Origin of the sequence: Roseateles asaccharophilus (assembly GCF_004362405.1) — a bacterium.
GTDB lineage: Bacteria > Pseudomonadota > Gammaproteobacteria > Burkholderiales > Burkholderiaceae_C > Kinneretia > Kinneretia asaccharophila.
Genome location: NZ_SNXE01000008.1, coordinates 1 through 57,671, shown reverse-complemented (window position 1 = coordinate 57,671; position 57,671 = coordinate 1). Strand labels below are relative to the sequence as shown.

At 64.9% G+C, this 57,671-nt stretch carries 47 protein-coding genes; 19 read left to right on the top strand and 28 right to left on the bottom strand.

What is annotated here, in order from left to right; genetic code table 11:
• The first annotated feature begins 232 nt into the window (after window positions 1-232).
• The 6 genes from DFR39_RS15755 to acnB all read left to right on the top strand — a co-directional run bounded on the left by DFR39_RS15755 (window position 233) and on the right by acnB (window position 6,468).
• The gene (locus tag DFR39_RS15755) at window positions 233-1,222 is read left to right on the top strand and encodes a malate dehydrogenase (RefSeq protein ID WP_133604674.1); all 990 of its coding nucleotides are present in this window, start codon (window positions 233-235) and stop codon (window positions 1,220-1,222) included.
• A 100-nt stretch (window positions 1,223-1,322) separates the two neighbouring features.
• Window positions 1,323-2,336 carry an HpcH/HpaI aldolase/citrate lyase family protein gene (locus DFR39_RS15750; protein WP_133604672.1) on the top strand — a complete coding sequence of 338 codons (1,014 nt, stop codon included), beginning with the start codon at window positions 1,323-1,325 and terminating at the stop codon, window positions 2,334-2,336.
• Window positions 2,337-2,456: 120 nt separating this feature from the next.
• Complete coding sequence (locus DFR39_RS15745; RefSeq protein WP_133604670.1) at window positions 2,457-3,059, top strand: hypothetical protein; 603 nt, start codon at window positions 2,457-2,459, stop codon at window positions 3,057-3,059.
• An 87-nt stretch (window positions 3,060-3,146) separates the two neighbouring features.
• Complete coding sequence (locus DFR39_RS15740; RefSeq protein ID WP_133604668.1) at window positions 3,147-3,392, top strand: AbrB/MazE/SpoVT family DNA-binding domain-containing protein; 246 nt, start codon at window positions 3,147-3,149, stop codon at window positions 3,390-3,392.
• Between the two features lie 10 nt (window positions 3,393-3,402).
• Window positions 3,403-3,852, top strand: a complete 450-nt coding sequence (locus tag DFR39_RS15735) for a type II toxin-antitoxin system VapC family toxin (protein WP_246030866.1) — start codon at window positions 3,403-3,405, stop codon at window positions 3,850-3,852.
• Window positions 3,853-3,882: 30 nt separating this feature from the next.
• Window positions 3,883-6,468 (top strand): bifunctional aconitate hydratase 2/2-methylisocitrate dehydratase, encoded by a 2,586-nt coding sequence (gene acnB / locus DFR39_RS15730; protein WP_133604667.1) that lies wholly within the window; start codon window positions 3,883-3,885, stop codon window positions 6,466-6,468.
• Between the two features lie 70 nt (window positions 6,469-6,538).
• Here the strand turns inward: acnB and DFR39_RS15725 are convergent, their stop codons facing one another.
• Window positions 6,539-7,201 carry a short chain dehydrogenase gene (locus DFR39_RS15725; RefSeq protein ID WP_133604665.1) on the bottom strand — a complete coding sequence of 221 codons (663 nt, stop codon included), beginning with the start codon at window positions 7,199-7,201 and terminating at the stop codon, window positions 6,539-6,541.
• Between the two features lie 104 nt (window positions 7,202-7,305).
• On the opposite strand from DFR39_RS15725, the gene DFR39_RS15720 reads away from it, so the two are divergent.
• Window positions 7,306-8,220, top strand: a complete 915-nt coding sequence (locus tag DFR39_RS15720; RefSeq protein WP_133604663.1) for a LysR family transcriptional regulator — start codon at window positions 7,306-7,308, stop codon at window positions 8,218-8,220.
• 70 nt (window positions 8,221-8,290) lie between these two features.
• Here DFR39_RS15720 and DFR39_RS15715 read toward each other — a convergent pair whose 3' ends face one another.
• From DFR39_RS15715 to trhP, 3 genes are read right to left on the bottom strand one after another with little or no spacing between them, the layout of a single operon-like run.
• A complete protein-coding gene (locus tag DFR39_RS15715) occupies window positions 8,291-8,818 on the bottom strand; it encodes an NADPH-dependent FMN reductase (protein ID WP_211343888.1) in 528 nt (175 codons plus the stop codon).
• Window positions 8,819-8,864: 46 nt separating this feature from the next.
• A complete protein-coding gene (locus DFR39_RS15710; RefSeq protein WP_133604662.1) occupies window positions 8,865-10,370 on the bottom strand; it encodes a protein adenylyltransferase SelO in 1,506 nt (501 codons plus the stop codon).
• A gap of 48 nt (window positions 10,371-10,418) precedes the next feature.
• Window positions 10,419-11,831 (bottom strand): prephenate-dependent tRNA uridine(34) hydroxylase TrhP, encoded by a 1,413-nt coding sequence (gene trhP, locus DFR39_RS15705; protein WP_133604660.1) that lies wholly within the window; start codon window positions 11,829-11,831, stop codon window positions 10,419-10,421.
• 44 nt (window positions 11,832-11,875) lie between these two features.
• On the opposite strand from trhP, the gene DFR39_RS15700 reads away from it, so the two are divergent.
• On the top strand, window positions 11,876-12,142 hold the full coding sequence (locus DFR39_RS15700; protein WP_133604658.1) for a helix-turn-helix domain-containing protein: 267 nt from the start codon (window positions 11,876-11,878) through the stop codon (window positions 12,140-12,142).
• Window positions 12,143-12,411: 269 nt separating this feature from the next.
• The gene (locus DFR39_RS15695; RefSeq protein ID WP_133604657.1) at window positions 12,412-17,460 is read left to right on the top strand and encodes a diguanylate cyclase domain-containing protein; all 5,049 of its coding nucleotides are present in this window, start codon (window positions 12,412-12,414) and stop codon (window positions 17,458-17,460) included.
• Window positions 17,461-17,590: 130 nt separating this feature from the next.
• Here the strand turns inward: DFR39_RS15695 and DFR39_RS15690 are convergent, their stop codons facing one another.
• Window positions 17,591-19,747: a lipoxygenase family protein gene (locus DFR39_RS15690; protein ID WP_133604655.1), complete on the bottom strand. Its 2,157-nt coding sequence runs from the start codon at window positions 19,745-19,747 to the stop codon at window positions 17,591-17,593.
• A gap of 178 nt (window positions 19,748-19,925) precedes the next feature.
• Between DFR39_RS15690 and DFR39_RS15685 the strand changes: the two genes are divergently transcribed.
• From DFR39_RS15685 to DFR39_RS15675, 3 genes are all read left to right on the top strand, one after another.
• Window positions 19,926-21,566, top strand: a complete 1,641-nt coding sequence (locus DFR39_RS15685; RefSeq protein WP_133604653.1) for a response regulator — start codon at window positions 19,926-19,928, stop codon at window positions 21,564-21,566.
• A 7-nt stretch (window positions 21,567-21,573) separates the two neighbouring features.
• A complete protein-coding gene (locus DFR39_RS15680) occupies window positions 21,574-22,215 on the top strand; it encodes a sensor histidine kinase (RefSeq protein WP_133604651.1) in 642 nt (213 codons plus the stop codon).
• 77 nt (window positions 22,216-22,292) lie between these two features.
• Entirely contained in the window at window positions 22,293-24,227 is a 1,935-nt protein-coding gene (locus tag DFR39_RS15675; protein WP_133604649.1) for a bifunctional 2',3'-cyclic-nucleotide 2'-phosphodiesterase/3'-nucleotidase, read from the top strand.
• Window positions 24,228-24,288: 61 nt separating this feature from the next.
• On the opposite strand, the gene DFR39_RS15670 is transcribed toward DFR39_RS15675, so the two are convergent.
• From DFR39_RS15670 to DFR39_RS15620, 11 genes are all read right to left on the bottom strand, one after another.
• Window positions 24,289-25,845 carry an ArnT family glycosyltransferase gene (locus DFR39_RS15670; protein ID WP_133604647.1) on the bottom strand — a complete coding sequence of 519 codons (1,557 nt, stop codon included), beginning with the start codon at window positions 25,843-25,845 and terminating at the stop codon, window positions 24,289-24,291.
• The gene (gene rffA / locus DFR39_RS15665) at window positions 25,842-26,975 is read right to left on the bottom strand and encodes a dTDP-4-amino-4,6-dideoxygalactose transaminase (RefSeq protein WP_133604645.1); all 1,134 of its coding nucleotides are present in this window, start codon (window positions 26,973-26,975) and stop codon (window positions 25,842-25,844) included. Before rffA ends, DFR39_RS15670 begins: the two co-directional genes overlap by 4 nt.
• Entirely contained in the window at window positions 26,956-27,399 is a 444-nt protein-coding gene (locus DFR39_RS20400; RefSeq protein WP_162849551.1) for an acyltransferase, read from the bottom strand. Before DFR39_RS20400 ends, rffA begins: the two co-directional genes overlap by 20 nt.
• Window positions 27,400-27,503: 104 nt before the next feature.
• Window positions 27,504-27,914 (bottom strand): GtrA family protein, encoded by a 411-nt coding sequence (locus tag DFR39_RS15655; protein WP_133604641.1) that lies wholly within the window; start codon window positions 27,912-27,914, stop codon window positions 27,504-27,506.
• Window positions 27,911-28,618 (bottom strand): WbqC family protein, encoded by a 708-nt coding sequence (locus tag DFR39_RS15650; protein ID WP_211343887.1) that lies wholly within the window; start codon window positions 28,616-28,618, stop codon window positions 27,911-27,913. Before DFR39_RS15650 ends, DFR39_RS15655 begins: the two co-directional genes overlap by 4 nt.
• Before the next feature lie 28 nt (window positions 28,619-28,646).
• The gene (locus tag DFR39_RS15645; RefSeq protein WP_211343886.1) at window positions 28,647-29,249 is read right to left on the bottom strand and encodes an acyltransferase; all 603 of its coding nucleotides are present in this window, start codon (window positions 29,247-29,249) and stop codon (window positions 28,647-28,649) included.
• Window positions 29,246-30,928: an HAD-IA family hydrolase gene (locus DFR39_RS15640; RefSeq protein ID WP_133604638.1), complete on the bottom strand. Its 1,683-nt coding sequence runs from the start codon at window positions 30,926-30,928 to the stop codon at window positions 29,246-29,248. The genes DFR39_RS15645 and DFR39_RS15640 overlap by 4 nt, the downstream gene beginning before the upstream one ends.
• A complete protein-coding gene (locus tag DFR39_RS15635) occupies window positions 30,925-31,677 on the bottom strand; it encodes a class I SAM-dependent methyltransferase (RefSeq protein ID WP_133604636.1) in 753 nt (250 codons plus the stop codon). The genes DFR39_RS15640 and DFR39_RS15635 overlap by 4 nt, the downstream gene beginning before the upstream one ends.
• A gap of 2 nt (window positions 31,678-31,679) precedes the next feature.
• Complete coding sequence (locus DFR39_RS15630) at window positions 31,680-32,633, bottom strand: glycosyltransferase family 2 protein (protein WP_133604634.1); 954 nt, start codon at window positions 32,631-32,633, stop codon at window positions 31,680-31,682.
• A 29-nt stretch (window positions 32,634-32,662) separates the two neighbouring features.
• Complete coding sequence (locus DFR39_RS15625; protein WP_133604632.1) at window positions 32,663-33,913, bottom strand: pyridoxal-dependent decarboxylase, exosortase A system-associated; 1,251 nt, start codon at window positions 33,911-33,913, stop codon at window positions 32,663-32,665.
• On the bottom strand, window positions 33,910-35,493 hold the full coding sequence (locus tag DFR39_RS15620) for an acyl-CoA ligase (AMP-forming), exosortase A system-associated (protein ID WP_246030865.1): 1,584 nt from the start codon (window positions 35,491-35,493) through the stop codon (window positions 33,910-33,912). Before DFR39_RS15620 ends, DFR39_RS15625 begins: the two co-directional genes overlap by 4 nt.
• 257 nt (window positions 35,494-35,750) lie before the next feature.
• Here DFR39_RS15620 and DFR39_RS15615 point away from each other — a divergent pair, with 257 nt between their 5' ends.
• Genes DFR39_RS15615 through DFR39_RS15595 form a run of 5 tightly spaced genes read left to right on the top strand, consistent with a single transcriptional unit; the run spans window position 35,751 to window position 40,458 of the window.
• The gene (locus DFR39_RS15615) at window positions 35,751-35,999 is read left to right on the top strand and encodes an acyl carrier protein (protein ID WP_133604630.1); all 249 of its coding nucleotides are present in this window, start codon (window positions 35,751-35,753) and stop codon (window positions 35,997-35,999) included.
• 38 nt (window positions 36,000-36,037) lie between these two features.
• Window positions 36,038-36,910: a hydrolase 2, exosortase A system-associated gene (locus DFR39_RS15610; RefSeq protein ID WP_133604628.1), complete on the top strand. Its 873-nt coding sequence runs from the start codon at window positions 36,038-36,040 to the stop codon at window positions 36,908-36,910.
• Window positions 36,907-37,848, top strand: coding sequence for a hydrolase 1, exosortase A system-associated (locus tag DFR39_RS15605; protein WP_211343885.1), 942 nt, complete (start codon window positions 36,907-36,909; stop codon window positions 37,846-37,848). Before DFR39_RS15610 ends, DFR39_RS15605 begins: the two co-directional genes overlap by 4 nt.
• A gap of 49 nt (window positions 37,849-37,897) precedes the next feature.
• Window positions 37,898-39,751 (top strand): GNAT family N-acetyltransferase, encoded by a 1,854-nt coding sequence (locus DFR39_RS15600; RefSeq protein WP_162849550.1) that lies wholly within the window; start codon window positions 37,898-37,900, stop codon window positions 39,749-39,751.
• A complete protein-coding gene (locus tag DFR39_RS15595) occupies window positions 39,748-40,458 on the top strand; it encodes a tetratricopeptide repeat protein (RefSeq protein ID WP_133604624.1) in 711 nt (236 codons plus the stop codon). Before DFR39_RS15600 ends, DFR39_RS15595 begins: the two co-directional genes overlap by 4 nt.
• Before the next feature lie 55 nt (window positions 40,459-40,513).
• On the opposite strand, the gene DFR39_RS15590 is transcribed toward DFR39_RS15595, so the two are convergent.
• From DFR39_RS15590 to DFR39_RS15575, 4 genes are all read right to left on the bottom strand, one after another.
• Window positions 40,514-41,485, bottom strand: coding sequence for a glycosyltransferase family 2 protein (locus tag DFR39_RS15590; protein WP_162849549.1), 972 nt, complete (start codon window positions 41,483-41,485; stop codon window positions 40,514-40,516).
• Between the two features lie 78 nt (window positions 41,486-41,563).
• On the bottom strand, window positions 41,564-42,451 hold the full coding sequence (locus tag DFR39_RS15585; protein ID WP_133604620.1) for a polysaccharide pyruvyl transferase family protein: 888 nt from the start codon (window positions 42,449-42,451) through the stop codon (window positions 41,564-41,566).
• Between the two features lie 116 nt (window positions 42,452-42,567).
• Window positions 42,568-44,061, bottom strand: a complete 1,494-nt coding sequence (locus DFR39_RS15580; protein WP_133604618.1) for a lipopolysaccharide biosynthesis protein — start codon at window positions 44,059-44,061, stop codon at window positions 42,568-42,570.
• The gene (locus DFR39_RS15575) at window positions 44,058-45,098 is read right to left on the bottom strand and encodes a glycosyltransferase family 2 protein (protein ID WP_133604616.1); all 1,041 of its coding nucleotides are present in this window, start codon (window positions 45,096-45,098) and stop codon (window positions 44,058-44,060) included. Before DFR39_RS15575 ends, DFR39_RS15580 begins: the two co-directional genes overlap by 4 nt.
• Before the next feature lie 160 nt (window positions 45,099-45,258).
• On the opposite strand from DFR39_RS15575, the gene DFR39_RS15570 reads away from it, so the two are divergent.
• Together DFR39_RS15570 and DFR39_RS15565 are read left to right on the top strand one after the other, a co-directional pair.
• Complete coding sequence (locus tag DFR39_RS15570; RefSeq protein ID WP_133604614.1) at window positions 45,259-46,455, top strand: glycosyltransferase family 4 protein; 1,197 nt, start codon at window positions 45,259-45,261, stop codon at window positions 46,453-46,455.
• 38 nt (window positions 46,456-46,493) lie between these two features.
• Complete coding sequence (locus tag DFR39_RS15565; protein WP_133604612.1) at window positions 46,494-47,978, top strand: asparagine synthetase B family protein; 1,485 nt, start codon at window positions 46,494-46,496, stop codon at window positions 47,976-47,978.
• Window positions 47,979-48,047: 69 nt separating this feature from the next.
• Here the strand turns inward: DFR39_RS15565 and DFR39_RS15560 are convergent, their stop codons facing one another.
• From DFR39_RS15560 to DFR39_RS15525, 8 genes are all read right to left on the bottom strand, one after another.
• Window positions 48,048-49,007: a polysaccharide deacetylase family protein gene (locus DFR39_RS15560; RefSeq protein WP_133604610.1), complete on the bottom strand. Its 960-nt coding sequence runs from the start codon at window positions 49,005-49,007 to the stop codon at window positions 48,048-48,050.
• The gene (locus tag DFR39_RS15555; protein ID WP_133604608.1) at window positions 49,004-50,368 is read right to left on the bottom strand and encodes a putative O-glycosylation ligase, exosortase A system-associated; all 1,365 of its coding nucleotides are present in this window, start codon (window positions 50,366-50,368) and stop codon (window positions 49,004-49,006) included. The genes DFR39_RS15560 and DFR39_RS15555 overlap by 4 nt, the downstream gene beginning before the upstream one ends.
• 12 nt (window positions 50,369-50,380) lie before the next feature.
• On the bottom strand, window positions 50,381-51,739 hold the full coding sequence (locus DFR39_RS15550; protein WP_211343884.1) for a phenylacetate--CoA ligase family protein: 1,359 nt from the start codon (window positions 51,737-51,739) through the stop codon (window positions 50,381-50,383).
• A gap of 2 nt (window positions 51,740-51,741) precedes the next feature.
• Entirely contained in the window at window positions 51,742-53,004 is a 1,263-nt protein-coding gene (locus tag DFR39_RS15545) for a glycosyltransferase (protein WP_133604604.1), read from the bottom strand.
• The gene (locus DFR39_RS15540; RefSeq protein ID WP_133604907.1) at window positions 52,997-54,208 is read right to left on the bottom strand and encodes a TIGR04063 family PEP-CTERM/XrtA system glycosyltransferase; all 1,212 of its coding nucleotides are present in this window, start codon (window positions 54,206-54,208) and stop codon (window positions 52,997-52,999) included. Before DFR39_RS15540 ends, DFR39_RS15545 begins: the two co-directional genes overlap by 8 nt.
• A gap of 2 nt (window positions 54,209-54,210) precedes the next feature.
• Window positions 54,211-56,172 (bottom strand): XrtA/PEP-CTERM system amidotransferase, encoded by a 1,962-nt coding sequence (locus DFR39_RS15535; protein WP_133604602.1) that lies wholly within the window; start codon window positions 56,170-56,172, stop codon window positions 54,211-54,213.
• A gap of 2 nt (window positions 56,173-56,174) precedes the next feature.
• Complete coding sequence (locus DFR39_RS15530) at window positions 56,175-57,329, bottom strand: TIGR03088 family PEP-CTERM/XrtA system glycosyltransferase (RefSeq protein WP_246030864.1); 1,155 nt, start codon at window positions 57,327-57,329, stop codon at window positions 56,175-56,177.
• Window positions 57,330-57,359: 30 nt separating this feature from the next.
• Window positions 57,360-57,671, bottom strand: a 312-nt coding sequence (locus tag DFR39_RS15525) for a UDP binding domain-containing protein (protein WP_246030840.1), incomplete at its 5' end; no start/stop codon positions are given.

Below are 57,671 nucleotides of genomic sequence, written 5' to 3'. Positions count from 1 at the left end.
GCATCAAGTCCACTAAAGTTGACTAATGTCTTGTATAAGACATAAGACGAACAAAAAGCCCAAACCCGGCGCATAATCACGCGCTACAGCCAAAGGGCGTGCAATCCGTGTCGACAGCGCTCGGGCAAACCCTCGGACTGTCCTAAACTCGCGGGCGCAGCCACCCCGGCCAATTCCGCCGGCGGCGACGGGCTCGACAAACCGAATCCTTCACTTCTCTCGGAGCTTCCACATGAGCAACAAGAAACCCGTTCGCGTCGCCGTTACCGGCGCCGCCGGCCAGATCGGCTACGCCCTGCTGTTCCGCATCGCCTCGGGCGAGATGCTGGGCAAGGACCAGCCGGTGATCCTGCAACTGCTGGAGATCCCCGACGAGAAGGCCCAGAACGCGCTCAAGGGCGTGATCATGGAGCTGGAAGACTGCGCCTTCCCGCTGCTGGCTGGTATCGAAGCCCACAGCGACCCGATGACCGCCTTCAAGGACACCGACTACGCCCTGCTGGTCGGCGCCCGCCCGCGCGGCCCCGGCATGGAGCGTGCCGACCTGCTGGCCGCCAATGCCCAGATCTTCACCGTGCAGGGCAAGGCCCTGAACGCCGTTGCCTCGCGCAATGTCAAGGTGCTGGTCGTCGGCAACCCCGCCAACACCAATGCCTACATCGCCATGAAGTCGGCCCCGGATCTGCCGGCCAAGAACTTCACCGCCATGCTGCGCCTGGACCACAACCGCGCTGCTTCGCAGATCGCCGCCAAGACCGGCAAGGCCGTGGGCTCCATCGAGAAGCTGGCCGTGTGGGGCAACCACTCGCCCACCATGTACGCCGACTACCGCTTCGCCACCATCGACGGTCAGGGCGTCAAGGCCCTGATCAACGATGAAGAGTGGAACCGCAACACCTTCCTGCCCACCGTGGGCAAGCGCGGCGCTGCCATCATCGCCGCCCGCGGCCTGTCGTCCGCCGCCTCGGCCGCCAACGCCGCCATCGACCATATGCGCGACTGGGCCCTGGGCACCAACGGCAAGTGGGTCACCATGGGCATCCCGTCCGATGGCTCCTACGGCATCCCCAAGGAAGTCATGTTCGGCTACCCCGTCACCTGCGAAGGCGGCGAGTACAAGATCGTCCAGGGCCTGGAAATTGATGCCTTCTCGCAAGAGTGCATCAACAAGACCCTGAAGGAGCTGACTGACGAGCAGGACGGCGTCAAGCATCTGCTGTGATCCCGCTCGCCTGAGCGAAAACAGGACTGGCGCCGTCAGTCATGTTTCTTCACACTGAGAGGGCCAGCCACGCTGGCCCTTTTTTCTGGCCAGGATTTCCATGAGTACCGCCCTGCACCCCAAGCTTGCCCTGTTTGACGAAGGTGATGCTGCTCCACGCCTGCCCGTGGTGGATCACTATTGCGGCGTCGAGGCGCGCATGCGCAAGAGCCTGGAATTGCAGGGCGAGATGGGGCCGGTCTTCGACATCACCCTGGACTGCGAGGATGGCGCCCCCATTGGCGGCGAGGCGGAGCACGTTCTGCTCGTGGCCGAACTGCTCAACAGCGCCGCCAACCGCTTCGGCCGTGTGGGCGCCCGCGTTCACCCGCTGGATCACCTCAGTTTCGAAGCCGATGTGGACGGCCTGATCGCCCGGGCGGGCGAGAAACTGGCCTATCTGATGCTGCCCAAGCCGCAGAGCGCGGCCGAGGTGCAGCAGGCCATTGCCTTTGTGGATGCCACCCTGGTGCGCCACGGCATCCGCAAACCGCTGCCCCTGCACACCCTGATCGAAACCCATGGCGCACTGCGCGAGGTCTGGCAGATTGCCGCCCTGCCCCGCATTGAGTCACTGTCCTTCGGACTGATGGATTTCGTCTCGGCCCACCGCGGCGCCATCCCGCGCGCAGGCATGAGCCTGCAAGGCCAGTTCAGCCACCCGCTGGTGCTGCGCGCCAAGCTGGAAATTGCCGCCGCCAGCCACGCCCATGGCAAGACACCCTCACACTGCGTGGTCACGGAGTTCAAACATCCCAGCGCCATCCAGGAAGCCGCCCAGCGGGCAGCCCGCGAGCTGGGCTACACCCGCATGTGGAGCATCCACCCCAACCAGATCCAGCCCATCATCGACGCCTTCGCCCCGAGCACGGCCGAGATTGATGAGGCCATAGACATCATCCATGCCGCCCAGGCTGCCGCCTGGGCCCCCATCCAGTACCGCGACGTGCTGCACGACCGCGCCAGCTACCGCTATTACTGGCAACTGCTGGAACGGGCCCACCAGACGGGCCAGCCCCTGCCCATCGAGGTCGAGCGCGACTACTTCACCCCAGCTCTTGCGGGTAATGCATAAGAGCCAGCGGGCGGGACATGCCGTAACAATCGCCCACCTGCACGCCGCGGCAGCGCCATCAACTGGCGCTACATTGCTGCACAAGTTTTCACCCTGTCGGGGCGCCCGCCCCTGATCGCCATGAAGTTCGCATCCCTTCTGACTTTCGTGTTGAGCGCCACCTGCGCCAGCATCACCCTGGCACAGACGCCCGCGGCCCCGAAGCCCGGCAGCAGCAGCGCCAAGCCGGCCGCCGCCGCAGCCAAGCCGGCGGCCAAGCCCGCCCCTCGCAAGGCGCCCGCCAAGCCACTGCCCCCGCCGCCGCCGGTCTTGGCCGAAGCCGATGCCGACCAGCTCGCCGCCACCGAAATGGCCTTTTTGGGCACCTATGACTGCGAGTTCAAGCAGTCCATCAGCATCACCCGCAACACCACGCCGGGTTACCTGGACGTGGCCTGGCAGCGGCACACCTTCACCATGAAGCCCGTACTCTCCAGCACCGGCGCGCTGCGCATGGAGGACGTCACGGGCAAGACCCTGATGATCCAGATTGGCAACAAGTCCATGCTGATGGACACCAAGATCGGTCAACGCCTGGTGGACGAGTGCATCCACCCCAAGCAGCGCGAGATCATTGAAGCCGCCAGGGCCGCCAAGGCCGCGGCAGCCGCCTCCGGCATCACGCTGGACCATGGCGGCCTGGGGATTGAACCCCGCGTGACCGCCCCCGTCACCAAGCTCTGAGTAGCGCGGGGGCGCATGCCCCCCGTTGGCCTTGAAAGTATGTAGAATTCATCCATACTTTTCAGGCCATACCCAGGAGCCAACCGCATGGAAGCCACCGTTGCAGAGCGCGGGCAGATCACCCTGCCCAAGGCCGTGCGTGACGCACTGGGGCTGACCAAGGGCACCACGCTCAAGGTGGAGCTGGACGGCGCCCGCATCATTCTGCGCAAGAACGTCGACGACGCCATCTCGCGCGCCCGTGGCCGCTTCAAGCTGCCCGAGGGCACCAGCACCGACGACATCATGCGCGAGCTGCGCGGCCGCGCCCCGAGCGATCCGACCGAGGCCTGACGCGGAGCGCATGAACACCATGATGGCCGTAGACACCTCGGTGCTGATTGATCTGCTGGGAGACGACACCCGCGCGGACGCGGCCGAGGCTGCGCTGCGCCTGGCCCTGTCCAGCGGCCCCGTGGTGGTCTGCGATGTGGTGCTCAGCGAGGTCACCGCCGGCCTGGGCCACGGCGCCGAGGTCATGGACGCGCTGGAGGAGATGGGCCTGGCCTTCTCGCCCATCGACCAGCGCGCTGCCATCCGCGCCGGCGAGATGCAGCGCAAATACAAGCAGCGCCTGCGCGAAAAGCAGGAGGCCGGTGCCCTGCCCGGCTCCGCCGCCGCGCCCCGCACGATTCCCGACTTCCTGGTTGGTGCCCATGCCCTGCTCCAGTGCAGCGGCCTGATCACGCGCGACCAGGGTTTCTTCCGCGACTACTTCAAGGGGCTCAAGGTCATCGTACCGAGCGCCCCCTGAGCCCCTTCAACCGACCCCAACGGAGTACGCATGCTGCAAGCCTACCGCCAACACGCCGCCGAACGCGCCGCCCTCGGCATCCCGCCCCTGCCCCTTTCGCCCGAGCAGGTGGCCGAGCTGATCGAGCTGATCAAGAACCCGCCGGCCGGTGAAGACGCTTTCCTGCTGGATCTGCTGACCCACCGCGTGCCCCCGGGCGTGGACGACGCCGCCAAGGTCAAGGCCTCGTTCCTGGCCGCTGTCGCTCACGGTGACATCCAGGTCGGTCTGATCTCCAAGGCCAAGGCCACCGAGCTGCTGGGCACCATGGTGGGTGGCTACAACGTGCATCCTCTGATCGAGCTGCTGGACGACGCCGAAGTGGCGGGTGTGGCGGCCGAGGGTCTGAAGAAGACCCTGCTGATGTTCGACTACTTCAACGATGTAGCCGCCAAGGCCAAGGCCGGCAATGCATGGGCCAAGCAAGTGATGCAGAGCTGGGCCGACGGCGAGTGGTTCACCTCGCGTCCCGAAGTCGAGAAGAAGATCACCGTCACCGTCTTCAAGGTGCCCGGCGAAACCAATACCGACGACCTCTCGCCCGCCCCCGACGCCTGGAGCCGCCCGGACATCCCGCTGCACTACCTGGCTATGCTGAAGAACACCCGCCCCGACGCGGCCTTCAAGCCCGAGGAGGACGGCAAGCGCGGCCCGATGCAATTCATCGAAGACCTGAAGAAGAAGGGCCACCTGGTCGCCTACGTGGGCGATGTGGTCGGCACCGGCTCCAGCCGCAAGTCCGCCACCAACTCGGTGATCTGGGCCACCGGCCAGGACATCCCCTTCGTGCCGAACAAACGCTTCGGCGGCGTGACCCTGGGCGGCAAGATCGCCCCCATCTTCTTCAACACGCAAGAAGACTCGGGCTCCCTGCCGATCGAAGTCGATGTGAGCAAGCTGGAAATGGGCGACGTCATCGACGTGCTGCCCTATGACGGCAAGCTGGTGAAGAACGGAGAGACCGTCGCCGAATTCAAGCTCAAGAGCGATGTGCTGTTCGACGAAGTGCGCGCCGGCGGCCGCATCAACCTGATCATCGGCCGCTCCCTGACGGCCAAGGCGCGCGAGTTCCTGGGCCTGCCCGCCTCCACCCTGTTCCGCCTGCCGCAAGCCCCCGCCGAGTCCAAGGCCGGCTTCACCCTGGCGCAGAAGATGGTCGGCCGCGCCGTGGGCCTGCCGGAAGGCCAGGGCGTGCGCCCGGGTACCTACTGCGAGCCCAAGATGACCACCGTCGGCTCGCAGGACACCACCGGCCCCATGACCCGCGATGAGCTGAAGGACCTGGCCTGCCTGGGCTTCAGCGCTGACTTGGTGATGCAGAGCTTCTGCCACACCGCCGCCTACCCCAAGCCGGTGGACGTCAAGACCCACCGCGAGCTGCCCGCCTTCATCTCCAACCGCGGCGGCGTGGCCCTGCGCCCGGGCGACGGCGTGATCCACAGCTGGCTGAACCGCCTGCTGCTGCCCGACACCGTGGGCACCGGCGGCGACTCGCACACCCGCTTCCCCATCGGCATCTCCTTCCCGGCCGGCTCCGGTCTGGTGGCCTTCGGCGCCGCCACCGGCGTCATGCCCCTGGACATGCCCGAGTCGGTGCTGGTGCGCTTCAAGGGTGAGCTGCAGCCCGGCGTCACCCTGCGTGACCTGGTTCATGCCATCCCGCTGTACGCGATCAAGGCCGGTCTGCTGACGGTCGCCAAGGCCGGCAAGAAGAATGTGTTCTCGGGCCGCATCCTGGAAATCGAAGGTCTGCCCGACCTGAAGGTGGAACAGGCTTTCGAGCTGAGCGACGCCTCGGCCGAGCGCTCGGCCGCCGGTTGCACCATCAAGCTCAACCCCGAGCCGATCAAGGAGTACCTCACCAGCAATATCGTGCTGATGAAGAACATGATCGCCGACGGTTATGCGGACGCCAAGACCCTGCAGCGCCGCATCGAGAAGGTCGAGGCCTGGCTGGCCAAGCCCGAACTGCTGGAAGCCGACAAGGACGCCGAGTACGCCGCCGTGATCGAGATCGATCTGGCCGACATCAAGGAGCCCATCGTCTGCTGCCCCAACGACCCGGATGACGCCAAGTTCCTGTCCGACGTGGCCGGCACCAAGATCGATGAAGCCTTCATTGGTTCCTGCATGACCAACATCGGTCACTTCCGCGCCGCGGCCAAGCTGCTGGGCGGCCAGCGCGACATCCCGGTCAAGCTGTGGGTCGCGCCGCCGACCAAGATGGACCAGAGCGAGCTGATCAAGGAAGGCCATTACGCCGCGTTCGGCACCGCCGGTGCGCGCACCGAAATGCCGGGCTGCTCGCTGTGCATGGGCAACCAGGCCCAGGTCCGCGAAGGCGCCACCGTGATCTCCACCTCCACCCGCAACTTCCCCAACCGTCTGGGCAAGAACACCAATGTGTTCCTGGGCTCGGCCGAGCTGGCCGCCATCGCCTCGCGCCTGGGCCGCCTGCCGACCAAGGAGGAGTACCTGAAGGAGATGGGCGTGATCGACGCCGACAAGGCCAGCGTCTACCGCTACATGAACTTCGACCAGATCGAGGAGTACGCGGACGTGGCCAAGAGCGTCTGATTGATCGGCCCCGCGCCATGCTAAAAGGCCCGCTTCGGCGGGCCTTTTTCATGGGCAGACACCCGCTCACTCAGACCACGCTGAAGGTCCGCCCCGTCAATCCGCCCTCCACGCTTCGCTGGTAGGCCAGGGCCACCCGCGCGGCGGGTGTGCTTTCCATGCCGGCCATAAAGGCACCATACTGCGGCAAGGACTCCGTCAGCACCGTGGGGCTCACGACATTGATGCGCAGGCCGCGCGGCAGCTCGATGGCGGCGGCCAGGGCAAAGGCCTCCAGCGCCGCATTCACCGCGCTGGCATTGGCCCCCATGGGAATGGGTTCTCGGGAAAGGATGCCGGCGGTGAGCGTGATGGAGCCGCCGTCGCGCAGCACGTGCTGGGCTGCCAGAGCCAGGCGCACCTGGCCCAACAACTTGTCTTGCAGGCCGCTGTCGAACTGGGCTGCCGTCATGTCGGTCAGGGGGCCGAAGTGCAGGCCGCCGGCAGTACTCACAACAGCATCCAGCGGCCCCAGTTCACGCAGCAGGGCCTCGACGCTTGCGTCGCTGCGCAAATCCACCCGGTACTGGCCGCTCCCGCGCCCAGCGGTCAGGATCTCGTGGCGGGAACCCAGATGGCGCTGCACCGCCTGGCCCAGTACGCCGGAGGCACCCACCAACAGGATGCGCTGAGGCTGACTCTTGTCGACGATTTGCGGGGCGGCCTGGCGGTTTGTGGTGTTCAGATTACTCATCGTGATCGGGCTCCAATGTCAATGAAGGATGGGTTCATTATTTCCAGCACTCCGTCTGTGATAAATGGATTCAAAATTCATCCACTACAAACAAATAATTCGCAATGACCCAGTTCGACAAGCTCCGCGCCATGCAGGTGCTGGTGAGCGTGGCTGACAGTGGCAGCTTTACCGCGGCCGGCCGACTGCTAGACCTATCGCCGGTAATGGTGGGCCGGCATGTGGCCGCGCTGGAAGCCTTGCTGGGCGCACGTCTGATCCAGCGCAGCACCCGTCGCCAGGCCTTCACCGAGGTAGGTCAGCTCTATCTGGCCGAGTGCCGGCGCGTGCTGGAACTGGTGCGCCAAGCCGAGCAAGTGGCCGAAGGCCATGCCGCTCGGCCCCAAGGCCTGCTGCGCATCTCGGCGCCCGTGACCTTGGGCCAGTGCGTGTTCGCCCCGCTGCTGGCGGAGCTGCTGCAGGCGCATGAGGGGCTGCGCGCCGATCTGCACCTCAGTGATGCGATGGTGGACCTGATCGGCGAGGGCTTCGACGCGGCCATTCGCATCGGCCCGGTCCACACCGAGGGCCTGATCGCCCGGCCACTGCTCCCCTACCGCCTGATCCTGGCGGCCTCGCCCGCCTACTTGGCCGGCGCGCCGGCCCTGCAGGCCCCGCAAGACCTGGCACGCCACCGCTGCCTTCACCACACGGTGTGGCAGCAGGGCTCGAGCTGGCAGAGCGCCAGAGGCCAGACCGTGCATTGGCCCGGACAAGCCGTGCTCGGCGCCAACCATGGCGACGCGCTGCGCCGCGCCGCGCTGGCGGGTGCCGGCATCGTGCTGCAGCCCGAGGTATTGCTGGCCGAGGACCTGGCCGCCGGCCGCCTGCAGCAGGTGCTGCCGGGCACGGAGCCGCCGAGCCGGCCGGTGCATCTGCTCTACCCGGCCGACCGCCTGCGTCTGCCCAAGCTGCAGGCCTTCATCACCCGCAGCCTGGCGCGCTGGGGCGAAGCCGCACAGCCGCCCTCCACGCCATAAGCAGGTGCCAGTGCCCCAAGCTGTGAAGGCTGGGCCGCGATGGAACCGCGTGCTGCGTCGCGCTGGCTGCTTACAAAACGGCCAACAGCGCCTGCAATTGCTGCTTGATCTGGCCCTGCAGCTTCTCGTCGACCGGATCACCGGCTGCATTGAAGCTCTCGCCGAAGGCATTCGAGAACACCTCGGGCTTGCTCAGCACGCGCAGGTCCAGGAAGACCGCGACCTGGCGGAGGTGGTATTGAGCGCGCGAGGACCCCATGCCGCCGGCCGCGCCGCACAGCGCCGTGGGCTTCCCGGCAAGAAGGTGGTTGTCCTTCTCGCGCGACGCCCAGTCCAGCGCGTTCTTCAGCGCCGGCGCGATCGAGTAGTTGTATTCAGTACAGGCCAACAAGAGGCCATCGGCCGCGCGAAGCTGCTCGAACAGCCGCGTAACTGGCGGCGTGGGCGTCGGAAAGTCGGCGTTGTAGAAGGGCATGTCGCGCAGATCGGCGATCTCAATGCTCATGCCTTCCGGCGCGTTGGCCTGCGCATAGCGCAAGAGGCCGGTATTGCGGGATGCAGCACGCAGGCTGCCACTGATGGCCAGCACTTTCTTCATCAAAGACTCCTTGGCGGGCATGAAACGATGGGCATATCCGAGCCGCTCAGGTGCCGCAGAAAGTTCGGTAGCGCGCTGTGAACTCGCGCGCCGCCGGCGCGGCCAGATCGGCTCGATCAGCACGCTGACTGTAGGGCTCACGCACAGCCGCCAGCAAGCGCGCCAACGGCGCCAGATCGCTGGCATCGCTAGCCGCAGCCAGCACGGCCTCGACCTGGTGGTTGCGCGGGATCAGCCAGGGGTTGGCGCTCAACAGACGTTCGCGCTGCTGTTCGACTGACTCGCCGGCCCGTAGCAGTGCCACATGCCAGCGCTGTTGCCAGGTCTGCCAGGCCGGAGCGTCGAGCAGCAAGGGATGAACGCGCTCCGTACCATCCTGTCGGGGAACCAACTCGGCAAGCGCATGGAAGCCGAGCGTGAAATCAGCCTCGGCTGCCTCCAGCAGCGCAAGGAAATCCTCGGCCAGTGAAGCGTCGTCCTCGGGCAGCCGCCGCAACCCCAGCTTGGCCGCGAAGACCTGATGCCAGGCGGCGCCGAATTGCGCCGGAAAGCGGTCGATCACGGCTGTCGCCTCGGCGATGGCGCGCTCGCTGTCTTCGCCCAGCAAGGGGAGCAGACTCTCCGCCAAGCGAGCCAAGTTCCATTGCGCGATGGAGGGCTGGCGGCCGTAGGCATAGCGGCCACGCTCATCGATGGAACTGAACACGGCGCCCGGCTCGTAGGCCTCCAGCATGGCGCAGGGGCCAAAGTCGATCGTCTCGCCACTGATGGTCATATTGTCGGTGTTCATCACGCCATGAATGAAACCAACACCCAGCCATTGCGCAACCAACCGCGCCTGACGCTGCTGCACCCGGTCCAGCCAGGCCAGGGCCAATTCGGCCTCGCTACCCTGCCCGATCAGATCCGCGTCATGGCGTCGCAGCGCATGGGCCAGCAGCTTGCTGAGCGTGCCGCGATCCTGGCGTGCCGCGAAAAGCTCGAAGCTGCCCACGCGCAGGTGGCTGGCGGCCACCCGGGTCAGCACGGCGCCAGGCAAGGCCCGCTCGCGGCGGACCCAATCGCCGGTACGTACAGCGGCCAGCACACGTGTGCTGGGCACCCCCAGCGCATGCAAGGCCTCGCCCATGACCAGTTCGCGCAGCACCGGCGCCACTGCTGCTTTGCCGTCGCCACGGCGGGCAAAGGGGGTCGGACCGGAGCCCTTGAACGCCAGGTCATAGCGACGGCCGCTGGGGCTCAGTGCGTCGCCAAGCAAGAGCGCACGGCCGTCACCCAGCTGTGGCGAGAAGCCGCCGAACTGATGTCCGGCATAGGCCTGCGCGACCGGCTGCGCACCCGGTGGCAAGACCTGACCCGAAAACCAGTCCAGGCCATCCGCGCCGCCCAGACGCTCAGCGTCCAGCCCCAATTCAAGTGCTAGCGGCGCATTGAAATGCAGCCAGCTGGGCTGTGGAGCCGCCAGCGGCTGCCAGGCGATGCCGGCCTCTGGCAGCTCGCGGGCAAAGTCGTTGGTGAACGGAATCGGCGGGGTGGCATGAACATCAGACATGCCCGCACTCTAGCGGCTGACCCGTGAACCCACGGCCAGCCGGGTTGTTCAGAGCAGGCGGGAGATCAGCCCGCCCTCGGCCGGCAGACCCAGCGGTACCCAGACGCGCACCGGATCGCCCGGGGCCACCTGAACGGGCTCGCCGTCCAGGTTTTGCATCGCCTTGAGCTCAATGACCCGGTTGCCACTGGGATGCAGGAGCTCGATGCGGTCGCCCACGGCGAAGCGGTTCTTGGCCTGCACCTGCACCCAGCCGTCTTCGCGCACGGCGGTCACTTCCCCGACAAAGTGGCTGCGGTGCAGCTCGCTGTGGCCGCTGATGTAGTTCTGGTAGTCCTGGGCCGGGCGGCGCTCCAGCAGTCCGCCGGTGTAGCCGCGGTTGGCCAGACCTTCCAACTCCAGCAGCAGCTCGGGGTTGAAGGGGCGTCCGGCCGCGGCATCGTCAATCGCGCGGCGGTAGACCTGGGCGCTGCGGGCCACGTAGTACAGGCTCTTGGTGCGCCCCTCGATCTTCAGCGAATCCACGCCGATCTTGGTGAGCCGCTCCACATGTTCGACCGCACGCAGATCCTTGCTGTTCAGGATGTAGGTGCCATGCTCGTCTTCCATGATGGGCATGAGCTCGCCGGGGCGGCCCTTTTCCTCCAGGAAATAGACCTTGTCGGCCGCGGGGTGGCGCTGACCGCCGCCGCAGGTGGAAAAGCTGCTTTCGGCCTCGGCCTGGGCTTCGGCGAAGTTGAAATCGCTCTCCAGCGTGCCCACGGGCACGGCTTCGCCGCTGCTGGAGTCCTCGCTGGCCGGCTGGGTGCCGTACTCCCAGCGACAGGCATTGGTGCACGTGCCCTGGTTGGGGTCGCGGCGATTGAAGTAGCCCGAGAGCAGACAGCGGCCGGAGTAGGCAATGCACAGGGCGCCGTGCACAAAAACCTCGATCTCCATGTCCGGGCACTCATGGCGTATGGCCTCGATCTCGTCCAGGCTCAGCTCGCGCGAGAGGATGATGCGCTCCACCCCCACCTTCTGCCAGAACTTCACGGCCGCCCAGTTGGTCGTATTGGCCTGCACCGAGAGGTGGATGGGCACCTTGGGGAACAGGCCCTTCTCCATCTGCGCCAGCACCTGCATGATCAGGCCGGCATCCGCCATGATCAGCGCATCGGGCTTGAGCTCCACCACCGGCTGGATGTCCCGCAGATAGGTGCGCACCTTGTCGTTGTGCGCAATCAGATTGCTGGTGACAAAAAACTTCTTGCCGCGCTGGTGCGCCTCGGCAATGCCCTGGGCGATCTGCTCCAGGCGAAATTCGTTGTTGCGAGCCCGCAGCGAGTAGCGTGGCTGACCGGCGTAGACGGCATCGGCGCCAAAGTCGTAGGCGGCACGCATCTTGGCCAGGGAGCCAGCCGGCAGCAGCAGTTCGGGGGCACGAAGGACGTTCTGAGACATGGCCCGATTGTCCTTCATCGGTTCGCGAGCCTGGACTCAGCGCCATGGGCCACAATCCCGCCATGGCCCGAGGCAAACATGTTTCCACCGAGATCGATCCGGCCGCTTTGGCCGCCATCCAGACCCTGGGGGCTGCGGCCCGGCAGGCGCGGCTTCAGGCCGGCGATGGCCAGGCTGCAGCCGCGACGCGATTGGGCGTTCATGTACAGACCATCGGACGCATCGAGGCCGGCGAGCCCGGCGTGGCGATTGCCCATGTGATGGGCATGCTGGCCCTCTATGGCCTGAGTGCCAGCCCCGTTGCGCTGACACCCGCCGAGCCCCACTGAGCAAGGGGGCGGCCAAGGCCCCATGCGGCTCGACACGCGGAGGCAGCCAGGTCGCCGACTTTACGCTGCCCGCCCCAATGCCCTGCCACCCCCAGGTTTACCCTGGTGAAAAAATCCTACCTTCGGGGGAGGGCGATCCTTGGATGTAACGCATTTTTGCGACACTCGCAGGAGCCCGCTTGGCGCCCTGCGTCGTCAACCGGAATGTCTCTCTCTCGCTCTGAGCGAGCATCAGGTCGGCGGCTTGCGCCGCCCCAACTCCCGCCACGATGCACATTGCCGGATACCGTCTGCACGAGCTGATCTACGCCAACGGCGCCACCGTGGTGGCGCGCGCCAGCAGCCCCGAGGGGCAGACCGTGGTGCTCAAGTACCTGGACGGGGAACAGCCTTCGGCGGCCGTGGTGGCGCGCTGGCGCCACGAGCATGCGGTGCTGCAGCGCCTGGACTCGCCCTGGGTGATCCGCGCACTGGACCTGCTGGAGTCCGAGCGCCGCCCGGTGCTGGTGCTGGAAGACTTCTCGGCCTGCAGCCTGGCGCAGCTGATCGAGCGTCAGTCCCTGAACCTGGAAGAGCGCCTGACCCTGGCCGTGCAGCTCTGCCAGGCGGTCAGCGCGGTGCATCAGCACGGCCTGATCCACGGCGATGTGGCGCCCAAGAATGTGCTGGTGGACCTGGCGGGCCTGCGCATCAAGCTCTGCGACTTCGCCCTGGCCCTGCCTCTGAATCCGCTGGGCGCCACCCAGCAGCTGGAGCCGGGCGAGGCCCTGCGCGGCACCCTGGACTATGTCTCGCCGGAGCAGACCGGCCGCACCGGCCTGGAGCTGGACCACCGCAGCGACTTCTACTCCCTGGGCGTCAGCCTCTACGAGCTGCTGTCGGGTCGCAAGCCCTTTCGCTTCGAAGATCCCATCGCCCTGCTGCATGCCCAGCTGGCCTTGAGCCCCACGCCCCTGCACGAGCTGGACCCCGAGCTGCCGCCCGCCCTCTCGGCCCTGGTGCACAAGCTGCTGGCCAAGCATCCCGACGACCGCTACCAGAGCAGCTACGGCCTGCTGCAGGACCTGAAGCACTGCCTGACGCAGTGGCGCGAGCAGCGCCGCATCGAGCCCTTTGTGCTGGCGCGCGCCGACATTCCCGAGCGCCTGTGCATCGCCCAGAAGCTCTACGGTCGCGAGGCGGCCAGCCGCGAGCTGCGCGAGGCCTTCGAGCGCGCGCGCCAGGGCCGGCCCGAGCTGCTGCTGGTGGGTGGCTATTCGGGCATCGGCAAGACCGCCTTGGTGGGGGAGCTGCAAGCCCCGGTGCTGGCCCAGCGCGGCTATTTCCTGCGCGGCAAGTGCGACCAGTACAGCCGCAACGAGCCCTATGCCGCTTTGGGTCAGGCCCTGCGCCAGCTGCTGCAGCAGCTGGCTGCCGAAGAGCGCGAGCGCCGCCAGCACTGGCGCGCCCTCCTGCTGCAAAGCCTGGGCGACAACGCCGCCGTGGTAGGCGCCCTGCTGCCCGACCTAAGCCTGCTGACCGGCCCCCTGCCCGCTCCGGCCCCCCTGCCCCCGGCGGACACCGAACAGCGCCTGCACATCGCCTTCACCCAGTTCCTGCATGCGCTGGCGCGACCGGACCATCCCCTGGTCCTGTTCCTCGATGATCTGCAGTGGGTGGATGTGCCCAGCCTGCGCCTGCTGCAGCAACTGCTGCAGGAAAGCACCGAGGGCGCGGTCGGCTGCGGTCTCTTCATCATCGGCGCCTACCGCGACAACGAGGTGGACGATGCCCACCCGCTGCACCAGCTGATGCAGACCCTGGCACGCGCCCAGCCCAGCCACCTGCACACGCTCAAGCTCGAGCCCCTGGACGCCGGCAGCGTGCACCAGCTGCTGGCCGACACCCTGCACGGCACACCCGAGGCCGTGGCCGACCTGGCCGCGCTGTGCCTGGACAAGACCCGGGGCAACCCCTTCTTCCTGGGCCAGTTCCTGCGCAGCCTGCACGCGCATGGCGATCTGCGCTACGAGCGGCACCTGGGCGCCTGGCACTGGGATCTGGATCAGATCCGCCAGCGCGAGATGACGGACAACGTCGTCACCCTGATGCTGCAGCGCCTGCGCGAGCTGCCCCGCGCCACCCAGGCGCTGCTGGCCCAGGCCGCCTTGCTGGGTGAACGCCTGGACCTGCGCGAGCTGATGATCCTGAGCGCTCAGGATGCGCAGGCCACCGCCGAGCAGCTGCGCCCTGCCCTGCTGGCGGGGCTCTTGCTGCCCCTGGGCGAGGACTACAAGTTCGAGCACAGCCCCGAGCTGCTGGAGGGCGCGCGCTACCGCTTTCTGCACGACCGCGTGCAGCAGGCCGCGCACGACCTGACCCCGGCCGCCGAGCTGCCGGCCCTGCAGCTGCGCTGCGGCCGCCGCCTGCTGGCCGCCTGCAGCGAGGCCGAGCTGGAGCAGCGCCTCTTCGTGATCCTGGACTGCCTGAACCAGGCGGTCGACCTGATCGACGACGGCGCCGAGCGCGCCCGGCTGCTGGCCCTGAACCTGCGCGCCGGCCTGCGGGCCAAGGCCGCCTCGGCCCATGACGCAGCCGTGAGCCTGCTGCGCCAAGCCATGGCCTTGCGCGCACCCGAGTCCTGGCAGACCGAGCCCGCCCAGACCCTGGCCCTCTACCAGGCCCTGGCCGAGGCCGAGTACCTGGCGGGTCACTTCGAGGCCGCCGAGCGTCTCTATCCCGAGGCCCTGGCCGCCTGCCCGGATCTGGCCGGCCGCCTGGCCCTGCAGCTGGTGCAGGTGGACCAATACCACATCCAGGGCCGCTTCACCGATGCCTATGCGGTGATCCAGAACGCCCTGGCCCAGCTGGACCACCCCTTCCCGGACGATGCGGGCGCCATGGCTCTGTTCCCGGCCGAGTACGCCGCCACCGAGGCCCTGCTGGCCGAGCGTGGCCAGGACGCGGTGCTGCACGCGGCCGATATGGTCTCGCCCCTGCACCGGCTGGAGATGCAGCTGTGCAATGCCATGGCCTATGCCAGCTACCAGTGCGGCCGCCTGGGCGCCTATGTGCTCAATGCCAGCCGCATGCTGCAGACCACGCTGCGCCACGGGCAGAACGATTACAGCTGCATCGCCTATGCGGCCTATATGAGCGCCAGCGCGGCCATGGGCAAGCCCTACCCGCAATGCCATGCCCTGGGCCGCCTGGCCATGCGCCTGGCCGAGCTGCGCGACAACGCCCATGTGCGCCTGAGCATCTACCAGTACTTCTCGGCCTTCTACCAGCACTGGTGTGACCCGCTCAGCGAGACCCTGGCCAAGCTGGACCGTGGCGCGGAGATGGGCCTGAGCGGCCTGAACCCGCTGGATGCCGGCTACTGCGCCCTGCTGGGCCAGGTCAACCGCCTGGCCCTGGGCCATGAGCTGGTCGATCTGCAGACGCGCTGCGAGCAGAGCCTGAAGTTCCTGCTCAAGACCCGCCAGGGCGCCACCGAGGCCATGCTGCGCCACGGTGTGCTGCAGCCGCTGCGCGCCCTGCGCGGCCAGACCCTCTCGCCCCTGAACCTGGACAGCGAGGACTGCCGCAGCAGCGAGCTCTTCCACCGCCCCGATGCGCCGCCCTCCATCCCGCTGGCGCTCTACAGCGTGGCCCAGCTGCGCCATGCCTATCTGATGGGCGACGCCGCCAGCTGGCGCCTGGCCCTGCCACGCCTGCCCGTGGTGGCGGCCTGCCTGCCCGACAGCCCCTCGGTGGTGGAAGGCAGCTTCTATGCAGCCCTGGGCTGGCTGCGCGAGGGCTTTGCCGAGGACGCCAGCCAGGCCCTGCTCCAGGCGCAGACCCTGCTGGCGCGTTTCGAGACCTGGGCCGAGGGCTGCACGGCCAACTTCGCCCACAAGCGCGACCTGATCGCTGCCGAGCTGGCCCGCGTGCGCGGGGAGGAACGCTCGGCCATGAGCCTCTATGCGCGCGCCATCGAGTCGGCCGAGGCAGCCGGCTTCACCACCGCCGCCGGCCTGGCCAACGAGGCCTATGGCCGCTTCTGGATGAGCCAGGGCCAGCCCCAGCTGGCCAGCCATTTCCTGCGCGAGGCGCACTACCACTTCCAGCGCTGGGGAGCCCTGGTGAAATGCCGCCAGCTCGAGGACGAGTGGCCCCAGCTGCCCTTCGTCCTGGCTCGCGGACCGGGGCGCCGCAGCAGCACCGCTCGCAGCAGCGATGGCGGTGGCAGCTACCGCGACCCCTTGGACGGCGGCTTCAGCATCGATCTGCACGCCCTCATGAAGGCCAACCAGCTGCTGGCCCAGGAGATCCATCTGGACACCCTGCTGCCGCAGATGCTAGGCGTGCTGCTGCAGCATGCGGGCGCCGAGCGCGGCGCCATCGCGCTGGAGGACGAGGACGGCCTGGTGGTGGAGGCCATTGGCGGCCTGGATGATCGCGGCCAGCTGGCTTCGCAACGCCTGTGCATGCCCCTGGCCGAGCTGGGAGACCAGGGCCAGGCCCTGCTGCCCAGCGCCCTGATCGACTATGTGCGCCTCACCCGCCGCACCCTGGTGCTCAACCGCCCCGAGCTGGATGAGCGCTTTGCTCACAGCGTCTACCTGCGCCAGCAGGCGCCGCGCTCGGTGATCTGCCTGCCCGTGCTCAGACAGGGCAAGTTGGTGGCCCTGGTCTATATGGAGCACCAGCGCCTGGAGAACGCCTTCACAACGCGGCACCAGCAAAGCCTGGAGCTGCTGAGCAGCCAGGCCGCCATCTCGCTGGTGAATGCCCGGCTCTATGAGAGCCTGGAGAACAAGGTGGCACTGCGCACCGAGGAGCTGCGCCAGATGAGCATGCGCGACGGGCTCACCGGCGTGGCCAACCGCCGCGCCTTCGATGAGCGCCTGCAGCTGGAATGGCGCCGCAGCCAGCGTCAGGGCAGCCCCCTGGCCCTGCTGATGATGGACATCGACTTCTTCAAGCAGTTCAACGACCACTACGGCCACCTGGAGGGCGACCGCTGCATCAAGGCCGTGGCCGAGTGCCTGCAGGGCGTGGCCAGCCGCGCCGGCGATCTGCTGGCGCGCTATGGCGGCGAAGAATTTGCCCTGCTGCTGCCGGGCACCGACCTGGCCGCCGCCCAGCGCCTGGCCCAGACCTGCCTGGACGCGGTGGAGGCCCTGGGCTTTGCCCACGCCCAGTCCAGTGTGGCCCCGCATGTGAGCCTCAGCCTGGGCGTGGCCTGCCAGGTGGCGGACGTGGACGCCAAGCCCGAACAGCTGCTGGCCGCCGCCGACGAGGCCCTGTACCGGGCCAAGCGGGAGGGGCGGCGGCGCTGGGCTGGATTGTGAGCCCCTCGTCCACGCCATTCGGCGTGGACGGTCCCCCGAGGGGACGTCCGGGCCCGCGGCCCGGGACCACGGACCCGGACCGGGCGGGCCGGCTTGGGGCGGCCCGGCGCTCGGCCCGTCGGGGATAGGCTCAGATGCTGATGCTGTTGGGGATCTGCGAGGGCAGCTGGAAGGGGTATGGCATGGGCCGGCCCTGGTTGCGCTTGCGGATCTCGATCTCGGCCAGGGACAGGGCGGACTGGAAGTCCGCCACCAGGGGCGCCACCCGCGGATCACTGAAATAGGGATCACGCGGGTTGTGCTCGTACTGGCCCAGACGGTCGTACTGCACCCCGCTGAGCAGGTACTCGAAGGACAGGCCGTAGAGCGCCAGGTCCAGCGGCGGATACCAGGGCAGGCAGTCCTGCTCGCTCTCCAGCCGGGTCGAGCGCGTGGGCGCGGGCTGGTAGAGGCTGCCGGTGACGCTGGGCGCATAGGACATCAGCGGGTACTGGGCATAGTTCACCGAGGCGTGCTGGGGGCCGGCGATATAGATCATCTGGGCCACCATCTCGATCAGGTAGTCGAGACTTTCCAGGCGCCAGGGGCGCTTGGGGTCGCCGCTGGGCACCAGGCCGCCCAGGCCCTGGAAGCTGGCATAGCGCGGGTCCACCAGCTCGGCCACAAAGCCCTGCAGTTCCTCGTCCGCGCGCACATCCGCGTCGCTGCGGTAGTAAAGGCGCAGATAGCCGTCCACGAACTGGCGGATGGCGCGCCACAGCAGCAAGGTGTCCTCGCGGAAGGCAAAGGGCTGCAGCCGCTCCACGCCGCGCAGCGCGAACAGGCGCTCGGGGTGGTTCTCGTCCCAGCGCCACTCGCTGCGGGCCTTGGCCAGCATGCTCAGGGTGCATTCAATGGCCGGCCCCACATTGCAGGCCACCACGCCGCCCGGCACGATCAGGCTGTGGATGGCCGAGTCATTGATATTGATGGTGAAGCGGAAATGCGGCTCCAGCAGCTTGAGCAGGGGATGCTGCAGGGCCAGCTGCCGGTGTGCCGCCACCACGATGGGCTCGATCACCAGATGACAGTTGCCCAGATGGGCGATGGACTCATGCTGGATGGCCGCCGCCACATTGACGAAATGCTTGGCCAGCTGCCACTTGTAACCGCCGGCATCGTTGGCGCCGGCACTGTCGCGCGGGCTGAAGATGGGCGCGCTCTCGGCATCGTGCTGCTGGGCCAGCTGGATGGCCAGGGGCTGGAGCACGCCCTCGGCACAAGGCGGGTAGCCGGCCGGCGGCTGCGGGTTCCAGTAGAAGAGCGCGATGGGCGCGGCCAGATAGCGCTGGCGGCCATTGAGCTTGTCGGCCCAGGCCCCCTCCAGCAGGGCGTAGTCCACCACAAAGAGGCGGCCGCGCGCCGCGGCCTCGGCCAGGCTGGGGGCGCCCGGGCCCAGCTCGGCCCTCAGCAGGGCATCGCTCACCGGCATCTTGCGCAGCAGCTCGGCCAGGGCCATCTGCTGGCTGCCCGGTGCGGGCTGGCTGACCACGGCGCGCAGCAAGGTGGTGTTGAAACCCGCCGTCTGCAGCCAGCCGAAGAACCAGTCCTGCTCGCAGGGCTCGGTGGGCGTGGCCGGCATCCAGTCCTGGCGGGCGATGTCCAGCATCAGGGGCTGGGGCAGGTCCTGCATCAGATCGCGGTAATCCTGCAGGGAGCGCGGCAGCAGATAGTCGCGCCCCTGGCTGGTGTTGAGCATGTCGAAGAGCGTGGACTTCAGGAAGGCGGTGGGGCCGTTGGCCGCAAAGTCCTTGAAGACCGCGTCCAGGCCGGTCGCCATCTTGAGAAGGTCCTGGGGCAGATGCATCAGGTCCTTGAGCGCCCCAGGCAGGGCTGCCAAGGCCTCGAAGAAGGCCTGCAGGTCCTTGATATCGCGCCCGATATGCCAGCCGCCCAGGTCCTTCTTCAGCTGCTCATAGCACTGCTGTACCCGCTGCAGCGCGGCCTCGGGCAGGTCGGCGCTAAGCTCGCGCTCTAGCAGGCGCAGCACGGCGCGCTGAAAGTTCGCACTCAGCACCAGAAAGACCTGCAGCACCTGGGCTTCGTAGGCGGGGTTGAACTTCTCGCCCGCCGGCAGATCGGCCGACAGCGGCACGCCTTCCAGATAGCTCTGCATATAGTTGTACTCGGTGCGCGCCAGCGAGAGCTGGAAGCGGCGCGCTTCGCGGGCGTCCGGGCTCTGAGTCTGCGGCAAACTGGGTATCTCGGGTCGAGCGGCCGTAGCGCCATAGGCGGGGCTGGAGTTCATGGGTGGTTCTGCCTTGGTAGTTCCGGAATGGAAGGTGCCATGTCTTGCCTCACCGCGAGGGCTTGAGGGATGGCGGGCTGCACGGTAGCCGGCCTCGGGCTCGGGGGATGCTTGGAAAAGCAGCGCTAAGCCTCCGGCAGTTGTCCGAATCGGTTTCAGGGCATAAGCTGTGGCCACGATGAACACGCCCCGTGCCGTCAAGCCCAACAGCGCCATGAAGGTGCTGGTGATCGACGACCAGCAGCAGGTGCGTCACATCATCCGCGAGTCGCTGTACCGCCTGGGCTTCAAGCATGTGCTCATGGCCGGCGACGCGGCCGAGGCCCTGCGCCATCTGCGCAGCGAGCCTATGGATCTGGTGCTCAGCGACTACAACCTGGGGGATGGCCCGGACGGCCAGCAGCTGCTGGAGGCCGCGCGAGGCGGCCGCCTGCTCAGCCCCGTGGCGCCCTGGATCTTCATCTCAGCCAACGCCTTGCGTGGCGATGTCTTGGCGGCGGGAGACTTCCTGCCCGACGGCTACATCATCAAGCCCTTCACCGACCAGTTGCTGGCCCGCTACATCGAGGGGCTCACCGCGCGCAAGCAAGCCCTGGCCCCCCTGCTGCTGGCCGCCGATGCACAAAAGTGGGATGAGGTGCTCAAGGAGGCGGAAGCCTTCATCAAGCGCGGCGATGCACTCTCCAGCGAGGGCCTCAAGCACAAGGCCCAGGCCCTGATGCGCCTGGCTCGCTTCGAGGAAGCCCTGGCCTGCTATGGCAGTGCCCTGGATCTCAACTCCGAGCTGGCCTGGGCCCGGCTGGGCCATGCCCAAGCCCAGCGCGCGCTGGGACGCCCCGAAGCAGCCCGCGCCGAGCTGGAGCGGCTCACGCGCGCCCAACCCAGTTTTGCCAGCGCCTACGACATCCTGCTGGAGATCACCGAGGAACAGGGCGACGCCGAGGCGGCCCTGAACACGGCCCGCGCCGTGGCCGATCTGGTGCCCAATGCCAAGCGCAAGACGCGCCTGGGTGGCCTGGCCCTGGCCGCGGGTGAGACCGAGCTGGCCGTCAAGGTGCTGGAGCAGGCCGTGGCCAAGAATCGCCATGCCGTCAATCCCGGCCCGCAGGACAGCGTGCTGCTGGCCCAGGCCCTGCTGGACAACGGTGAGCCCGCCCGCGCCGCCACCCTGGCCGCCGAACTGGGCAAGCGCTTTGCCGAGCAGGGCCCGGCCCGACTGCTGGCCAAGGCCCTGGGCGCCCAGGCCCAGCAACAGCTGGGCAACGAGACCGCCGCGGCTGCCCTGATGGATGAGGTGGCCGCCGCGCTGGAGACCGAAGGCACCGCGCTGGACGGTCCGTCCAAACTGCTGCTGGCGCGCAGCGCCTTGAGCACGGGGCACCCGGATCTGGGCCAGCAACTCATCGGCGAGGTGGCGCGCAACCACGGCGACAAACCCTTGCTCATGGCCAGCGCCCTGCGGGCGGCGGCGGGCACACCGGCCGAAGCCGAGTGCCGCAAACTGATCGAACGCGCCAGCGAGGAGGTGGCCCAGGCCATGACGGACCTGCAGCGTGCCAAGCGCAGCGGTGAGCTGGGCCAGGCCCTGGAGGTCGGCGAGCGCATCCTGGCGCGCTCGCCCCAGAACTTCAATGTGCTGATCGACCTCTGCACCCTGCACCTCATCGTCATGGGCCGGCAGACCGACGAAGCGGTTCGACAGACTCACCGGGACCGAGCCCGGGAACTGCTCGAACGGCTGGAGCTGCACCACCCCATGCACGACCGCGTGGCCGCGGCTCGCAAATTCTTCCGCGAGCGCGTGGGCGGCAAGGCCTGACCCCATCATGCCCCCGAGCGGCCTGGATCCCCGCCTGAGCGCCCTGGTGGTTCACGACCTGAAGAACCGCCTGGCCATACTCAGCGACGAGTTGCGGCAGCTGGGCCGCCTGCCCTTGCCTGCAGCCGCCCATGCGCATGCACGCCAGGCGAATGAGCAGGCCTTGATGCTGACACGCCGGCTCATGGAGTTCCTGACCGTGCATCGTGCCATCGAGGAAGGCGGCCTGCGGGCCAGCCCTGCGGAGGAAATGCCCGATCTGATGCTGATGGAGCTGGCCTCGGATGCCGAGATGCTGCTGCACGGCCGGCTGCAGGTGACACAGCAGCTCGACGCCAACCCGCCCTTCTGGTTCTACGACCGCACCCTGGTCCATCTGGCGCTGGACTCGGCCCTTTACAACGCCCTGCGCTTTGCCCGCAGCCAGATCACGCTGGGCCTGTCCGTCGAGGACGGCTGGCTGTGCTTCCGGGTGCATGACGACGGCCCGGGCCTGCGCGATGAGGCGCCGGGCAGCACGTCCACGGGCCTGGGCCTGCGGGTGTGCGAGGAAGTGGCCCGCGCCCACATCAACCATGGTCGCCAGGGGCGCAGCCGGCTGCGGGATCATCCCGAGGGCGGCGCGGTGTTCGAGCTCTTCCTTCCCTGAGGCGTGGCGTCTGGCAGTCCGATCTGGCAGTCCGGTCGTGCAGTCCGCCGCGTCGCGCGCTGCTAGCATGCGTCGCCATGAGTACCGTTGCCCGCTTTAGCTCCTCGCTCCCCCTACGTCTTCTGGCCGCCGCCCTGCTGGGCGCTGGCCTGCTCAGCGCCAAGGCCGCCGAGCTTCAGCTGCGCATCCTGCAGACCACGGATGTGCACATGAATCTGCTCAACTACGACTACTACCAGGACCGCCCCACCGAAGAATACGGCCTGGCCAAGGCTGCCACCCTGATCAAGGCGGCGCGGGCCGAGGCGCCCAACAGCCTGCTCTTCGACAACGGCGACCTGCTGCAGGGCAATCCCCTGGGCGACTACATCGCCCGCGTGCGGCCCCTGCCGCGCGGCGAGGTGCATCCCGCCTACAAGGTGCTGAACCAGCTGGGCGTGGACGCCGCCAACATCGGCAACCATGAGTTCAATTACGGCCTGCCCTTTCTGCGCCAGGCCATCAGCGGCGCGCAGTTCCCCTATGTGAGCGCCAATGTGGTGGAGGCCGCCAGCGGCAAGCCCGCCTTCACGCCCTATGTGATCCTGGAGCGGCGTCTGCGCGACGAGAGCGGGGCCGAGCGAGCGCTCAAGATCGGCGTGATCGGCTTTGTGCCGCCCCAGATCATGCTCTGGGACCGCCAGAACCTGGAAGGCAAGGTGCGCGCCCTGGACATCCTGGAAAGCGCCCAGCGCCTGGTGCCCGAGATGCGCGCGCGCGGCGCCGATCTGGTGGTAGCCATTGCCCACAGCGGCATCGAGAAGCACGAGCAGCCCAAGATGGCCGAGAACGTGGCCGCCCAGCTGGCCCGGGTGCCGGGCGTGGACGTGCTGCTGCTGGGCCATGCCCATGCCGAGTTCCCCGGCCCGGCCTTTGCCAGCTTCCCCGGCGTAGACCTGGCGCGCGGCACACTCTACGGTGTGCCGGCCGTGATGCCCGGGCGCTGGGGCGACCATCTGGGCGTGATCGATCTGCGCCTGAGCGATGCCGGCGGCCGCTGGCAGGTGCAGAGCAGCCGCGCCGAGATCCGCCCCATCTTCAATCGCAAGACCCGTCAGCCCCTGGTGGAGGCCGATGCCGCGGTGGCCAGCCTTATCGCCGCCGAGCACCAGGGCACACTGGACTATGTGCGCAGCCAGGTGGCCGAGTCCACGGCGCCCATCCACAGCTATTTCGCCCAGGTGGTGGACGACCCTTCCGTGCAGTTGGTGGCCCAGGCCCAGCTGGCGTATGCCCGCCGCGCGGTGCAGGGCACGGCCTACGAGAAGCTGCCCCTGCTCTCGGCCGCGGCCCCCTTCAAGTCCGGCGGCCGCCAGGGCACGGGCAACTACACCGACATCCCGGCCGGCCCGGTGGCCATCAAGCATGTGGCCGATCTCTACGTCTACCCCAACACCGTCAAGGTGGTGAAGATCAGCGGCGCCGAGCTGCGCGAGTGGCTGGAGATGTCGGCAGGCCAGTTCCGCCGCATCGATCCCCAGGGGCCCGCTGCCCAGGAGCTGCTGGAGCCGGCCTTCCGCTCCTACAACTTCGACATGATCGAGGGCCTGAGCTACGAGATCGATGTGAGCCAGCCCGCCCGCTACACGGCCGAGGGCCAGCGCACCGAGGCACAGGGGCAGCGCATCGTCAATCTTCGCTACCAGGGCCGGGCGGTAGACCCCAAGGCGGAGTTCCTGGTCGTGACCAACAACTACCGCGCCAGCGGCGGCGGCAACTTCCCCGCACTCAGCGGCGAGCGCGTCGTGGTCGATTCACCCGATGAGAACCGCGAGACCGTGGCCCAGTACCTGGCCAGCGCCAAGACCTTCAACCCCAGCGCCGACGGCAACTGGCGCATCCTGCCCGTGGCGGGCGTGAAGCTGCGCTTTGTCTCGGGCGCCGGTGGCATCCCGCACCTGGCCCGCACCCCAGCCGTGAAGCTGGTGGAGCGACGCGCCGATGGGTCGGCGCTTTACGAGTTGGCGGACTGAACAGGATTCCGCCGAACAGCCGTTGGATGCGCCAGGACAAGGCGCGGCCGGGAGGCCGCCATCAAGAGGGTCTGCAACCCGGTATCACCCGATACCAGAACGCAGGTTTTACGCCCAGTTGCTGCCGGATGCGCTCCCCACCCATAGCGGGCAGATGGTGAGAAATCGCCAGCATGGCTGCGGATACCAAACGACCCAGGCCCAGTCCCGGCTGTGGCTCCACATGCAAGGCCAGCCGGCTGAGACACTCGCTCCGTTCGCTCCAGTTGTGATCCCTAGCGTCACCCCAGCCCTCAGTCTGCGGGTCCCGCATTACCCACGCTTCAGACCCGCCGCCACCCAGCAGATCACGATCCAATTGCGCCAATTCGAGCAGCGGCTGGCGCCTGGGGTTTGTTTGATTCAGGGCCTGCGCATAGAGGTCGGCTCTAAACGCACCGGTCGGGACATAGATTCGCATATCCGGATTCGCATCAGCCAGCCGTACTGCCGCCAACGAGTTTGCGGTAAATGAATGCAATGAGGCCTGTTGCAATGCAGCCAACAGCCCCCCGACAACAACGGCCATGCCGCAAATACTTGCTGATACACGCCGACTCAAGCTCGCCAGCAGCAATCCGCCCAACAGTGCTAGCGGTGCGGCGAACATCAGTATGTAGTTGCTTTGTTTAATGGGCAATGCAGACAAGATCAGTGTGAAACCTAGGCCCCATATCACGATCAGCCTCTGGCCCAGGAGGCTACTCGCAGCCACAGTCCGGCCTCGCAGCATTTGAACTAGGCCCAGCAAGCACAACCAACCCGCCAAACCAACATGGCGAATGTCAACAAAGAGCGCTTTCAAGTAGAACCATGGGCCACTCGTCTCAACGATCCTGCCAAGGCTGTTTCGCCCACTGTGCACCAAATGCAAGGGGTCACCATGAACCCAAGCCATCAGTGCCATATTTCCCAACAGCATCAATAGCACGCCCAATACAAGCCAGCCCCAGCGCCAGTGGAATCGCTGACAGAGCAGGGCGTAAGCCATCAACATCATTCCAGCAACATATAGACCCGCGTCCTTAATCCAATAGCAGGCACCGAATGCAAGCCCAGCCCAAAAATAGTCAACGAGGCGGCCGCTCCCAGACTCCGCCCGCACCAAAAACCACACGCCCAAACTCAGAAACAGAGCGAGCGGCGAGTCCGCCATAAGCCGCGTTGCAAAGTGAGCATGCAAGGGCATCACCGCGAGCAAGAGCATGGCCCACAATCCCACGCGCGAGCTCCAGACGCGCGTCGCAATAAGATAAACCAGCCACACCTCCGCCAATGATGCCAAAAACCCCCATGCGACCGCCCCCCATTCATTGACACCAAACAGTGCCAAGAACGCAGCGACAGGCACATTGACGCCGTAACGCAACGATCCAATATAAGACGAGTGCGGCCACTCGCCACTAAGTACACCCTTGGCTGCGCCAAGATATGTCACCTCATCGGAACCAAAGAATCCGGCGAATACAGCCCAACGAAACAGTGCTGCAACAATAAGAACGACACCCGCAATGATGAGACCGGACCCACTCTCGCTCTTGCCTTGCGGTCGCCCAAATCGGGCCAAAACGACAGTCATCGCCGCACCACTTCAAGCAGCTGCTGTATCACATTGGCTTGATACTCTTCCAAGCCCAACCACATTGGCAAACGCACCAAGCGTTGGCTGAATTCATTAGTTACTGACATATCACCAACGCTGCGTCCTATGCGCTCGCCATAAGGTGCGCTATGCAGGGGGACATAGTGGAATACGCAACCGATTCCTCGTTCTCGCATCTCTGCAATGAAATCGGTACGATGCTCCAGGTCGCGAAGCAGGACGTAATACATGTGCGCATTGTGCGCACAGTCCCGAGGCACCACGGGCCGGCGCAGCAAACCGTCACGTTCGGCCTGCTCAAGGAAACGATGATAGGTATCCCACAATGCCAATCGACGCTGTGTGATGCCATCGGCCTCTTCCGTCTGGGCCAATAGAAAGGCCGATATCAATTCACTTGGCAGATAAGAGGATCCTAAGTCGGTCCATGTGTACTTGTCGACTTGCCCACGCAGAAACTTACTACGGTTCGTACCCTTTTCACGAATGATCTCCGCGCGCTCAATAAAACGCGAGTCATTGATCAAAAGCGCCCCACCTTCGCCTGAGATAATGTTCTTGGTCTCATGGAATGAAAGCGCCGCCATATGGCCCTGGCTACCGACCGGACGGCCGTTGTAATTGGACATCAAAGCCTGGGCGGCATCCTCAATGACCAGCAAGTTATGGCGATGCGCGATCTCCATGATCTTGTTCATCTCGCAAGCCACACCTGCATAGTGCACGGGCACGATGGCCTTGGTTCGAGGTGTGATCGCGGCTTCTATCTTTGTCTCGTCAATATTGAGCGTATCCGGCCGAATGTCGACAAATACCGGCGTAGCGCCGCGCAGCACAAAGGCATTTGCTGTTGAGACAAAGGTGTAAGATGGCAGAATCACTTCATCGCCAGGCTCAATCCCGGCCAGAATCGCAGCCATCTCAAGTGCGCCCGTACAGGAGTGCGTCAACAACGCACGCCGCGCACCGGTACGTGCTTCAAGCCAGCGTGAGCAGCGTTTCGTGAACTCGCCATCACCGGCCAGATGTCCCTGGGCATGAGCCTGGGCGATATACCAGAGCTCCTTGCCTGTCATATAGGGCTTGTTAAATGGTATGGTGACCATTGATCGTCCTTTTCTTCAAAACCCTGGCCGGGCATCCGGCCGCGATGGTGTAGGGCGGAACGTCACGCGTGACGACGCTGGCAGCCGCAATGACCGCGCCCTCACCAATGGTCACACCCGGCAGAATAGTGGCGCCCGCGCCAATCCAAACGTGATCGCCAATCGCGACACTGGCCGACGTGTCAGGCAAATCTAGCTCGCGATAATCATGCCCGGCGCTGAGCACTCGCACGTGAGGCCCGAGCGCTACATGATCACCAACCGTAATACGCGCCCTGCCATCCATCATCGAACCATAAAACTCACAGCCACGATTGACGGACGTCGACCTCCCTATGCTGATCTTCCAAGGGTAGCGGAAGTAACACTGATAATCGATGACACTATTCGATCCAAGACGCCCAAGCAATAGGCGATAGACCATGTGGCGTAGTGGTGGCGGCAAGATTTCTAGAAGCAGCCTCAGCAAGTTTTCTGAATAGGAATATGCACCAAACAACAGGCGCCTGATGCTGGGTGGAAAGGACCTCATTCCGTAGCCCGCCCTTGCGCAGGTCTCGCAAACACCCAGAATTTCTGTCCAACGAAGAAAAACAAGGGCATCCCCAGAACCAAACCCAGCATCACCCATTGATGTGACAAGCCCATGACCCCGACCAACAGACGCATCACCGCCAAATTTATTCCATAGCCCAGCAGATATAGGAAGACATACCGCTTGAAAGCCACGCCTACCCTGCCACCATGTTCAAACGTCCAACGCCTGTTGAAAATGAACGTTTGCAATACACCAACAACATACAGCAGGGTCATCGCCACAACCGGCTCGACATGCATTGCGGTCAGAGCCAGGTAGAGCAAATAGCCGAGTGCATTGGCGCTCAAGCCAACGATCCCGTAGCGTGCAACCTGCTGCAAGGTCAGCCTAGCCTGGTTCATATTTCACTAGGCGGACTGCGCCAGCCCCAGATGTACTGCGGCGCACTCGGGCCGACACAGAACAACAAATCCAGAATACTGACCCCATGTTCAAACGGTGGATAGGGTTGCTCATACACCGGATAACCGCTGTAGTCCTTCCAGACAAGTTGGATGCCGGCCGCTTCAAATTCGGCGGCATCGATGTAGTCTTTGGCAGCAGGCCCAGAAACATAGTGACTGCACTGCAACTGTTTCAACAGCCCCATCAACCGTTCAAGGCGCCTGCCCTCAGTCTGATAGTTTCTTGAGTCATCAAAACGGGTTTTTATACCAAGCAGCTCGGCGGAAATTTTCCGTACCAGATATTGATTCAGCTCAGACAGACTTGACCACTGTCTAGCACGGTAAATCTCCTCAAAGAACTCACGATAGTAACGAAAATAGGGCTGCTTGCTGTACGCCTGCTTTAGACTTTCCCAGTGGGAAGCTTGCCAACGTGAGTCACTCATTCTCACTTCACAAACCAGACGATTCAGATCCGTTCCCACCGGGACGCTCAGCCACCGTGTGCCTTGTGCGGTTTTTATCCGATTGCGGTTACGCCAGTCGTTCTTGGTGAATTGCACATCGTCATAAAAGCAAAACACATCTGCATCGCGGATCAGATCAAAGTAGCCTTTCCACGGGATGTAGTTGGATTGGAGAACCACAACACGGGTCACATGCGGCTCCTCGTCATGAAGTGCCCCATCATGCACCGCCGGACATATTTGTTGTACGCGCCTCCGCATCAATTTGCAGATAGCGTTCTTCCAACTCCAACAAGTCCCGCTTGCGACCACGGATACGGCGCGCTGGTACGCCAAAGTAGATACCCCAAGGCTCCGTGGACTTGGTCACCATGCTGCAGGACCCTACGGATGATCCCTCACCCATTAACACACCAGGGAATACAACGGACTGCGCACCGACAATCACATGCCGTCCCAACTCGACGCGCGCGCGACTGATTTTGCGGTACTCCATAGGAACGGTCGGATTCGTCAATGCTGTGCCGCTATAGTCGTCAGACTGTGCAAACACAGTCACGCCAAAAGCGAGGCCGGAGAAATCGGCCATACCTATGCCCTCGCGCCCGCCAATAACTCGACAACCGTGCGCAATGTGCACGTTGCGCCCGAGCGATACATTGCCAGAAATCACACAAAAATCATCAACGATGCAGTAATCGCCGAGCGAAATGTACTCCGGCATATAGAAGCGGGAAGTGCGCGCAAGTTGCACCTTAGCACCAAGGTGCTTAAACCCCATCGCCTCGAGCTCGTGCTGCTCGTAGTAGCGGGCATCAATCAAAATATATTCCCCTCATCACGCGTGCCTGCTGTGCAAAGCAGCTTTGGCAGGTGTGCGTGCAAGTCACGTAGGCAATTCACGGCAGTCCAGGCCTCTTGCTCGGGATGGAGTTCTCGCCATAGCGCCCCATCGAAGTTGAAGAAGGCTCCGGCGCGGGTCAAGTGGAAGGCGTGCCGATAGCCTGCCAACAAAGCGCCATGGATATCACGGTAAAGGTTGTCCCCTACCATCACCAACTCGGCTGGTGACAGTGCCAATGCCTCCGCTGCAGCCGCAAAGGCCGTGCCATCGGGCTTACGACAGCCCAGATCTGCCGTCAAAATCACCGCATCCAGCTGCGAATCGAGCCGGCTGACTTGCAGCTTCTGCCGCTGCGAAGCGGCGGGGTTGTCAGTCAGCAGTGCCAGCCGGTAGCCTGAACGTCGAAGCTGATCCAACACCCCATCGACTTCGGGATACAGACATGCTTTACGGGGAACAGCCCCGCGATAGGCTTCGATCAATGCATCACGAGTAGCCTGTCCCCAGCCCCATCGCGAACAGAGCCGATCAAACAGATCAGAACGGTGCCCCTCTTCGATCAGAGCCCAGCAGTCCGACAGAAACTGGGCCTGTGGCGGCAAGTGTGCCGCCAAGCCCCGCCAAGTCAGCCGCAGCTTGTCGAGCATCCATGCCTTCTGGTCCAGCAGGGTGTCGTCCAAATCCAGAACCACGCCACGCACCCCGGATAAATCCAACCGCGGCACCAGTTGCTGGCGGAACAGCTGAGTCGTGCGTTGGAGCACTACCGGCTTGGCACATGGAGCAGGATCCGGTGACGCTTGGAGCAGGAACTCCATCGGATTCAGGCCTGCGGAAATGCTGAGGGCCATGGAGGTTCCGCCGCGCGGATTGAAATCGCTCACAGCGACTCCGCCGGACCAGTGCAGCAGCTGCAGATTCAATGGACCGCACGCGCCCAAGTCCGCCAGTCCACGCGCTGCAGCCGTCGCGGCAACGCTCACCTCCGAGGGGGCGCCGGGCTCGCACACCACGGCATAGCCGCCTACGGTTCGTAACCGCCGGCGGAAGGCCAGCGGTGAGAGCGCTCCATCTGGACGCACCGAGAAGTCAACCGAGTACTCGTCGAAGTCCGTCAGCATTGGCTGCCAGACATACCCCTCGGGCAGAGACGCCATCTCCTGGCCGCGCCGATGCTGCAGCATCGCACGCCCCCCCCATGCGCCACGCGCTTTGCCGATCAACAGCTCCGGCGCAGCCGGATCATCCGGCCGCTCAAAAAAGGGCAGCACCCTGTGACCTTGTTCGGCAAGCCAGCGATAGAACGCAAGCTTGTCTTGCCCAAGTTCCAGCGCTCGGCCTGTGGAGACCAGCACGCTGACACCCATTGCCTGCAGGCGAGTGCGCAAACGGTCAACCGTCCGCAGTTCGTGGTCGGTAGCAGCCAGCAACAGCTCGATGTCCTGCTCTTGACACAGATTCAGCAGAAACTGCTCAAAGACTGCTTGATCGCTGAGTGGCGGCGCAACGACATACTGGTCTGCCAAGAAGCGAGTGACATTGTCTGCATACGAGTCAGCAACGATCAGGCGCAGACCATGCAACGACTGCAGGCCCTGGATCAGCGCGAGCCCCTGAAATCCACCGGCGCTCAGCAGAAGAAGGCCGCGGGGCTTCATCGCGATGCCTCCACCAGGAAGGCGTTGGACAACTCTGGCAATGGCGCAGCCACCTGCTGAAGCGCGGTCCAAACAGCGGGCGTGAGCCCAAGCCTGTTGAGCTGCGCGGTCGTGAAGGGTTTTAGCAGCAAGCCCTTCTCGCGCTCGACACGCAAGCCCGCCGCCTCGACCTGCTTGCGAAGCGCGGGCAAATCGTAATAGTGCTGATGCCCGAGCGCGCGATCGGCTTCGCTGAGTGAATAGACATCGTCCAACAAGCCTGCGGCCTGACCAATCAACCTGTGTAGAGAACGGGCATTGGGCACGGCGAGGAAGACGCGCCCGCCGGGCAACAGGAACTCATGAATGCGGCGCAGCAAAAGCTCCGGGTCGTCCACGTGCTCCAAAACAAAGCCCGCCTCGATCAATTCGTACGGCTCGTCCGGACGGAATTGCTCGAAGAACGCCTCGACCAACTCCAGGCCCTGCGGAAGCGGCGAGTGTTCCGCGCGAAATCTTTGGAGGATGGCCGAAGACGCATCGACGAGGGTGTATCGCTGCAGACCCATAGGTCCAAGCGTCGGAAGAATGGCTGCGGCAACTGCCTGATGTCCGATACCCAGACTCAGCACGCGGCGCACACTCTTCTCGCGAATGACCTCAGCGATCTGTTCACCATAGGCCTGATGAACGATCAAATTCTCCTCGTAATGAACAAAGCCCGGCTGATAGGCGGCCGCGTGATCGTCGAGTAGAGGAGAGGTTTGCATCGTCAGTCCCGACCGTGAATCCCACGAACGATGTAAGTCGGTCGGTTCTGGACTTGACTGAACACCTTGCCAAGATAGATGCCAATCAGACCCAGGCCGGTTGTCGTCACCCCCAGGCTCAGTGCCGTTAGCGCCATCACAGAGGTGAAGCCAAGCAGTGCGTCGTCAAAGAAGATCTTGCGCGCAATGAGATAGACCACATAGGCGAGACTCAATCCCGTCACACAAAGCCCCCCGGTGAACAACCACATCAGCGGCTTGGCCGAGAAAGAGGCTACGGCATTGATGAGCAGACTCAGCTTGCGTCTCAAGGTGTAGGTGCTACGCCCGTCACGCTGCTTCTTCTTCACTACGATGCCGATCTGTTTGAACCCTGCCCACGACATCATCCCGGCAAGAAATAGGTTCTTGTCCCCCATACGCAGCAGCGCCTCTACGTATGGCCGAGTCATCACTCGCTCCGTCGCAACGTTCTCCGGGATGTGGGTATCGCTCAGCAGATTGAAGCCCTTGTAGAAAAGTCCGCCGGACAGCTTCTCAAAACGACCTCCCTTGCGCGCCTCCTGATAGCCGTACACCATGTCGGCCTTGGTCTCGTTCAGCTTCGCGTCCAACTCCACGAGCACGCCGGGCGACACCTCCAGATCGCAGTCAATCAGGAAAACGCGCTCTCCACGTGCCGCACCGAGCCCCGCCAGCATTGCCGCGTGATGGCCGAAATTGCGCGACAGGTCGACGACAACCAAGCGTGGTATCTGCGCCCTGGCAGCGAGCGCAACGTCCAGAGATTCATCTGGCGAGCCATCGTTGACCAGCACGATCTCGAAGTCTTCACAGTGAATCGCTCTCAAAGCCTCCAGACACTGCGACAAAAAGGCCGGAATGAATCCGGCCGACCGATACATGGTTGAGACGATGCTGTAGCGAGGCGCTGAGGCAGCGCGCTCGGTCTTCATACCTTGACGCAGATCCTGGTTCACATCGATCACAACAGCACCTCGACAACCCTGGCGTGCCCCAGAAAATCCTGCGGGCTGGCGCTGGCGCCATAGGCCCCGGACTGGAAGATCACGGCCAGATCGCCGGGCTCGGCGGCGGTGAGCTCCATCTTGTCGGCCAGCAGATCCAGCGGCGTGCACAGCGGGCCCACCACCGAGGCGCTCTCGCGCCGGGTCTCGCCCCGGTTCTGGCTCAGCATGGCGGGGTAGTTCTTGCGTATCACCTGGCCGAAATTGCCCGAGGCCGAGAGGTGGTGGTGCAGGCCGCCATCGGTGAGCAGATAGACCTGGCCGCGCGAGATCTTGCGGTCCAGCACCCGAGCCACATAGACCCCGGCCTCGCCCACCAGATAGCGGCCCAGCTCGATCACCAGGCTGGCCTGGGGCAGATCGCGCGCCGCGCGCTCCACCAGGGCCTGCAGATTGGCGCCTATGGGCGCCAGCTCCAGCGGGGCCTCGCCCGGGAAGTAGGGAATGCCGAAGCCGCCGCCCAGGTTCAGGAACTTGAGGGGCGCGGGCGCCTGCTCGGCCAGGCGCAGGGCCAGCTCATAGGACTTGAGCTGGGCCTCGCAGATGGACTCGGCCTTGAGGTTCTGCGAACCGGCAAAAAGGTGGAAGCCCTCGAAAGCCAGGCCCAGGCGGCCCACCTCGGCCAGCACCGGTCCCAGGGCCTCGGCATCGATGCCGAACTGTTTGGGGCCGCCGCCCATCTTCATGCCCGAGCCCTTGAGCTCGTAGTCGGGGTTCACGCGCAGGGCCACGCGCGCCGGCAGGCCCAGGGCCTGCGAGGCCTCGGCCAGCACCGGCAGCTCGCGAGCAGACTCCACATTCACCAGCACGCCGGCCGCCACCGACTGGCGCAGCTCGCTGTCGCGCTTGGCCGGGCCGGCAAAGCTGATCTCGGCCGGGTCGGCCCCGGCGTCCAGGGCCACCTTGAGCTCGCCGCCGGAGGCCACATCGATGCCGTCCACCAGGCCCGCCATCAGGCCCACCAGGGCCGGCATGGGATTGGCCTTCATCGCGTAGTGCAGCTTGATGGCGGCCGGCAGGGCCGCGCGCAGCTGGGCCACGCGCTGGCGCAGCAGACCGCGGTCATAGGCATAGAACGGCGTCTGGCCCACCCGGGCGGCCAGGCGGGAGAGCGGCTGGCCGCCGACGATCAGCTCGCCTCCCTCCACGGGGAACTGCGCCATGGGCGCATGGACGGGCTTGTTGCTGACAGGGGCGCTCTCGCTCATAGATGCTTCTCCACCCAGGCGGTGGACAGGAGTTTGCGGTCAATCTTGCCGTTGGGATTGCGGGGCAGCGGGCCGGCCTGCTGCTCGATGCCGGCCGGCACCATATAGGCGGGCATGCGCTTGCGGCATTCGGCCTGCAGGGCGGCCAGGTCCAGGCTCTCGGCGCCCGCGGGCGCGGTGGCAATCACCTGGATGGCCTGACCCAGGCTGGCATGGTCCACACCAAAGGCCACGCACTCGCCCACCAGCTGGGTGGCGTAGAGGATTTCCTCCACCTCGGTGGGGCTGACCCGGTAGCCCGAGGTCTTGATCATCTCGTCGCGCCGGCCGATGAAGTAGAGAAAGCCCTCGGCGTCGCGGCGCACGGTATCGCCCGAGAACACGGCGTACTCGGGCAGCTGCAGGCCTGCTTCGCGCCCGCCCACGCCGGCCGGCAGGGGCTTGTAGCGCTCGGCAGTCTTCTCGGGGTCGTTCCAGTAGCCCTGGCCCACCAGGGGGCCGCGGTGCACCAGCTCGCCCGGCTCCTCGGGTGCGCATTCCGTGCCGTCCTCGCGCAACACCAGGATCTCGGCATTCGGAATCGCCTTGCCGATGGAGTCGGGCCGGCGGTCCACCTCCTCGGGCGGCAGATAGGTGGAGCGGAAGGCCTCGGTCAGTCCGTACATCAGGAAGGGCCGGGCCGCCGGCACCCGCTCGCGCAGCAGCTGCAGGGTCTCGCGCGGCATGCGGCCACCGGTGTTGGCGAAATAGCGCAGGCGCTCGTTGATGGCCGGCGGCCAGTCCATCTGCGTGAGCTGGATATAGAGCGGCGGCACGGCCGTGAGGCCGGTGATGCGCTCGCGTTCCAGGGCCTTGAGCACATCGCGCGGCAGCAGGTAGTTCAGCAGCACCACCTTGGCGCCCACATGGAAGGCCGTGGTCAGCTGGCTGAAACCGGCGTCGAAGGACAGAGGCAAGGCCGCCAGCAGGATGTCCTGCTCATGGTTGCCAAGGTAAGACGCCACGCTCTTGGCCCCGGTGACCATATTGCGATGCGACAGCACCACGCCCTTGGGGCGGCCGGTGGAGCCGGAGGTGTAGAGAATGGCGCAGAGGTCCGAGTCGATCACACGGTGGCCGGGCTGGGGCGGTGTGGCCAGCAGGCGCTGCCAGTCCTCGCCATCGGTCAGCAGCACCTGGCGCAGGGCCGGGCACTCGGGCAGCACCTCGCGCAGCAGGGCATGACGGTCGGGCGAGGTGATCAGCACCCGCACATCGCAGTCGCGCAGGATGAAGCCCACCTGCTCGGGCTTGAGCAGGGGGTTGAGCGGCACGAAGACCCCGCCCGCCGCCGGCGCGCCAAAGCTGGCCACCACGGTCTCGAAGCGCTTTTCAAGGTAGATGGCCACTCGCTCGCCACGCCCCAGGCCGAGCAGCATCAGGCCGGCGGCAAAGCCCTCGATCTGGGCTCCGAGCTCGCCATAGCTCAGGGTCTTGCCTGCATAGCCCAGGGCTGGCGCATCCGGACGCAAGCCGGCCTGGAGCAGGGGAAGTTCATGGAGAAGACTGGATTCGACGGTCAAACGCTCGCTCATGCTCATCGTGACTGGATCGTGGATGCGGGGTGGCACTGCGCCTCCGGCGGGAGGCACTGCCGGGCTCGCATTGCACCATGTTCCGGCGAGCCCGCGCAGATTACGCGATCAGGATGTGAGAAATTCATGCAGCGGCCCCTTGTTCTAAGGGGTTGCGCAGCGCTGGGCAGCCCGGGGTACACAGTTAAGATGCCGCCAGCCTTGAGGGAGGCGTTCGCACATCCGCAGCGGTACGCCGCCTCAGCAGGAACAGCAGCAACGATATGGATACCCAGAAACAAGTTCTCCGAATTCTTGACGAAGTCCTCAGCCTGGACGGACGCAGCGCCAGCTTCACCCGCGACACGGCACTGCTGGGCGCCATTCCCGAGCTGGACTCGATGGCGGTCGTCAGCCTGATCACCGCCCTGGAAGAACAGCTGGGTATCAGTGTGGAGGATGACGAGATTGAAGGCGCCACCTTTGCCACCGTGGGCGCGCTGAGCGACTTCGTGCAGGCCCGTCTGCCCTGAGGCCAAGGGCGCCTCCGGTCTGAACCCGAGCTGTGCACATGCAAGCCTTCTTTCTCGAAGCCGAGGGCCAGGGAGGGCAACGGCTGTGCATACACCACGACGCACAAGGGCCGGAGAAGCGAGGCCAGATCCTTTACCTCCACCCCTTCGCGGAGGAGATGAACAAGTCTCGGCGCATGGCGGCCCTGCAGGCCAGGGCCATGGCGGCCGCAGGCTATGAGGTCCTGCAGATAGACCTTCTGGGCTGTGGCGACAGCAGCGGCGACTTCGGCGACGCCAGCTGGGAGGCCTGGGTGGCCGACGCGGTGCAGGCCTGCCGCTGGCTGAAGGCGCAGCCGCAGCCCGCACCACTGTGGATCTGGGGCCTGCGGGCGGGCTGCCTGCTCGCGGTTGACGTGGCCAAGCGCCTGCCTTCAGCGCCGAATCTGCTTTTGGTGCAGCCCCCCGCTTCGGGCAAGACCGTGCTGCAGCAGTTTTTGCGTCTCAAAGTTGCTGGCGGGATGCTCGACGGCAGTGGCAAGGGGCTGATGGCCCAGCTTCGTCAAGCGCTGAGCCAAGGTCAAAGCGTGGAGATCGCCGGTTACAGGCTTTCAGCGCCGCTCAGCACGGGGCTCGAGGCGGCGAACCTAAATCCCATCCCCACGCCGACAGATCAACAGGCCCGCCTGGTCTGGCTGGAGCTCGCCAGCCAGCAGCCGAGTGAATGGTCGCCGGTGGCAGCACAAACCCAGGAGCGCTGGCGCGAAGCCGGTTGGCAGCTGCATGCCGAGCAACTCGCGGGCCCCGCGTTCTGGCAGACCACCGAAATCGAAGAAGCCCCGGCCTTGATTGATGGCGCGGTTCGCGGCCTGCTGCAACAGGCGTCTGGCGCAGATCAGAGGGCTTACCGCCCCCTGGAGCACTGCGCATGAATTGCGGCGGCCATGCATTGACGGGCAGCCCCGGAGCCCCTGCCCAGGGCATCAGGGAGCAGGCCCTGTGTTTTGACTGCGCAGGACAAGCGCTGCTGGGCATCATCAGCAGCCCCACGCAGGGAGAAGTCGAGACGAAACTGGGCGTGCTGATCATCGTGGGCGGCCCCCAGTACCGTGCGGGCAGCCACCGGCAATTCGTGTTGCTGGCCAGACAGCTCGCTGCGGCTGGCTATATCAGCATGCGCTTTGACACCCGCGGCATGGGCGACTCGGCGGGGGCGATGACAGGCTTTGAGCAGTCTGCTCCCGATATCGGAGCCGCCATTGATGCCTTGCTCAAGAACCGCCCGCAGTTGGAGGGCGTGGTGCTCTGGGGGCTATGCGACGCGGCCTCCGCTGCCCTGCTCTACCTTCAGGCCCGTGGCGGCGATGCCCGCGTGGCCGGCCTGGTGTTGGCCAACCCCTGGGTTCGCTCAACGCAGGGTCTGGCCCGTGCTCACCTCAAGCACTACTATCTGCAGCGACTCGCCGACCCCGACTTCTGGCGCAAGCTGCTGAGCGGCAAGGTCGCTGGCACGGCCATTGCGGGTCTGATCAAGAACATCGGGCATGCCATGGGAAGCCGGCAGCCGGGCGAAGACTCCCGGTCCGCCGAGGGCGCGAGCCTGCCCTTCCAGCAACGCATGGCATCGGCCTGGGCCAAGTTCCAGGGCCCCATCCTGCTCCTGCTCAGCGGGCGGGATCACACGGCGAAAGAGTTTCTTGAATACACCGGCATGACTCGTCAATGGCAGGGGCTGCTGCAAGGCGAGCACGTCAGCCGGGTCGACCTGCCGCAGGAGGATCACACCTTCTCCAGCGCCGAGGGACGGGCTCGTGTCGAACACCACACCCTGCAATGGCTGCATGGCTTGCCGCCCGCCCGTCATGAGTAGCGAAGTGCCAAACACAACGGCACAGCCCCCTCGCAGCCCGGCGGTGGACATGCCCATGACCCGTCTGGCCCGAAGCTGGCGGACCAAGCTGCTGTACTGGGGCTCGCGGCTGTTCAGCCTGCTCACTTGCGGCCGCGGCAGCATGGACATCTACCTCATCTGCACGCAGCCACTGCGAGAACTGGGCCCGGTTCGCAGCAGCGGCAGCACACGGGTCTGCGAGGTGCATGCTGGCACCGACTTCGCCGGGGCCTTTCCTCGTTCCGAAGAAGTCAACCGTCAGCGCTTCGAAGCCGGCCATAGCTGCTTCGTGGCCACGGTCAAGGAGCAGTTTGCGGGCCATATCTGGATTGCACGCGGGCATTACGACGAAGACACGTTTCGCTGCCGCTACACCTTGCCGGCAGATGGCCGTAGCGTCTGGGACTTTGATGTCTATGTGGAGCCGCGCTACCGCCTTGGCCGTACCGGAGCCCTGCTGTGGAGTGAAGTTGCGGGCCAGTTGCGTGCTCAGGGCGTGGAACAAAGCTACAGCCGCATTTCGCTGTTCAATACGCAATCGATACAGGTCCATGAGCGCATGGGGGCCAGCCGCGTGGCCTGCTGCGCCTTTGTCGCCTTGGGCCCCGTGCAATTGATGCTGAGCTCGGTCGGCCCCCGCATTCGCCTGAGCCTGGGCCGAAAGTCTGCAAGGCCCGAACTCAAGCTGCCCCACACGGCCGCAGCCGATGCGCCCCCCACACCAGGCTCGGCGGCGGCCCTGATTCTTGGGGCCGACAGCCACGGCCTTGCCATGTTTCGTGCGCTGGCACGAGCTGGCATAGATTGCTATGTGGCGGAGCACGACCCAACCCAGCCAGGACTCAGAAGCCGCTATCTCAAGGGGCATTTCAGCGTGCCGCACTTCAATGCGCCTGAGTACCCCGCCGCCCTCACAGCCCTGCGTCAGAAGCTGAGTGCCTATCAGGACGTGGTGCTGCTGGCGGTGAACGACCGGCATGTCGAGCAGATTGGCAAACACGCCGAACTGCTTGGCCCGCTGTATCGCGTCGCCTGGTTGCCGCAGGCGCAGACCGTGCTGAATCTGCAGCGCAAAGACGCGCTGGAGGCTCGCAGCCGGGCCCAGGGTCTCAATTACCCGCGAAGCATGGTCATTGCGCGCATGACTCAAGCCGACGAGGCACGCGAGTTTCAGCCGCCACTCATACTCAAGCCGGTGCGCCCCCTATCGGCCTTCAAGACCGAGATCGCGCAAAGCCATGAGGAGCTCTTGCAGCTGCTGCAGCGCCACGAAGCCTCGCTGCCCATCCTGGTTCAGGAGTACATCGCGGGTGGGGACGACTCCATATTTTTCGGGGCTTTGACGCTGAGCGAAGGCCGCCTCGTTCGCGGCATGGTGGGCCGCAAACTTGCGTCACATCCCCCCGCACGGGGCCAGACGACGATTGCCCAGACCTATGACGAACCCGAAGTGCTGCGATTGTCCCAGCGGTTTTTTGAAGGTCTTCCGCTCAGCGGTGTGGTTTCGCTGGAACTCAAACGCGACCCTCAGGGCCGCTACTGGGTGATCGAGCCCACAGTCGGCCGCTCTGACTTCTGGGTGGAGCTGTGCATACAGGCTGGCTACAACCAGCCCCTGCACGAATACCAGCTGGCGCTGGGCCTGAGGCCCGAAGCCGGGCCGCAGACGCTGCAGCCAAGCGTCTGGTACGACACCGAACGCGATCCGCTGGCTTTTGTCCACCATTGCCAGGCCTTGCACAAGTACATGGGCCTGCCCGGACATCGAAGCAGCTTCCCCTACTTGCGGCAGCGCTTTGATTGGCTGCCCTTTCTGGCCTCTAGCATCAGACTCGCCGGCAAGCAGGCTGTTCGCGCGGCTCGCGCCCTCAGGTTCCGTTGAATACCGTCCGCCAGGGAAAAGACATGATTCAGCTCCGCGTCGTCACCTCTGCCGTCATGCTGCTCGCCGTGTTCGGTGTTTCATCCACCGCGCGAGCACAGTCGGAGTGCGGAAACCCCTTCGTCAATCACTACGGCCCTTTCGACTATCGAACAGCTACCAAGGAGAATCTGGCGCTGGTTGAGCGCGTGCACTTCACCCCTGGGGTAGAGACGATGACCAAGCCGGCGACCACCACTTACGGGACCATGGCCTCTGACGTCGGTTATACGCTGCACGTATTCCCCAATCACCATCGGGCGCTGATCACGATGGCAAAACTCGGGGAGCGCCACAGAACGGATCAACCCCCAGGGGCAACATTCACGGTGGATTGCTACTACCAGCGCGCCGTTCTCTATCGGCCAGACGACAACGTGGCTCGGTTGCTGTACGTCCAGTTTTTGGCCAAGCAAGGCAAAGACGATGCCGTACTGACCCACTTACGAGAAGCCCAGCGCCGTGCCGGCGACAATCCCGTTTCGATCTACAACATCGGCTTGGTAGCGTACGACGTCGGGGCCTTCGATATTGCACTCAACCAAGCCCATCTTGCCGCGGCGGCAGGCTACGCTCGGAAAGGACTTGAGGAGAGGTTGCGCAAGTCAGGGCACTGGATTAGTCCGCCGGAACAGCCGGCATCGGCCGCCTCTGCCTCAGTCCAATAGAGTCAGTTCAAGCTCTACCCCACCGGCCCCGTTCAACCGCTCAAAAGCCAGTGTCTCAAGGGCCGAAGCGGCTGACGATGGAGCCTCGCAGCATGCGCCCCAGGGTCACCAGCAAGCTCCGGTAGTAGCTCGGGCAGAAGTTTCGGGCAGCCGACTGGAACTGGGGCAGATGGCGTACGAAGTTCCAGAAGAACGCTCGATCGTAGCGAGATATGCGCAGCAGCTGGGAGAAATAGGCGAAGCGAACGCATTCCAGCTCCGGCTTCGGGATCTCGAAACCCTTGACAATCTCCGACAACACCTCGGACTTCTCGCGCTCATGCAACCAAGAATGAACCATCTTGGTACGCACGCTCTGGCTTGAGAATCGGAAGTAGTTCAAGGGCCGTGCGAGATAGGCCAGATCGCTGCGCTCCAGCAAGCGCACATAGGTCAGATAGTCACCACAGTAGCGCATCGCCGCGTGCGCGCCGCCCACCGCGAGCAAGGTCTCGCGCCGGATCAGGGCCGAGCTGACATTGGGGATGATGCACTTCTGGATCAGCAGTCGCCCTGCCTCTTCCCGGCCGCCCGCGATAAAGTCAGTTTGCCACTGCGCCAGCCCACGACCCACATCGGCCAACCAGTCGTCCGTGGAACCAATCTCGCGGCCCGTCTCGTCCACCTTCAGCGATTTGCAAAAGGCAATACCCACGCCGGGCGATTGCTCCATCACGGCCACCAACTGCTCCAGAAAATCAGGCGCCGCATAGTCGTCCGACTCGGCAATCCAGACATAGCGACCACGCGCCAAGCCTAGACCCTTGTTCCACTGGCGGTAAGGACTCCCCCCATTGCGCTCATTGAAGCAGAGCTGGGCCACCTTCGGATGATTCGCGTAACTTTCCAAGAGCGCCTGGCTGCCGTCCGAGGACAGATCGTCAAGCAGAATGAGCTCAAAGTCCTGGAAGGACTGCCCCAGGATGGAGTCGAGGCGCTGGCGCAGAAAACGCTCATGGTTGTAGTTCGGCACGATGACCGAAACCATAGGGGGAGATGCCGTGCTGGTTTGCAACATAACTGGCCTCGTTCGTCCTTCTGCGCTTAGCGCCGTTTTGCCCGATCTTCAGCGCGCCAGACGCTCAGCACGCAGGACGTCCAGCAATTCGACAAAGCGACGCACCTTGGCATTCATGACGGCCTCGCTGCTCAGAGTGCCGGGACGACGCGCGGCTTCCAGCAACTGGGCACGTGCCAGGCCGATGTCTGATTCCGCACTCGGGCGAGGACCGGTGCTAGCAGCGCCCAGCCCCACGGCAGAGGCCACCCGCTTCAGACCCGCCCGCCAGCCTGCGTCAGACTGGGGTGCATGCAGGGCGCGGATCGCGCTGGGCTGATAGGGCAGATCGAACACCGACAGCCAGTCCTGCCACTTGGCCCCGAGGATGTCAGGGTTGCAGGTGATGGGCACCCAAGGCACACGCAGCGCGTCGGCAATGATGGCGCCATGCATGGCCTCGCTGAGCAGCACATCACAACGCCGGATCTCGTCCAGCACCCGGTCTACCGACCAGTGGCAACTGATGGGATGCAAGCCGATCTGCTGCGACAGTGTCATCCAGTCAAAAGCAGCCAGACTTTGTCCTGTGAACATGACGCCGACGCGCTGGCGCGAAAGCGTCAAAGGCGGCAGCTCTACCTGTCGGATAAGCACGGCGGCGTCGGCCACGGCAGTCTCAACAGCTAAACCGAGGGACTTCGCCGTCAGATGCCCACGCACGGCATGCACACGCACACGCTGATCGATCTGCATGGGACGGCCGTAACCCGCGCCGCTGCCCATGATGTGCAGACGACCGCTGTCAGGCAACCGGTGATTCAGCAAGGTACCGATCCCGACAAAGCGTTCCGAAGGGTCATCGTCTAGAACATCAGGAATCAAGCGGCCCCACAACCAGGGGTTCAAGTCATCGCCGAAATTACCAGCCGGATCTTTGAAGTAATGGAGTTTCATAGCCAATCAATCCGCAATCAGTCCGATTCGATAGGGGTCGTCGCCGGCCCCGAATTCACCTGTCCCGGCTCAGCCAGGCCTTTCACCAACACACCACTCATTTGCCGGGTGCGCCATCAGTTCCGCCACAGTCGATGCAGCACGGCCATCACCTCCCGCCGCAACGGCACCGATAGCAGCAACACCATAGCGAGGTAGACCATGGCGCCGAAGCCGACCTGCACCACTAGCTGAAGCAGCGCGCCGCACTCCTGCAAACAAGCTTGATCAAACACCGCCTTGGTCGCGACCCACATGACACTTGCTGCCGCATAAGGGGGGAGCAAAACCTTTAGCATGTCCTTCACACCGAGCTGTATCAGGCGAAAGGCGGCATGCATGCCCACGAAGGCATAGCAGGTCGACACAGCCACTGCGAGGGAGACCCCCTCGACCCCCCAGGGGGTGCTGCCGAGCACTGCAACGGCCATGATGATGGTCCCAACCAAGTTGTACCGAAATGAAAGTCCTACCCGATCGTTGGCTGCGAACAGTGGCGCAGCAATAGCCGTGGCCGCCCGGATAGAGGCACTCAAGCCAAACAGCTGCATGACCGGAACCATGGCCAGCCAATTGGTGCCGTACAAGGTGCGCACCAAGGCATCTGCGTTCGCCGACACACCAAAACCGATCGGCACCACCAAGGCAGACATCAACAAGGCTGCGCGCATGACCAGGGCACGAAAGCGCGGCCGGTCGGACTGCAGCGCCGAAAACGCAGGAAACAGCACGTTTTGTACCGGCATGGCAATGCGACCGCGTATCTCGTCCGTGAGCGAACGAGCACTTTGGTAATAGCCGAGTGCGGTAGCACCGAGCGCCCGACCCACAAGCATTAGGTCAAGATTGGTGTTGAGGTAGTAGAGGCTAGAGTTGCCGAGGTAGCCGCTGCTGGTGCGCCAGGATTGGGTCAGGACCCGACGACTGAAGCGCAGCCGCGGCAGGTATGGCACAGCCATGAAATACAACACCGTGCTGATGAGGCTGCCAGCCAAGGCTCCGATCACAAGACTCCATGCCCCCCAACCAGCCGCAGCCGCAGCGATCGCCGCCAGCGTCCGCAAAATGATGGTGGTGTTCTGAATCCAGAACTCCGTGCCGAAACGCATCATGCGCGACAGCACTGCAGTGGGAACGATGCTGAGACTGCCCAAGATGAAGTTCAAGCCCAGGACGCGGAGGATTTCACCCACTTTGGCGTCACCGAAAAAACTGCTGGCCGGATATGAGAGCAACACCACCGCCGCACTCAGTGCACAACCGAGCCCCACCGAGGCCCAGAAAAAAGTGTCCAGCTGCAATCTGTTGATGGTGGCCCGCTGAACCAGCACATTGCTCAGGCCCAGCGCTCCCAAGAGCCCCGCCAATTCGGTGACCACCGTTGCCATCGCCACATAGCCGAAATCGGCCGGCAACAGCAGGCGGGCCAAGATGGCGGTAGAGCCGATGGTGATCAGGGTGCGAAGACCGATGCTGACAAACTGATAGGCGGCGCCGTGCATCACCTGGCGACCCACAGCCAGATCACGACGGTAGAAAGAGCGCCTGAGCAGCGTGCGGGCGCGCTTCATGCCTGCGGTGTCCGGCCGGGATCGGCCTTGTCGGCGAGCAGCAAGCCGGGCAAGGACTTGCAGAGAACCGTCCATCCCAGCAAGGAAGAAGGCTTCAGTCTGACCGCCCGGCATGCAGCCGGCAGCGCACGGCGCCGGCGCCCGGCCAGCAGTTGCGCCCCCGCAAAATCAGCCCAACTCCGAGAGAGACCCGCGTGCACAGCCGTTCGCGAGGCTTCGCGTCCATCCGGCCCTTGATAACCCCAGCGATCAATGGCTCGCTGAACCACCTCGCCCTTGAAGTTGCGTTCCGGAGCCCTGTGAGTAATGTTGGCGCCATGATGGCGATACAAGGCCAGTGGCGCATCAAGACGGGCAATGGGCGTGAGTCTGGATGCACGCAGCCATAGGTCATAGTCTTCGCCAACCCTGAGCGCGGTATCAAATCCGCCCAGTTCGCGCAAAAGACTGCGCTGTGCCAGCACCGTGCTGGTCCACACAACACAATCTTGAAGCAGCTCGGTGTATCGCCATGCGGTACGGGCCGCCTCTGCGGCATGCACTGGCACGCCCGAAACGCGCGCCGCCAGCTCCCGAAGCAGATCCTCAGGGGGCTCCACGCTCTGGGTGGTCCACACATGCCAGCCGGTGCTGCACATGCGCACAGCATCGCCACAGGCATCGAGCAGTTCAAGCTGGGCCTGCAGTTTGCCGGGCAGCCAGATGTCGTCGGCATCGATGAAAGCCACCCACTCCGCCGTGGCCGCCGCGATACCGGCGTTGCGGGCCGCTGCGACGCCGGCGTTGGGCTGCTCGATCACCCGCACTTCTGGGAAGTCGCGCTTGAGCATCGCCACCGAGCCATCGGACGAACCGTCATCGACGACCAGAACCTCCAGACGGAACGCCCCTTGTTGAGCGAGCACGGATCGCAAGGTTGCTGCCAGATATCGCTCAGCGTTGTAGTTCGGTATGACGACCGCAATCGTTGGAGAGGAGTGCATTCCTGGTGATGGGCGAATTGGCAATTCGTCAAAGACGGCCTGGGATTCTTGCACCAATCGTCTGGAGCCCCCCCCCACAGATAAGTGGACGGATGCGCATTTATTGCTCCTCTAGCCCTGGGTTTCGCCATAAGCAGCCCGAGGGGCATCAAAATGCCCGCTGCTCAAAACCTCCGAGGGGAAGGTGGACGGCAACAAAGGAGGAGGTTCCCGCTTGAAGGTCGCCCTACTGTGTTCCGGACTCGGAACGATTGCGCGTGGTCATGAGGTCTTCGCACGCTCGCTCTTCGAGCTGCTGGACGGTCACGTCGACATGACGCTCTTCAAGGGAGCCGGTGAGCCGCGTGAACGAGAGCTGGTCGCGCCCTGCCTGCCGCGAAACTCCCCACTGCTGCAGCACATCCATATTGCCGGCCAGACGCGTTGGGCCGATTCGATGCGCGAGCAGGAACGCTGCCGCATCGAGCATGAAACCTTTGCCTATGCCGCCCTGCCCGCGCTGCTGGCCGGGGACTACGACATCATCCACTGCCTGGAGCAGGAGGTTTGCACCCTGATCCACGCCAACCGCCACCTGTTCCGCAGGCTGCCGCGTATCGTGTTCTCCAATGGCGGAGCCATCCCGGCGGCCGACCTGCCACCCTGCGACTTCGTGCAGGAGCACACGCCACACAACCACCGCTTCAGCGCCAAGCACAAGGCCTTCATGATCCCGCATGGCGTGGACCTGGAGCGCTTTCGACCCGGCCTTCCCAGCAGTTTCCGCGAGCGGCACCAGATTCCAGCAGACGCCGAAGTGGTTGTCAGCGTGGGCACCATCGGCATCAACCACAAGCGCATGGATCATGTGATCCGGGAGTTGGCGCCACTCAAGGACCGCTACTTCCTGGTGGTGGCCGGTCAGGAGTCCGCCGAGACTCCCGGCATCAAGGCCCTGGGGCGCGAACTACTGGGCGACCGCGTCCTGTTCACGACCGTGGAGCATGCAGCGCTGCCCGAATTGCTCGCGGCGGCCGATGTCTTTGTGCTGGGTTCCCTGTTCGAGACTTTCGGCATCGCCTACATCGAGGCCATGGCCATGGGGCTGCCCGTGGTCTGTACCGAACACCCCAACCAGCAGCAGATCGTCCAGCAAGGCGTGTTCATCGACATGGCTCGAGGCGGTGTTCTGACGCGGGTGCTGCGCGATACGGACAAGCAGACCTGGCAACGCATCGGCAAGGCTGGACGGCTCGTGGCCGAGCAGCAGTATGGCCTGCCCGTGCTGCGGCAACTGTATGTGCAGCACTACCAACGCATCGCCAACACGCCCGTTGAACTGCCCACGCCCGGTGCCTGGCAACGTGTGCGACAGCATGGATTGAATCTGTGGAAGTCTGCGCGCGACGCCGTGCGCGGCCGGGCCCACTGAAACTTCAACCACCCCTCGACAGACTAGGCCTCCTCAGCATGGACAAGATCGACTACTTCGCAATGCAGCCCAGTTGCTGGATGCAGGGCGAAGACCAGCATGTGCTCACGCATCGCCGCGCCGACGCCCTGGCTGGCCCGCAAACCGAGCTCAACCCACAGGCCATCTTCGACTATCTGTACTTCCACTTCATTCCCTCCCCCGAAACGATCTTCAAGGGTGTTTCACGCGTGCCGGCAGCGCATGGTCTCGTGGCCGGGACGGCGGAACTCAAGCCCCTGTGGGCGCCACGTTTTGCGCCCCAGTCAGGCCGCTCCTTCGAGACACTCAAGCAAGAATTCCTTCGTCTGCTCCGCGACTCGGTCGCCAGCAGCATGGATGGCAGCCTCGCGGCCTGCTTTCTGAGCGGGGGCACGGACAGCTCGACCGTGGCAGGCCTTATGCGCCAGGTCAGCGGCGGCGAGGTCCACGGCTTCTCCATCGGCTTCGAGGCCGAGGGCTATGACGAGATGGCGTACGCCCGGTTGGCCGCGCGCCACTTCGGCGTGCGTCACCACGAGTACTACGTCACCCCCGGCGATCTGGTGCGCAGCATCCCGGACATGGCCGCCTCGCTGGATCAGCCCTTCGGCAACTCCTCGGTCCTGCCGGCCTACTACTGCGCGCTGCAGGCCAAGAATGCGGGCGTGAGCCATCTGCTGGCAGGTGACGGCGGTGATGAGTTGTTTGGCGGCAATGCGCGCTATGCCAAGCAAAAGGTGTTTGGCTACTACGAGCGGCTGCCGGCCCCGCTGCGGCAGCATGTGCTGGAGCCCTTGCTCGTGGACAGCCCCCTGGGCCGGCTGCCCCTGCTGCGCAAGGGAAAAAGCTATATCGAGCAAGCCCGGGTGCCCATGCCGGGACGCCTGCAGATGTACAACCTGCTGCTGCGCCTGGGCGTGGACCGTGTGCTGACGCCAGACTTCCTGGCGCAGATCGATACCGCTGCGCCTTTGCGCCATCAGGAAGAGGTCTGGGCCTGGGCGGCCTCTGAGCAGACTTGCAGCGACCTGAATCGATCGCTCGCCTACGACTGGCGCTACACCCTGGGCGAAAGTGACCTGCCCAAGGTGCGCGCCGCCACGGAGTTGGCCGGCCTCAGCGTAGCGTTTCCGATGCTCAGCGAAGACCTGCTGAACTTTTCTCTGACCCTGCCCGATGACTACAAGCTCAAGGGCCAGAAGCTGCGCTGGTTCTTCAAGGAGGCGCTGCGCGGCTTCCTGCCCGATGAGATCATCAGCAAACCCAAGCATGGCTTCGGCCTGCCTTTCGGGCCCTGGCTGCTGACCCACCAGCCCCTGCATGCGCTGGCTTCGGACTCGGTCAAGCATCTGGCGAGTCGAGGCTTGATCAACTCGAGCTTCGTCCAGGAACTCCTGGGGAGCCGTCTATCAGAGCACCCGGGCTATTACGGCGAGATGGTCTGGATTCTGATGATGTTGGAGCAGTGGCTGCGCGCCAAGTCGCCAGACTGGCGAGTCTGAGCACATGCCCAGCGCCACCTCTCGGTGGCGCCATTTCTCGTCACGGGCTTTGCAGAGGATCCAGCCCCGTCAAGCCGTCAACAGATTCCGCTGCAAGCGGGCGGCAAAGCGCCAGCGAGAACGGTCCCACGGGGTGAAGCGGGGAATCTGGAAGTAGTCGCAGCCCTGTTTTGCAGCACCCCAATGCGTGGAGACGGCCGCCTCAAATCCAAGCTCTCGCACGATCTCGGTGCTGCGTTCGGAATAGTCGGTACCGGGCTTGCCATTCGGATAGGCAAACAGGCTGACGGCTTGGCCGGTGATGTCCTGCAAGACCCGCCGACTCTCGGCGATCTCCGCCCTCGCCTGCTCATCCGGCAGCCCCGCCAGAATGGGGTGACTGACGGTGTGGGCCCCGATCTGCATGCCCTGCTCATGAAGAGCGCGAACCTGTGCCGACGACATCATGAGGTCCACAGGCAGTTCGACCTCCGCCCGCTGGGCCAATGTGTTCACACAGTCTAGGCGCTGCTCATGGTCGAGATACTTGACGACCTGGAGCACCCGCTCGATCTCGCGTCGCCGGCTCTCAGGAGTAGGCCCCAGCTCCAGCCGGCCCAAGCCGGACACCGGCGTACCCTCTAGATTGAGGGAAGACCGCTTGCACCGCCGAATCGTCTCGATCAGGGTGTCGTTCCACATGCGCCCACCGTCCAGAAAGCCTGTCGCCACGAAAAACGTTGCAGGCAAGCCGGCGGCGCGCAGAATCGGCAGCGCTACATCGTGGTTGTCTGCGTAGCCGTCATCAAAGGTGATGGCACAGGCACGGGAGGGCAGGCTGCCGTCCTTGAGGCGACGCACGGCCACATCCAGAGGCAAGACCTCAAACCAGGACTTGAGCCAGTCGCACAGCTCGCGGAATCGCAGAGCATGCATTTCCTCAGGAAACAATGCGTCTGGCGTGGGCAACACGCGATGAAAAATCAGGGTGGTCAGCCTGGCCCGGTGAGCCCGCCCCGACGCCCAGCCCATGAGCATGCGATTGATCATTTCTTTTCCGTCGAACCCACGGCAGTGGCTTCAAGCATCTGGACCTCACTGAGACCGCCCCCCGGGCCTCGCAGTCCGGGGACTCGATGCCACCAAGCCCTCTGGGGATAGATTTCAGTCTGCCAACGCCGCTTCTCAAGCCAAGCCCGGCTGACAACGACGAGCACCATCACGATATAGGGCAAGTCGAAGTAGGCCAGACTGAGAAAAGCACCGCCCACGGCGTAACCCACCAGCGAAACTTGACACATGGCCCCGAGATCGCTGACCCACCTCGTCTCGGACATCTGCGCGCCGTGCACTCTGAGCCAGCCGGCCCAGCGGTAAGTCACAACCCACATGATCAGGAAAATCGCCAGCCCACCCAGACCATGGTGCCCCAGGACCTGGAAATAGATGCTGTGGGCCACAGGCGTACCGAATTCCAGGCCGTAGTCCGAAAAGGCGAGGAAAAGCTCCTGCCTTGCGGCATTGAAGCCGACACCGAAGGGGTAATGGAAGCTGGCATTCCAGGCGAGGTTCCATGCCGCGATTCGCCCCATAGCCGATCGATCCTCTTGATAGGTCTCGATGGTTTGCATGCGGTCCCCCCACTGGTCAGGCATGAAAGCCACCAGCAGCAGCGCGATGCAGGCAATCACTACACCGCCCACAAAACGATTTCGACCTCGCCACCACATCAACAACCCCATGGCTGACACGGCCAACAGCCCTCCGCGCGAGTGGCTGCCCAGTGCCGCTGCTGCGCAGAGCACCATGCCGGCACTCATCGCGTGCCTGCCCCATTTGGACTGAAGCTGCAGTTGCAGGAAACGCATCAGCGGGATGGTGATGGCCAGGGCCAGCGCGAACTCGTTATTGCCACCGATGAAGGAACCCGGCGGGCCCCAAACGCGGTAGTTGCCGCCCGTCATGACGGTGAAGACTCCACCCTTCGCGCCCAGCAAGGCCAGAGACCCCACCGCCACCCAGGCAAAGCCCAGGATCTGCTCCTTGCTCGCGATCAGGGCAATCGCCACAAGAATCATGAGATCAATCTTCATGACCTTGTTCCATTGCTCGTAGTCGTCCTTGGGGCTGAGGCCAGCCAACCAGGAGATGGTCATCCAGACCATGAAGACCACAAACCAGGCCGTGGGCGCGTTGGAGATGGGCCAGCGGCGGTCGCGGGTGGCCATCAAGCCCAGCAAGGTGCAGGCGGCCGACATGGCCGCCAGGGGCGCATCGTAGGCGAAACCCCAGGCATAGCGGTGGGGGTTCATGAGGCTCAGCCAGGTCCACACCAGCACGCCGATCCAGGGCTTGCGCAGGGCCACCAGCGATCCGAAAACGCAGATCGCCACGATGATGAGGTCACGCACGCGCTTTGCTCCTCATGCTGCGTGGCTGATCACGTAACGGAACTTGCCGGAACGCTCCGGAGGAATTCCGTCGACAAAGCTCACATCGACCTCCACCTGTGCGCCCAGGCGCTGACGAAAGCCGCGGATCACACTGGGCACCATGGTTTGACGATCCGCATCCGCTTCGGCCTGGATCAGCACCTCGCAACGCTCACGGCTGTGCTGCACGATCTTGAATGCAGCCACGCCGGGCAAGTCGCGCAGGATGTAGATCAGGGCCAGCCCATGCATCACCGTGCCGTCCGCGGCCACCACAAAGTCCGTGGTGCGCCCCTGGATTTCCTTGAGCATGGGCAGGCCGCGGCCGCAGGCACAAGTTCGGTCATCCATCACCGCCACATCGCCGGTGCGGTAGCGGATGAAGGGGAAATCGCTGGTGGCCAAATGGGTGACCACGATCTCTCCGGCTTCCCCGACCGGCACGGGCCGGCCCTGCGGATCGACCAGTTCCACGATCACATCCTCGGCCGTGATGTGCATGCCGCCTGCGGGGCACTCATGGGCAATGAAGCCGGCATCACGCCCGCCATAGCCATTGGCCACCGGGCAGCCGAAGACCTCGCTGATCACAGCGCGCTGCTCGTCGTACAGCCGCTCCGATGTGACGAATGCGACCTTGATGCCCAGATCGTCCATGCGCTGTCCGCGGGACTTGGCGTGCTTGGCGATATGCGATAGCGCCGAGGGGTAGCCGAAGAGCATGCGCGGGCGCTTGCGGCGGATCGCGGCAATGAATCCGTCGAGCTTGGCCTCGCTCATCTCGAAGGCAGGCAGCAGTTCGGTGCGCAGCAGCTTGTCGCGCACCGCCTTCACACGGTCCTGCTTGCCCAGCTCGATGGGCGAGCCCCAGACCACCATCTCCGGGTCGCCGATGTCCACACCCCACCAGCGGGTGGCGCGCCACTTGGCCGCCACATCGTGGGAGACACGCTGCTTGCCGATGAAGAAGATCAGCGGTTCACCGGAGGAGCCGCCGGTGTTGAAGCGCGCCAGGTCCCGAGCCTGCTCATGCTTGAGCGCCTCGGTGTGGGCCCGAATGAGCGCCTTGGTCAGGAAGGGCAGGCGCTGCAGGGACGCCAGCTCCGTGAAGTCCGAGGGCGAGATCCCCTCCCTGGCGAAGAGCTCCCGGTAGAAAGGCACATGCTGGCCCACATCGGTCAGCAACTGCCGCAGCCGCTGCAACTGAAGCGCCTGCAATTCGGCCGCACTCATCCACTGGCTGCGCTCAAGCTCACGGCGCACGGCGACCGACTCATGGTGCTTGAGCCGCTCATGCAGCGGAAACACCAGTCCCGACACCAAACGCGTGTATGCAGAGGTCCGATCCATGCTCATCTTGTTTGCCCGCCATTGCTGACCCGGTTCATCGAGCACGGCGGCCGCACCGGCGCCGCGAGGCGGTCGAATTCGGCCAGCAGGACTTCGACGCGGCGGTCCCAGGTATTGGCCTGGGCGTAGCGCACGATGTGCTCACGGTCCCAGTCGCGCTTGAGCGCGCGATCAAGCGCCTGGACCAAGGCCGCATGGTCGTCGAAGGGCAGCACCTCACCCAGCGCGGGCTCGCACACCACCTCGGCATTGCCGCCCACGCGGGTGGTGACCACCGGCAGGCCGCAGGCCATGGCCTCCAGGAAGACATTGGCCCAGCCCTCGTTGCGCGTGGACAGTACAAACACGTCCGCGGCGCTGAGTACCGGCGCCAACTCGTCGGGCTTGAGCGCGCCCAGAAAGCGGATCTGGGACGCAATGCCCAGCTCCTGCGCCAGCTGCTTGAGACGGTCGGTCCAGTCGCCCTCCGGGCTCGGACCGCCCACCACCAGGTAGACCAGACCCGGATGCTGGCGCAAGAGCTCGGGCAGGCCGGCCATCACGCGGTGGAAGCCCTTGCGCTCGACCAGACCGCCCACGGTGACCAGGACCGGCGCATCCTCGGGCAAGCCCAGGGTCTCACGGCACTGCCGGCGGTCCAGCCGGCGAAAGCGCTGCAGGTCCACGCCATTGCCCACCACCTTGACCTTGGCGGGCTCCACGCCCAGGCTCAGGGCCAGTTGGCGCAGCGAGTCGGAGACCGTGAAGATCTGATCCGCCCCCTGCAGTGCGCGCACAAGCTCGGGGCGCAGGGTCGGGTCGCGAGCATGCCGCTCCTCGGTTCCCCGCAAGGTGATGCTGACAGGCACCTTCAACCAGCGTCCAAGACGGACCGCAGCGGCGCCGTCCGGATAGCCGAAATGGGCATCCAGCAAGTCCAGCTCGCCGGAACGCTTGAGCGCTCGCAGCCGGGGATAGGCGGCCAGCGCCATCATCAAGGCATCCAGGCGACGGCCGATCTTGGGCACCGACAGAAAGCGCGGGAACCAGACGCGATGCGCCTGATCCTCCACACGTGCGGGCAGCACGCGGGTGCCCATGCCCAGCTTGGACAAGCAGGATTGCAGCGGGAACCAGGGTCGGGGCGAAACCACTTGCAAGGGCAGATGACGCCCCACCCTGAACAGGCGCTCGCGCACAAAGAGGCCAGCGCCGGGCTGTGCAGCACTGGGAAACAGGCTGCTGAACACGACGATGCTGGGGCCAGCCTGGCGAGCTTCAGCCATGCCTGGGCTCGCTCAGGCGGGTATAGGGCTGCACATAGTTGGACACGCTGCGCGCCCAGTTGCGTTCGGTCTCGACAAAACGGCGCCCCTGTGCGCGCAATGCGTCCCAGGTGTGCGGGCGACTCAGCAGGCCCAGAACGGCCCGGGCCAAGGCCGCGGCGTCCCCGGACTTGAACAGCACCCCGGTCTCCCCATCACGGATGAGCTCCTGATGCCCGCCCACATCCGAGGCCAGCAGGATACGGCCCTGGGCCATGGCCTCCAGGGGCTTGAGCGGGGTGACCAGCTCGGTCAGGCGCATGCTGTGGCGCGGATAGACCAGCACGTCCACCAGGTCGTAGTAACGATTGACCTCGGCATGCGGAACGCGGCCAGTAAAGACCACCTTGTCGCCCAGGCCCAGGGCCTCGGCCTGGGCCTTGAGCGCCGCATCCTGCGGACCGCCGCCCACCAGCAGCACCCGCACATCGGGACGCTGGGCCAGGATGGCCGGCAGGGCCTGCAGCAGCAGATCCAGACCTTCGTAGGCATAGAAGGAGCCGATGAAGCCCAGCACCGTGCAGCCGGCCAGGCCCAGACGGGTCTTGAGCGCTTCGTCGGCCTGGCCACCGGGCTCGAAGTTCTCGATGTCCACTGCGTTCGGAATCACGGTCACCTTGTCGGCCGAGATACCGCGCGCCACGATATCGCTGCGCAGGCCCTCGCAGATGGTGAAGACATGATCCACCCGGCGCAAGGCGTAGGTCTCCAGGGCGCGGGTCAGGCGGTAGCGCAGACTGCCCTCGCGCGTGGTGCCGTGATCCACGGCCGCGTCTTCCCAAAAGGCCCGGATCTCGTACACCACCGGAATGCCCAGGATGCGCGCCACCTTGATGGCCGGCAACGCATTCAGCACCGGCGAGTGGGCGTGGATGATCTGCGGCCGCAGCTCGCGAGCGACCTGTAGCAGGCGCTCGCGCGTGCGCCGCATCAGCGCCCAGGGACTCAGGCCGCGTGGCGCTGGGGTACGGTGGAACTGCCAGCCGTCCACGCTCTCGACCAGCGCGCTAGTGGCTTTGTCTCCCAGCCCGTCACCATGCTTGGGGCTGCTCAGATGATGGGTCTCCCAGCCCCGCTTGCGCTGCTCGCGCAGCAGGGACAGGGTGCGAAAGGTGTAGCCGCTGTGAAGCGGGATCGTGTGATCCAGCACATGCAAGACACGCAGACTCATGACAGGGCCCCAGCCTCCTCGTTCTGACGCAAGGCCCCCAAGCTGGCCTCGCCACCATCGACCACCTGTCGCAGGAAGCCATCAAACATCAGCAGGGTCCACAGCGGCGCGCTGTAGTCGTAGGCGCCGCTCTGGTGCCCGTCCACCAGGCTGCGCAAATAGCTGGGCTCGAACCAGCCCGTCTCGGCCAGGCGATCGCCCAGCACGGCGTCACGCACACGCTGCCGCAAGGGGCCGCGGAACCAGCGGGCCAGCGGGACCGAGAAGCCCATCTTGGGCCGGTACAGCACCTCATGTGGCAGGGCGGGCTCCATGGCCTTCTTGAAGATGTACTTGCCTTCCTGCCCGCGCACCTTCAGGTCCGAGGGCAGCGTGGCCAGCCACTCCACCAGCTCGTGGTCCATCAGCGGCTCGCGCACCTCCAGGGAATGCGCCATGCTGGCGCGGTCCACCTTGGTGTTGATATCGCCGACCAGATAGGTCTTGAGGTCCAGGTACTGGATCAGGGCCAGGGCATCGTCGGTACCGGCTTCGGCCGCATGGCGGTCAAACACGGCCTGTGCCTGGTAGCCGCCGAGCTGTGCCTTGAAGGCCGGGCTGAAAAGACGATCACGCATCTCGCCGCGCAGGATGGACACGGAATGGAAGTAGGCCTCCACCGAGGTACGGGCCATGCCCTGGAAGGTGGTCTTGGCACGAAACACGCGGGGCGCCCAATCGGCCTTGGGATAGAGCCGCCCCAGCAGACCGAAGACGGGCTGGCGGATGCCCGCCGGCAGGGCCGAGCGCATGCGCTCTTCCATCAGATGCATGCGGTAGCGGCGGTAGCCGCCCAGGCTTTCGTCACCACCGTCGCCCGACAGGGCCACGGTCACATGTTTGCGTGCCAGCTCGCACACCCGGTAGGTGGGCAGGGCCGAGCTGTCGGCATAGGGCTCGTCGTAGAGACGGGCCAGACGGTCGATCAGGTCGAAGTCATCGCTGCGCACCGTCTCCACGCGGTGGTTGGTGCGATAACGGTCCGCCACCATCTTGGCGAATTCGGACTCGTTGAACTTCGGATCATCAAAGGCAATGGAGCAGGTATTGACCGGCCCCGCAGAAAGCCCGGCCATGGTGGCCACCACCGCGCTGGAGTCCACGCCACCGGACAGGAAGGCGCCCAGCGGCACCTCGGCAATCATGCGCAGGCGCACGGACTCCGCCAGGCGCTCGCGCAGTTCGGCGCAGGCTTCCTCAACGCCGATCTGGCGGTCCAGCGTGAAGCGAAGATCCCAGTAGCGGCGCGGCGCAGGCAGCGGCTGGCCGCGTCGGATGCACAGGCTGTAGCCGGGCTCCAGCTTGCGGGCCTGCTTGAAGATGCAGCGCGGCTCGGCCACATAGCCCAGCGCAAAGTACTCCTCCACCGCCAAGGGGTCGAGCTCGCGGCTCATGCCGCCACGGCCATCCCGGTAAGCCAGCAGGGACTTCAGCTCCGAACCAAAGAGCAGGGTGCCGTCATCCAGAATGGCGTAGTGCATGGGCTTGACACCCAGGCGATCGCGCGCCATGAAGAGGGTCTGCTTGTTGCGGTCCCACAGTGCGAAGGCGAACATGCCGCGGAAGCGCTGCACGCAGTCCTCGCCCCAGCTTTCCCAGGCATGGACGATGACCTCGGTATCGCTCTTGGTCCGAAACACATGGCCCAGGGCCTGCAGCTCGGGAATCAGGGACTGGTAGTTGTAGATCTCGCCATTGAAGACCACCACCACCGAGCCATCTTCGTTGAACAGGGGTTGCTGGCCGGTGGCGATGTCGATGATGGACAGGCGCCGGTGGCCGAAACCCAAGCCTGGCTCGATGTGCACCGAGCCTTCATCCGGGCCGCGGTGCCACTGCGAATCGTTCATGCGCTGCAGCACATGCGGCTCGATGGCACGCCCGCCCCGCAGATCGACAATTCCCGTGATGCCGCACATGCTCAGTTCCCCTTCAATGCCATTGCGGCCGGCTTGCGCGCGCCCAGCAGTTCGTCGTACATCGATTGATAGGCGCCCACCATCGCGTCGAGGCTGAAGTTTTGCTCCACCCGCGAACGCCCTGCCCGTCCCAGGCTGCGGCACAGGGCAGCATCATCGGCCAGCTGCACGATACGCCCGGCCATGGCGGTCACATCGTCAGACTCGACCAGGTAGCCCGTCACGCCCTCCTCCACCAGTTCGGGATTGCCGCCCACACGGGTCGCAATCACGGGCAGACCGCAGGCCATGGCTTCCAGAATGGTGTTGGATATGCCTTCGGCCCGCGAGGGCAGCACGAACAGGTCCAGGCCAGGCATCCAGCGCTCGATCTGCCCGCGCTCGCCCGGCAGCCAGGCCAGCTCCTCGCACGCGGCGTCGCGCAGGATCTGCTGTGCATCCGCTCGCAGCGGCCCCTCCCCCGCCATCAGCAGGCGCAGTCGCGGGCGCAGATCGGGCCGCTGCGACAGGGCCAGCACAAAGGCCTGGGCCAGCAAGGTCTGGTTCTTGACGCTTTGCATGCGCCCCACCGTCCCGATCAGGAAGTGCTCGGGAGCGTTGAAGGGGCTGCCCTCAATCGAGGCACGGACCGGAGCCGGGTTGAAGCGTCGAGCATCCACACCATTGTAGATCTGGCTGATACAGCGATCGGGCAGGCCCACGCGCTGGCGCAGATAGCCGGCCAGGTCCTGAGACAGGGCCACAAATCGATGCACCCAGGCACCATAAAAGCGGCGCAGCCTTTGGTAGCCCCGATGGGAACCATCCAGATCGCTCACATCGCGACCATGCTCGCCATGCACGCGCACCGGCACCCCGGCCGCCCAGGCCGGCAGCACCACCTCCAGCGCGGCCAGATTTCGGCTGTGGACCACGGCCGGACGCAGCTGCTTGAAGATGCGGTACAGGCGCGGGTAAAGCCAGAAGCCATGGCCCGGCGCCTTGTTCAAGGCAAAGTACTGCACATCCGGCACCTTGATGCGGTGCCGGAAGTCCGTGACCTCGGTCAGGGCCAGCACGGCATGCCGGTAGGCCCTGGGGTCCATATGGTTGATCAGGTTCACCACGCCGTTCTCCAGCCCGCCGGTATCGAATCGATACACGACGTGCAGGATCAAGGGGCGGGGATCCCGGGCTCCGCTCATGCTTTACAGGCGCCAGACCTTGTAGCCCGCCTCGGCAAGCGCGCGCTGGTCAAACGCCGCCTTCACATCCACGAAGGCGCCGTTCTTCACCAGCTTCTTGCCCAGGTCTTCCAGGCTCAGGGCTGCGAACTCGCGGTGCGCCACCGCCGCCACGATAGCGTCCGCCCGCGGCAGATCGTCCCAGGCCACCAGCTTGACGCCGTACTCGTGCTCGGCTTCTTCGCTCTCGGCCTGAGGGTCGGTCACGAAGACCTCCACCCCGTAGCTCTGGAGCTCGCGGATGATGTCGATGACCTTGGAGTTGCGCAGATCGCC

Bases quoted from the DNA above. Each gene is read 5' to 3' on its own strand.
- DFR39_RS15565 (WP_133604612.1), top strand. From the start codon at position 46,494: ATGGACAAGATCGACTACTTCGCAATGCAGCCCAGTTGCTGGATGCAG.
- DFR39_RS15615 (WP_133604630.1), top strand. From the start codon at position 35,751: ATGGATACCCAGAAACAAGTTCTCCGAATTCTTGACGAAGTCCTCAGC.
- DFR39_RS15740 (WP_133604668.1), top strand. From the start codon at position 3,147: ATGGAAGCCACCGTTGCAGAGCGCGGGCAGATCACCCTGCCCAAGGCC.
- DFR39_RS15720 (WP_133604663.1), top strand. From the start codon at position 7,306: ATGACCCAGTTCGACAAGCTCCGCGCCATGCAGGTGCTGGTGAGCGTG.
- DFR39_RS15630 (WP_133604634.1), bottom strand. From the start codon at position 32,633: ATGAAGACCGAGCGCGCTGCCTCAGCGCCTCGCTACAGCATCGTCTCA.
- DFR39_RS15535 (WP_133604602.1), bottom strand. From the start codon at position 56,172: ATGTGCGGCATCACGGGAATTGTCGATCTGCGGGGCGGGCGTGCCATC.
- DFR39_RS15550 (WP_211343884.1), bottom strand. From the start codon at position 51,739: ATGGATCGGACCTCTGCATACACGCGTTTGGTGTCGGGACTGGTGTTT.
- DFR39_RS15635 (WP_133604636.1), bottom strand. From the start codon at position 31,677: ATGCAAACCTCTCCTCTACTCGACGATCACGCGGCCGCCTATCAGCCG.
- DFR39_RS20400 (WP_162849551.1), bottom strand. From the start codon at position 27,399: ATGGTCTATCGCCTATTGCTTGGGCGTCTTGGATCGAATAGTGTCATC.
- DFR39_RS15600 (WP_162849550.1), top strand. From the start codon at position 37,898: ATGCCCATGACCCGTCTGGCCCGAAGCTGGCGGACCAAGCTGCTGTAC.
- DFR39_RS15690 (WP_133604655.1), bottom strand. From the start codon at position 19,747: ATGAACTCCAGCCCCGCCTATGGCGCTACGGCCGCTCGACCCGAGATA.
- DFR39_RS15675 (WP_133604649.1), top strand. From the start codon at position 22,293: ATGAGTACCGTTGCCCGCTTTAGCTCCTCGCTCCCCCTACGTCTTCTG.
- DFR39_RS15560 (WP_133604610.1), bottom strand. From the start codon at position 49,007: ATGATCAATCGCATGCTCATGGGCTGGGCGTCGGGGCGGGCTCACCGG.
- rffA (WP_133604645.1), bottom strand. From the start codon at position 26,975: ATGGTCACCATACCATTTAACAAGCCCTATATGACAGGCAAGGAGCTC.
- DFR39_RS15750 (WP_133604672.1), top strand. From the start codon at position 1,323: ATGAGTACCGCCCTGCACCCCAAGCTTGCCCTGTTTGACGAAGGTGAT.
- trhP (WP_133604660.1), bottom strand. From the start codon at position 11,831: ATGAAGGACAATCGGGCCATGTCTCAGAACGTCCTTCGTGCCCCCGAA.
- DFR39_RS15745 (WP_133604670.1), top strand. From the start codon at position 2,457: ATGAAGTTCGCATCCCTTCTGACTTTCGTGTTGAGCGCCACCTGCGCC.
- DFR39_RS15580 (WP_133604618.1), bottom strand. From the start codon at position 44,061: ATGAAGCGCGCCCGCACGCTGCTCAGGCGCTCTTTCTACCGTCGTGAT.
- DFR39_RS15640 (WP_133604638.1), bottom strand. From the start codon at position 30,928: ATGAAGCCCCGCGGCCTTCTTCTGCTGAGCGCCGGTGGATTTCAGGGG.
- DFR39_RS15585 (WP_133604620.1), bottom strand. From the start codon at position 42,451: ATGAAACTCCATTACTTCAAAGATCCGGCTGGTAATTTCGGCGATGAC.
- acnB (WP_133604667.1), top strand. From the start codon at position 3,883: ATGCTGCAAGCCTACCGCCAACACGCCGCCGAACGCGCCGCCCTCGGC.
- DFR39_RS15725 (WP_133604665.1), bottom strand. From the start codon at position 7,201: ATGAGTAATCTGAACACCACAAACCGCCAGGCCGCCCCGCAAATCGTC.
- DFR39_RS15710 (WP_133604662.1), bottom strand. From the start codon at position 10,370: ATGTCTGATGTTCATGCCACCCCGCCGATTCCGTTCACCAACGACTTT.
- DFR39_RS15700 (WP_133604658.1), top strand. From the start codon at position 11,876: ATGGCCCGAGGCAAACATGTTTCCACCGAGATCGATCCGGCCGCTTTG.
- DFR39_RS15735 (WP_246030866.1), top strand. From the start codon at position 3,403: ATGAACACCATGATGGCCGTAGACACCTCGGTGCTGATTGATCTGCTG.
- DFR39_RS15715 (WP_211343888.1), bottom strand. From the start codon at position 8,818: ATGAAGAAAGTGCTGGCCATCAGTGGCAGCCTGCGTGCTGCATCCCGC.
- DFR39_RS15670 (WP_133604647.1), bottom strand. From the start codon at position 25,845: ATGACTGTCGTTTTGGCCCGATTTGGGCGACCGCAAGGCAAGAGCGAG.
- DFR39_RS15685 (WP_133604653.1), top strand. From the start codon at position 19,926: ATGAACACGCCCCGTGCCGTCAAGCCCAACAGCGCCATGAAGGTGCTG.
- DFR39_RS15655 (WP_133604641.1), bottom strand. From the start codon at position 27,914: ATGAACCAGGCTAGGCTGACCTTGCAGCAGGTTGCACGCTACGGGATC.
- DFR39_RS15755 (WP_133604674.1), top strand. From the start codon at position 233: ATGAGCAACAAGAAACCCGTTCGCGTCGCCGTTACCGGCGCCGCCGGC.
- DFR39_RS15610 (WP_133604628.1), top strand. From the start codon at position 36,038: ATGCAAGCCTTCTTTCTCGAAGCCGAGGGCCAGGGAGGGCAACGGCTG.
- DFR39_RS15625 (WP_133604632.1), bottom strand. From the start codon at position 33,913: ATGAGCGAGAGCGCCCCTGTCAGCAACAAGCCCGTCCATGCGCCCATG.
- DFR39_RS15605 (WP_211343885.1), top strand. From the start codon at position 36,907: ATGAATTGCGGCGGCCATGCATTGACGGGCAGCCCCGGAGCCCCTGCC.
- DFR39_RS15545 (WP_133604604.1), bottom strand. From the start codon at position 53,004: ATGGCTGAAGCTCGCCAGGCTGGCCCCAGCATCGTCGTGTTCAGCAGC.
- DFR39_RS15620 (WP_246030865.1), bottom strand. From the start codon at position 35,493: ATGAGCATGAGCGAGCGTTTGACCGTCGAATCCAGTCTTCTCCATGAA.
- DFR39_RS15695 (WP_133604657.1), top strand. From the start codon at position 12,412: ATGCACATTGCCGGATACCGTCTGCACGAGCTGATCTACGCCAACGGC.
- DFR39_RS15680 (WP_133604651.1), top strand. From the start codon at position 21,574: ATGCCCCCGAGCGGCCTGGATCCCCGCCTGAGCGCCCTGGTGGTTCAC.
- DFR39_RS15590 (WP_162849549.1), bottom strand. From the start codon at position 41,485: ATGGTTTCGGTCATCGTGCCGAACTACAACCATGAGCGTTTTCTGCGC.